This window comes from Staphylococcus sp. SUC_1.2, assembly GCF_026222585.1.
On record NZ_JANJPM010000002.1, the window covers coordinates 57,672 to 115,342 of the forward strand.

Here is a 57,671-nt window from a genome sequence, read left to right on the forward strand (position 1 = left end):
TCATGGACAACCGATTCTTATGTATCATACAAGCTTAGGTCAAAAACCTTCACGTAAAACGTTTAAATTTGATAACCACACGCGTCAGCTTGTGTCTAACATTCACGTTACATTACTTATTGGATATGACGACACACATTACTATTATATTGATCCTTTATGGAGTCACTTTTTAAGAAAAATAATTGTGCCTGCATTAGTACCTAATCGCTTCCAGATTATAAAAATTAAAAAAGAATTCATGGAGCGTAGCTTTAACGCCCCTGGTAAAAAATGTATCTATGTAAAACCATAAATTAAAAGAGCAAAAAGCGACTGCCTTCTGAACGTCGTTTCTTGCTCTTTTTTTATTCTATTACAAAGTCTATTAATGCATGATTCATTTCTGAATATATATCTGCTGTTCGCCATTCTCTTTTATAACCTAAACAAGGACATAAAAAGGTTATATTATTTTCTACTAAAGATTTACGAAAATGAACATGCCCCATAATACTGTATTTAATCGGAAACTGTTGATATAATCGGTCGAAATCTGATGTACCTATAAATGCATTGAAAAAATCAAAAATACGATGAGGGGTAGGTACTACAAATTTAGAATGTGTCACAATATGTGTCATTAAAATAATTTGTTTATCTTGAAGTTGCTCCAATTCTTGTTTAACATGCTTAGCCGCCTTTTTGGATAAAATCGTATCATCTTCATCCCAATCGATTTTCACTTTATCTTGCCAAGTGGCCCCATAATATTTCCCTTTTTTTAATCGAGTTTCTTCAAACTTTTTATCAGCGTAACTGTAATCATACCAAGCAGTATGGCCTACAATAGCCCAATTATCATTAATTACATATGGATGATCCAACAAACACTCTGGCTTTGTTCTATAAAAATCATAAATATCTTGAGATGTCGTTCCATCCTCTACTTTCCAATAATCATGATTTCCTGGAACAAATAATACGGGAATATGTAAAGCAGTTTTTAAATCTTTAATAAATTGATAGCTATCTCTAAAATAATTTGAAATATCTCCTGCAATTAATAGTAAGTCAATCTCTCTATGTTGAACTACTTTAATCAATGTTTCTAGATATACATTTGATTTTAGTTTAGGATGTCTGTCTATATGTAGATCAGAAATCGCTCCAATTCTCATTCCTCTACTCCTCTAATACATTTTTAAATTTTATCTATTATGCCATAGATTATTATAAATATAAATTATTCTGTTTTTCATAGTTGTATACACACATTTGTTTTTTTGAAAATTAAGAGTATAATAAAATTAACTTTTAACAAAGTTACATATTTAACAAAATTTAAAAAAGTAAACTTTTAAAAATCTGAATATTCTAATTAATTACAAATTGATCTTCACTCTTTTCCACTTTGTTAAACAAGTTTTTAAAATTTAAAGAAAGCGCTTACGTAATTATCGTGTGGCTTTCTGAGGGGGAAGTCTATGGCAAGACAGTTAGAAAGAGAATTAAGTAATAGACACATTCAATTAATTGCAATTGGTGGCGCTATTGGCACAGGATTATTTTTAGGTTCTGGACAAACGATTTCGTTAACAGGGCCATCCCTACTAATCACCTATCTAATTATTGGTATAGTGTTATTTGCTTTCATGAGAGCACTTGGAGAATTATTACTTAGTAATACACGTTTCAATTCATTTGTAGATATTGCCAACGAATATTTGGGACCATTCGGTGGTTTTGTCATTGGTTGGACATATTGGTTATCTTGGATTGTTTCAAGTATGTCTGATTTAACGGCAATGGGACAATATTTTAGTTTTTGGTTTCCAAACGTTCCTCACTGGCTAACTGTATTATTTATCGTACTCTTACTTATTTCATTTAATATGCTTGGTGCAAAATTATTTGGAGAGTTAGAATTTTGGTTCTCTATTATAAAAATTATTACTATTATTGCTATGATTATCGTTGGCTTAGTTATGATTTTCTTTTCATTTAAAACGTCATATGGACATGCGTCTTTTAGTAATCTTGTAAATCATGGTGGTATTTTTCCAAATGGACCAGCTGGATTTTTAATGTCATTCCAAATTGCTGTCTACTCATTTATTGGTATTGAACTAATAGGTGTTACAGCTGGAGAGACTAAAGACCCTCGCACAGTGATTCCAAAAGCAATTAATAATGTACCTGTTAGAATTTTATTATTCTATGTGGGAGGCTTACTTGTGATCATGTCAGTGATTCCTTGGAATAAGATTAACCCTGATGCAAGTCCATTTGTGATGTTATTTAGTATGATTGGTTTACCTTTTGCAGCAGGACTTGTTAACTTTGTCGTGTTAACAGCAGCCGCTTCTGCAACGAATAGTGGTATTTATTCTAATAGTCGTATTTTATTTGGTTTATCTAAACAAGGATTAGGACCTAAGATGTTAAGTAAGACAAATCATCATAGTGTGCCTTACTTATCAATGTTTGTATCTTCTGGGACATTACTTTTAGCCGCATTATTAAACTTTATCTTTCCAGATGCAATTCAATTATTTATTTATGTCACTACACTCTCAACTGTATTATTTATAGTTGTTTGGGCAATGATTATTATTTCTTATATTATATATGTACGAAAAAATCCTGAAGAACATAAACACAATAAATTTAAACTTCTAGGCGGTAAAGCACTGGCTTATGTTATTCTTGCATTTTTCTTGTTTGTATTTGTGTTATTGTTCTTTAGTGCTGATACGAGAGTAGCCATATTTATTTCACCAGTTTGGTTTATATTCTTATTCTTGTTCTATAAAAAGTATAAGAAAAATGCTGAATATTTAGCTGAAAAAACACGTCAGCAACCTCGAGAATCAATCAATCATTAGATATTTTATTAAGCGGAACTGAATTCAGTTTCGCTTTTTTATGTCTTAATAATGACATATACTAAAATATCTCATTATTTTTTTAATCATGGTAAAATATTAAGTATTTAAAAAAGAAAGGAGTCACAATACATATGGAATTGTTAGAAGCTTTTTTATTATTTATACTTGCCGTTATCATTAGTTCTATTATTTATCATCGCTTCCCCAACATTCCAACAGCTTTCATTCAAATTGCCTTAGGTGTAGCGCTATTCATCTTACCCATTCCACTACATTTTAAATTTGAACCAGAAGTTTTTATGATGGCTGTCATTGCCCCACTCTTATTTGTGGAAGGGACACATGTTTCTAGAGAAAAGCTTTTAGAATACCGAAAACCTGTCGTGCTTATGGCCATGGGATTAGTATTTACAACTGTGATTGGGGTTGGCTTTTTCATTCATTGGATTTGGCCTAATTTACCGATGCCAGCTGCTTTTGCTATTGCAGCTATTTTATGTCCGACAGATGCAGTTGCTGTATCAGCCATTACTAAAGGTAAAGTATTACCCAAGGGGTCTATGGCAATTTTAGAAGGAGAGTCTCTATTAAATGATGCTGCAGGTATTATTTCTTTTAAAATTGCAGTCACTGCTCTGGTAACAGGTAGTTTTTCAGCTATGAATGCAATTGGTCAGTTTTTACTCTCAACATTTCTTGGTATTTTAGTAGGTGCAATAATTGGTGCTTTAGTCGTCAGTTTACGTGTTTACCTCACGTCTAATAAAGGTTTAAAAGATAGTAATACATTGACTTTCATCCAATTGCTTACTCCTTTTGTCATTTATTTTATTGCAGAAGAAGTCCATGCTTCTGGGATTATTGCAGTTGTGGTAGCTGGGTTAATTCATGGTTTAGAACGAGATCGTCTCATTCGTGCCCAAACTGAATTACAAATGAACTACAATCAAATTTGGAATACATTAAGTTATGCATTAAATGGCTTTGTCTTCGTCGTTTTAGGATATATTGTGCCAGAAGTTATTTTAGAAATTGTACGTAATGAACCACAAAATTTAGTTTTTCTAATTGTGGTGGCATTCCTCATAGCATTTGCCATCTATATCTTTAGATTTATTTGGGTCTATGTTTGGTTCAAAGATTTTTACTATCCAAAAAATGTTGAAGCATATCTCGATGAAGAAGAAGAAACACAACCACCAAAACGGAGTCGTTATGCATTTATTATGACCTTGTGTGGCATTCATGGAACGATTTCATTGTCAATGGCGTTAACATTACCATTCATTATTAACGGCAATCAAAACTTTGATCATAGAAATGATTTACTCTTTATTGCTTCAATGATGGTACTTATCAGTTTAATTTTTGCACAAATGATCCTTCCATTCATTACGCCATCCGAACAACAATCACACTTCAAAGGTATGAGTTATCAATCAGCTAAAATTTTCATGATTCAACATGTTATTCGCACATTAAAAGAAAAAGCAGATACACACAAAGATATTGATTATCGACCTATTCTGAATCAATATTTTAATGAATTATCATTTTTAATCGACATGGAAAGTGATGATAAAAATACGAAAGAATTACATCGATTAAGAGACATTGCAGAAGATGTTGAAACTGAGACGCTTCAACAGTTAATTAAACAGGAGCGTATTACTAAAAAAGATTTAAGTGATTATCGCAAAGTAATGGAATTGACACAATCATTTAGAGAAATGTCTTTTATTGAGAAATTGAATCGTTTTAGTAAGTTAATCATACTTAGATTTAAAGCGCGAAAAGATTCACGTAAAAGTGTGAATCAATCATCATTTGAACAACAACGCTATACTGACAGAAAAGAATTAAGACATAACTTTAAAAAAGTACAACACATCATACGTATTGTTAATCGTCAGGTGACTTTAAGACTTCAAGAAGAACAAAATAGCACAAATGTTCTCGAAGTCAGTTTAATTATCAACCAATATTATGCATTATCACGTAAGTTAAGACAACATCATAATCGAAAACGTCAAAGTGAGGAAAATAAATTCATGTATGAATTAAATACTCAACAACAATATGATGCCAAATTAGATGCATTGTATACTCAACGTCAAATTTTAGATGAATTGATTTCTAGAAATAAAGTTACAAATGAAATTGCCGCACAATTACGTGAAAATATTAACTATAATGAAATTGTACTTGCCAAGGAATTAAATCATTAATATATAGAAAGAACTCAAGAGACCTGTATCTCTCGAGTTCTTTTTATTTTCTTCTACTTTTGTAATTTATAAGGAACCGTCGCTAAAATAACATTTTTTTGATAGAATAAATGCATTTTTAATCGCAAACTCGTTTGATTGTGTAAAAAGTTATGCCATGGTTTTTTAGGAATAAATTCAGTGACAACCACTGTGATGACATAGTTTTGATCATTCGCTTTTTTATTAATTTTATCGATAAATCGAGAAATCGGACGAATGACACTGCGATATTCTGAGTGTAACGTCACTAGTCTAATATCTGGATATTGTTTATTCCATTTTTCAATAAATAAATTATCAGTTTGATCTCCGAAAGATACATGTACAGCAATCACATCATCTGCAATCATATGTGCATAATAAATAGATTTATTTAATGCTGTAGTGATCGTATTAACGGGTACAATCGCTAGATTTTTATCGACCACTGGCATATCTTGAACAATTTTAGTTGTGCTAAGTTGCTCAGCAATATCCTTGTAATGTCTATTAATACGCGTAAATATATATACAACAATCGGTAAAAAAATTAAGATTGGCCATACTTGGTTAAATTTCGTAATTAAGAAAATCATAAATACGATAAAAGTAATAGTACCCCCTATAGCATTTGCAATAAGTTTAGTAGACCATCCTTTTTCACGACCACGAATCCATTTTAAAACCATTCCATATTGAGCTAGTGTAAATGGAATAAACACACCTACTGCATATAAAGGAATAAGATTTTCAGTTTTACCATGGAAAAAGATAATAAGCAACATTGCACAAATGCCTAATGTAATAATTGAATTTGAATAACCCAAACGGTCTCCTCTTACGTTAAACATACGTGGCATATATTTATCTTTTGACATACTTGCAGCTAACATTGGAAAAGCTGTGAATCCAGTATTAGCTGCAAGGACAAGAATCATGACAGTCGTTACTTGTACAAAATAATATCCTACATTATGCCCTAAAATATTCATTGCAAGTTGAGATAATACAGTTGTTTCAGTCTGTGGCATAATACCATACCAATATGCTAATCCCACAATACCTACAAGTAAGAAAGCTAATATCATTCCCATAGTAATTAACGTTTTAACTGCATTTTTAGATCCAGGATCTTTAAAGTTTGTTACTGCATTCGAAATGGCTTCTACACCTGTTAGAGATGATGCACCTGAAGAAAATGCTTTAAGTAATAAAAATAATGTGACACCTGGCACTGCAGTTCCTACTGTCGCCTGCATATGAGGTTCTGTTTGTCCGGTTGCCACTTGCCATGTTCCAATAACAATCATGACTATTAATCCAATTATAAATAAATAAACTGGATAAGAGAGCACAGTTGCTGACTCTGTTAAACCACGTAAATTCATTATTAGAATAAATAGTACCAATAAACATGCAATGAATACTTTATAGTGATATAAAGCTGGAAATGCTGCAACAAAAGCATCCGCACCTGATGAAATGCTTACTGCGACGGTTAAAATATAGTCTACTAATAAAGAGCCACCTGCAAGCAATCCCCATTTTTCTCCTAAATTTGTTTTAGAAACCATATACGCTCCTCCGCCTTTAGGATAAGCATATATAATTTGACGATATGATAGAATCAATGCTGCAAGTAGCACTAAAACAGCAGCCGCAATAGGTAATGTATACCAAGATGCAATAGCTCCAACCACAGATAAAGTAATTAAAATTTGTTCTGGACCATATGCTACTGAAGATAATGCGTCAGAAGATAAAATTGCTAAAGCCTTAAAGTTACTTATTTTTTCATTTTTTAAGTCTCTATTTTTTTTTGGCTTACCAATAATAAGTCTTTTAAATTGAGTGAACATAATCCATCCTTACCTCTTTTTATATTCATTTTTAATGGATAAAATATACTCCCATTTAGTGAAAAAGTATACATTTCCGCGGAAATAATTTAGTATAAATTACATTTTAAGTAACTTTTTACAATTATATTTTTAGAGTATATCTTTTTTTACTAGTTATAAAGAGGTATCAACAGTATTTAATATTTGTATAGAGCGGTTTAAGTTTAAACTTGCTATACTATTTTTAGAGGTTTAATTTTAAGGAGTATTAAGTAAGGAAGTAAGGGAAAATGAGAAAAAATTTTATCATGCTTGGGATGATTTTATTAGTAGGAATCATTATTCTTTCCATAGCTATTAAATTAAAACCTAGTTATTCAATGTTTAGTCCATCGTCACAAAGTTATATCGATAACATGATTGTTAATAAAATGAAAGACGATCATATTCCAGGAATGTCCATTCTTATTGTAAAAAATAATAAGACGATTCTTAATAAAGGCTATGGTTTTTCAAATATTAAAAAGAAATCCAAAGTCACACCAAATACGCGTTTTGAAATTGCTTCAAATACCAAAGCATTTACGGGTTATGCAATAATGCAACTTGTTGAGGCACATAAAATCAATCTCAATGATAAAGTCAGTCATTATATTCCAGGTTTCTATATGAAATATAATCATAAAAAAGTAGATATCACAGTAGATCAATTGATTGCTCAAACAAGTGGTATTTCAGGAGACATCACAAATGATGACAAAATCACAAAAGACACAAACAGTCTAGAAGGCCTTGTTCATAGTATCAAAGGACGTAACTTAGATGCTAAACCTGGCAAGCAATTTGAATATTCCAATATGAATTATGATATTTTAGGTTTGATTGTTCAAAAGGCTTCACATCAATCATATGCGACTTACTTAAACACACATCTTTTCACTCCATTACATATGACACAATCAACTGTAAAGGAAAGTAATATGAAAAAGAACAATGATGCTCAAGGGTATGTAATCAAAAAAGGAAAAGCTTATGCTGATAGTCCTGAATTTAATTTAGGAGATAATCCAGCTGCCTATATGATGACTAACACGAAAGATTTAGCCTCTTGGTTGAAGTTTCAACTTAATCCGCCAAAAAAGGTAGCATCATTAGTTCAACTAACACATCAACCTAAAGTTAAAGCAATAGATAATTCTCAAGACGTTCACTATGCAACAGGTTGGTTTATTGATGATAATCATTCAGAAACAATTGTATATCATCCTGGCACACTTGAAAACTATTCTTCATATATTATTTTAAATCCAAAAAAAGATTATGGCATTGTAGTCCTTGCTAATAGCTATTCAAAAAATGTAGCCGAACTTGCACAGCATCTCAATACACAAATGAGTAATGGTCAACATATTAAAACGTTACAATATCTTATTAATCAGTGGAATATCCTATTTATCATCATCACTATTATTTTGCTAATAGCTGTAGCAAGTGTTTTTCTAATAATCTATCGTTTAATTTTTAAATTTAAGTCTATTCATTTTAAAACGATGTCTCGTGGATTACTCATCAAAATAAGTATGATGCTGTTAACTTTTACACTTATTTTAGCGATTCTCCACTTACTTCCAACACTCTTATTATCAAATTCTGATTGGCGTTTTATGATGTCATGGTTACCATTACAAGCGAAAATAACATTATTTAGCTTCGTCTTATTACTGACAAGTCTATGGAGTTATTTTATCCTAAACATCATAACGCGATCCAAACGACCAATATAATCTATTAAAACATGTATTTCTTCTTTTCTTCATTATTATGTTAAGCTTATATCACTAAGACTAAGATTATTAAAGACCAGTGTATAGGAGTTTAAATATGAAAAAGAAATGGTTCTTATTACCGATGGCCTTAATAATGCTTGCAGGTTGTGACTATTCTCATAAAGAAGAACAACACGGCCTATTTTATACTATATTTGTAAAACCGATGGATGCTTTACTTCATTTCTTAGGACATACATTCAATGAAAACTATGGTTTAGCTATTATCGTCATTGTATTTATATTGCGTTTAATACTGATGCCACTCATGTGTATTCAAGTAAAAAATATTCATGTTATTCGTGGCAAAACAGATGTCGTAAAACCAGAAATTAATAAAATCCAAGAAAAAATTAAAGAAGCTCAATCGCCTGAAGAACGACGTGCAGCAAATAAATTATTAATGAAAAAATATAATGAGTATGGAATCAATCCTTTTAAAAATTTAATTGGCACATTTCCAATTTTAATTCAAATTCCAATTCTTCTCGGATTATACACATCAATTAAATATCCAACAAGTGGTGGTATTACTCAGCATCCTCATTTTTTATGGTTTAATTTAATGCATACTGACATAATCATGACCATCATTGCAGCTGTGATGTATTTTATACAACCTCTTGTCAACTCAATTCATTATCCTAAAAATGAACGTCGATCTTATTATGTCATGATGGTCTTATCCCCTTTATTTATTACTTATGCATCATTACATTCAGCATCAGCGTTAAGTGTATATTGGGCTATAAGTGCAACGTTTTTAATTATTCAAATGCATTTTGCTCATAGCCATTATGCGAAAGTGGGTAAAATTGAGGGAGAAAAATTAAGACAACGCATAGAAACAAAGCGTCAAACTACTTCAGAAACATCCTCAAGCACTTCTAACCATTGATAAGATCAATTATATCAAAAAGGAAGCGCGTGACTATCACGCGCTTCCTTTTTTATTTATCGATGACTATTTCGTATTAAATCAATCGTATTCATCCAAACAATATGACCTAATAATTCTGAAATGCGTTCTTCTTTAGGTAAATCTTTAACTTGTGGTGTTAGATTTAATTTAGGCAGTATATATTCATGAAAAGCAATATGAATCAAAATACCGAAGAATGTACCTCTTAATGTCGCCACTTTTGGACACTTTTCAGCAAGTAATCCATATACCATAGCATTTGCAATTGAAAAGCCATAATGAATACCCATGACAGTTATAGGTATATCGTTCTCGTTATAACGGTACGTAGCATGTTTAACATTGTCAGGTAAATTCAATTTATGCAGTAATGTCATTGGTGGTGGTTCTTCTTCACGTTGTGGCGTTCTAGGAGGGATGAGTGCTTCCCATCCCATTTTAACTGCACCACTTAATAATCCGCCAATAACGCCCGTCATGATAACTCTTTTCGTTGATTGTTTCATTAATTTCACAACTCCTTATCTCACTATATATTATATTTACCCTTAATGATTACAAATTAAAAAGTGAGTTAATCACTTTTAACTCACTTTTGCATTCTATTTACTTAGCTTGACGTTGCTCTTCTTTGGCATGTACCATATTCGCTACAAATTGATTAATTGGCGCATCGATATGATGTTCTGAACCTAAGCGAGCCACTGCTCCGTTAATATAATCAATTTCAGTACGTCGATTATTATTAATCAAATCTTGATACATTGATGGGAAATGTGGACCTACTTTATCATTTAAATCGATAAGATAGTGATAGACTTCATCTGCATTTAAGTGTACACCATCAACAGTAGCAACTTCTACTATCTCTTTAGTAATGTCATATACAAGTTTTCTTGCATATTCACTTTCATTTAATGTTGATAAACGACATTCTAAAATGGTACATAGCGCATTTGCTGTCCCATTTACACAAATCTTCTTCCAAATAGATTGTTGCAAGTCTTCACTTTTATGTGGATTAAGTTTTGCTTGTTCTAATAGATTATATATCACTTCAACATTATTCTGTCCCTCTGGCACAAGAGAACCTATCTCTACTGGACCACTACCCATTAAATGAGTATGTCCAGGTGATTCTAAGCCGGCCGTCCACGTAGTTACACCACGAACAATACGTGATTTATCTACATAATTTACAATACGTTCTTCATGTTTTAGACCATTCATTGTACAAACCATAATTGTTGTATCATGAATATGTGGCTGAATATGTGTTAGCATGCTCTCAAGTTGCATAGCTTTTGTAAATAAAAATACAATATCAAATTGAAGATCACTTGGTATTTCTGTATCTTGATACATAGGAATATTTAAATGATAGTCTTCTCCATTTATATCAATATGTAAACCTTCATGTTTTACAGCTGTTGCTTGTGGCTCCCAACCATCAATGAGTGTCACATCATTACCTTGGCGATATAACATTGCACCGAAACCACTTCCCAACGCTCCTGAACCAGCAATTGCTATTTTCATAATATTCGACTCCTTCTTTTAATATTATTTTTAAAATACTACTTTAATAAAGTATCGTCAATAATATAAACAGAATATTCTAAATAATTTGATAAATTTAGAACTTTTTTTATTTTTCAATAATTGACGTAGAAGTCATTATCCCCCTGTATAAGGACTCATTATTATGTTTACATTTATTCTTTTATTCAATATAAAAAATCTGAGGTACTCTATTCGCACCTCAGATTTAAATTTTATTAATATCCAGTTTTAATTAAGCACGTTTAGCTTTATTTGGAATTAAGAAGAAAATGACAAAGAAAGCAGTTAAAACGATGATGGCATTAAAGAGTACGCCCGCTAAACCACCAAGTTCTAAATTCATTTTCGCTGCACAAACACCATAAATCGTACTTGATAAAGCTACACCAAATGCATTTCCTAGTGATGAAGCCATTTTATACAATCCAGAGGCAACACCCACTTTATCATCTGGCGCTTGATCAACTGCTGTATCTGTAGATGGTGTGGCATACATACCAAGCCCAATACCAAATAGTAGGTAACCAATAATACTTGAAATAATATAAAACAAATTAGGTAAGAAGGTTAGTGATAAAAGTAGTAACCCTAAAAATGTAAATCCACTACCTATAAGCAATGGCTTTTTAGCACCTAATTTTTGTAATAGTTTTTCACCTACACGAATCATTACAAGCACTGCTACTAAATAAGTGATAGAGATTAAACCTGCTTGTAATGAAGTGAAACCTAAATGACTTTGGTAATATGTATTTACTACGATAAGCGTACCACCTGCTACTCCATTTAGCATGAAGTTTGAAAGTGTAGCACCACTATATCCTTTATTCTTAAATAAACTAAAATCAACAAGTGGGTTCTCAGTTTTAAATTCACGAAGAACAAAGAATATACCAGCAATTAAAAATATTACAAATAACGATAGAATGACAGGTGATAATAATCCACGATCAGAAGCTTGTGTTACCATCACATTGACACTTAATAATGTAATAACTAATAAAATCAAACCTATAAAATCAAATTTTGAACCGCTATTGTCTGTATCCGTATCTGGTTCATTTTTTGTTTCTGGCGTGTGTTTAATTAAGAAAAATGAAAGTATTGACAAAGCAATAGAAATAATAAAAATCCATTGCCATCCTATTGTTGAAGCGATAAATCCACCGAACAATGAACATATTCCACTTCCGCCCCATGAGCCAATAGACCAAAAACTTAATGCACGTTGTCTTTCTTTTCCTATGTAATATTCATTAATTATCGCAAGAGTTGATGGCATAATGAATGCACCTGATAAACCTTGCAAAGCACGTCCAATCAGTAATAACCATGGAACTGGTGTAATAATCAATAATAATGAACCAATGATATTTAAGCCTAGTCCCAAATAAGTCATTTTGACGCGACCAAATTTATCAGCAACATCTCCAGCACCTACAATAAACAAACCAGAAAATAAGGCAGATAAACTCACTGCAATATTAATAGTACCCAAATCGGTATTAAATGATGATTGTAGTGTGGGCACAATATTAAGTAACGATTGCGCAAACAACCAAAATGTTAATACACTAATAATAATTCCAACGAGTAACCGATTATCTCCCTTAAATTCTTTTGAAGACTCCATTATAAAAAAATTCCTCCTACTTTGCCCAAAAACTATATAATTTTAAACTACATTAAAATTTTATCATAGCTTACTATAATGGGATATAAAAATCTTTTTTTCTTTTTAAATATTATTTTCCAAAATAAATTATCATTTATTATAAATTAAGTGCTAAGTATTTATAATTAAACATTTTAAACTATCAACTTTAAATTTTCCATACTATAATAAAAAGTGTAGTAAAAATTTTGAATTTTATTAATATACTTAATAGGTGCAAAAATGTTTAATTTATTTATTTTATTACTTGAACGTGTAGGCTTAATTATTATTATTGCTTACATTTTAATGAATATTAATCACTTCAAGACGATTATGAGTGCACGTGAAAAATTACGTGCTCAAATAGAACTCACCATCTTATTTTCATTATTCGCAATTATTTCTAACTTTACTGGAATTGAAATTGAGCATGGCAAAATTATTTCTAGTAATATTTACTATCATCTAAATAATGAAACGTCACTTGCGAATACACGGGTATTAACGATTGGAATGTCTGGTTTAATTGGTGGTCCTTTTGTAGCGATTATCGTTGGTATTATCTCGGGCTTATCACGAATCCTCATTGGTGGCGCAAATGCTTATATTTACCTATTTTCATCAGTCATCATTGCATTAATTTCTGGATTTTATGGATATCGCACCATGAGACATAATCGCTATCCAACTGTTTTAATAGGTGCCATGATTGGATTAATAAACGAAAGTATTCAGATGGCTTGTATTTTAATTTTTGCTGACGATGTTTCTAATGCTTGGGCATTGGTAAAATTTATTGCTTTACCGATGATATTAATTAATAGTATTGGAACTGCGTTATTTTTATCTATTATTCTGTCTACTTTAAAACAAGAAGAGCAAACACGTGCAATTCAAACTCATGACGTCCTTGAATTAGCAAACAAAACACTACCTTATTTTCGTTCAGGATTAAATGAAAAATCTGCTCGTCCTGTAGCTGAAATTATACTGAGACTAATGAAAGTATCTGCTGTGGCAATTACCAATAAAACCGATATTTTAACACACGTAGGTGCGGGTAGCGATCATCATGTCGCTAAAAAAGAAATTATTACTAATTTATCTAAAGAAGTCATACGCACAGGTCAATTAAAAGAAGCCAATTCAAAAGAGGACATTGGATGTAATAATCCGAATTGTCCGCTTCGAGAAGCTATCGTTGTACCCTTAATGACGCATGGAAATGTCGCAGGTACCTTAAAATTTTATTTTACAGACTATAGTCATATTACAACATCAACTAAACAACTTGCTCGAGGTTTAGCAGATATTTTTTCAAGCCAATTAGAACTGGGACTTGCCGAAACGCAAAGTAAATTATTACGGGATGCTGAAATTAAGTCTCTACAAGCTCAAGTTAATCCACACTTTTTCTTTAATGCGATTAATACCATTTCAGCACTTGTACGTATTGACAGTGAAAAAGCACGCAAGTTACTTTTACAATTGAGTCAATTTTTCAGATCAAACTTACAAGGTGCGCGTAATAGTACGATTACTTTAGAAAAAGAATTACAACAAGTCAAAGCATATTTATCATTAGAACAAGCACGTTTTCCAGATCGATTTACAATTAAATATCATATTGATGATGCCTATAAACAAGTGTTAATTCCACCATTTATCATTCAAATTTTGGTGGAAAATGCAATTAAACACGCATTCAAACATCGTCGAAAAGATAACATCGTTTGTGTAGACGTTCAATACAAAGAAGCCTCATTAAAAATATCAGTTAGTGATAATGGACATGGTATAGCGCCTGAAAAATTACCCTCACTTGGACAAATCAGTGTGGCTTCAGAAACTGGAACTGGCAGTGCATTAGAAAACTTAAATCGCCGTCTCACTGGTTTATATGGTTCTAATGCAAAGTTACACTTTGATACATCTAATCATGGAACAACAGTATCCTGTATGATTCCATACCATTTAATAAAGGAGGAACGTTAAATGAGGACACTTATTGTTGACGATGAGCCATTAGCACGTAATGAATTACATTACTTATTAAATGAAATATCTAGTTTCGAAATAATCGATGAAGCTGAAAATATTGAAGAAACTCTAGAAAAACTACTCTGTCATACCTATGATTTAGTGTTTTTAGATATTAATTTAATGGATGAAAATGGGATTGATTTAGCTCATAAAATTCGAAAAATGAAACACCCCCCTTATATCATTTTTGCTACGGCACATGATACGTTTGCAGTAAAGGCATTTGAATTAGATGCAGTTGATTATATATTAAAACCTTTTGAATTAGAACGGATTGAACAAGCAGTTCAAAAAGTAAAACGATTATTAAACGCTAAACAACAGGTTCAAACATTGTCTGACCCTATTCACTCTCCACAATCACAAACGAGTACTTCTTCTTATAATAATAATCAAAGTGTACTTCCTATCGAAGTGGATGAACGTATTTATGTCATTAATTTAGACGATATTGTTGCGATTTCTGTGAACAACGGAATTTCGACTATTACGACTTTAAAAAAAACATATGAAACGACAGAACCACTCAATTATTATGAGAAGAAATTACCTAAGCAATTGTTTATAAAAATTCATAGAGCTACAATTATTAATAAGCAGTATATCGAAAGTGTCGAACACTGGTTTAATTATACGTATCAAGTGACAATGACAACGAATGTTAAATTTCAAGTTAGTCGTTCATTTATGAAATCATTCAAACAAGAAATTGGTCTTGTTTAATATCTATTCTAAGTTAGCTTTTAACCTAACGCTTCATATGATCAAGTGTTAGATTAAAAGCTTTTTTAATGACCTCATAGCTTATTTGTTGTTCTATAAACACTTTCTGATTTTCAACTGGGAAATACTGCAACTCACCTATTAATTTTCGTAACTCACTTCTAAATTCAACTCAAGAAAGCGTTTTCATTTTATACTACCATCAAGAGAAAAGAAAAAGAGGGAGAGTATCAATATGGCGAAAAACAATTCAACTACCGCTAATACTCAGAGAGATAAGAAAGCAGGTAAAACTTACAATTTCTTTATCCAAGTATTAACTATTGTTGCTGTATTATTTGTTTCAAAAATTATTGAATCATTTATTCCGTTTCCAATGCCTGCATCGGTAATCGGACTCGTATTATTATTTATTTTATTAAGTGTAGGAGTCGTAAAATTACGTCAAGTAGAGGGTGTGGGGACCGCTCTAACAAATAATATCGGCTTCTTATTCGTACCAGCCGGTGTATCAGTTATTAATTCGTTACCACTTTTAAGTCAACATCCAATTTTAATTATTCTATTAATTATTATTTCAACATTATTATTATTAGTCAGTGTGGGCTATGTATCACAATTATTTGTAACAAAAACATTATTCCCTACTGAAGAACAAAATGAAAAAACACAACTTAAGGAGGAAAACTAATGGCTGATCACTTAGGTATTACAACACCTTATTTTGGTATTTTAGTCTCATTAATTCCATATATTATTGCACAATATTTCTATAAAAAAACAAATGGCTTTTTCCTACTGGCACCTTTATTTGTAGCGATGGTGGCAGGAATTGTCTTTTTAAAAGTAACAGGTATTAGTTATGATAACTATAAAATTGGTGGAGATATTATCAACTTCTTCTTAGAAGCTGCAACAATTAGTTTCGCGATTCCACTTTATAAAAAACGTCAAGTACTTAGAAAGTATTGGTTACAAATTTTTGGTGGTATTGCTGTGGGTACACTAGTAGCTTTAATCTTAATCTATTTAGTTGCAACATTATTCCACTTAGGTGATCAAATTAGTGCGTCTATGTTACCTCAAGCTGCAACAACTGCGATTGCCTTACCAGTATCTGACGGTATCGGTGGTGTAAAAGAATTAACATCATTAGCAGTTATCCTTAACGCTGTCGTTATTTCAGCATTAGGTGGAAAAATTGTAAAAATGTTTAAAATTTCAAATCCAATTGCACGTGGTTTAGCTCTTGGTACAAGTGGACACACACTTGGTGTTGCCGCTGCTAAAGAACTAGGAGAAACAGAAGAATCAATGGGAAGTATTGCAGTAGTAATTGTAGGTGTGATTATTGTTGTAATCGTACCACCACTTGCTTCACTATTATTCTAATAAAAAAAGCGTTGCTGACGAACTAAGTAACAACTTAGTCATCGTCTAAGCAACGCTTTTAATTTATCTTAAACTTTGTACTTGTTTACTAGAACGATGTGTGGGATCTAATTTTTTCTCTAATAAACGTAGACCAATATCAATTAAAATCGCAATTAATGCAATTGGAATCGCACCTGCAAGAATAAAGACTGTACCATCAGTAGAATTCGTTCCACGAATAATAATGTCTCCTAGCGTCGGTGCACCAATAAATGAACCAATAGCAACAATTCCTATTGCTACAACAAGTGCAATACGAATACCACCGATGATTACAGATAGCGATAGTGGAAGCTCAATCATACGCATAACTTGGTTATTGGTCATTCCCATACCTTTACCTGCGTCTTTAATATTGTAGTCAACTTCTGTAATACCTGTGTAGGTGTTTTTTATGATCGGTAGCAAGGCATATAAAAATACTGCAAATACAACTGTTGATGGACCGAGTCCTAACGCCAACATAAGTATGGCAAGCATTGCAATAGCTGGCACAGTTTGAATAATATTAGCAATAGTAATCACTGGCCATGCTATTTTTGAATAACGCGCAATTAAAATACCAATTGGAATGCCAATAATACAGGCAAACAATACTCCATATATAGACATTAATAAATGTTTAAAAAAGAGTTCCATTAGATAGCCAAAATTCAAAGTGTAATATTCATAAAGCGAACTTAACACATTCCCTTTCACTGTTATTGACCACCTTTCTTATCTTCAAAATAGTTATGTTTTTTAACAAATTCTTCTGCAATGACGGCTGGTTCTTTTCCCTTTCCATCTGCTTCATAATTCAGTTTTTGCATTTCTTTTGTACTTACTGTATCTTCTAATTTTGTCAATGCTTTATCAATTTCAGGATGCTCTTTAATTAATTCTTCTGTAACTAATGGACTGCCATCATATGGAGGGAAAAAGCTACGGTCATCTTTTAAAATTTTCAAATTATATGCCGCAATACGGCCATCTGTGGAGTAACCAACAGCAACATCTAATTTTTTGTTTTTAAGTGCATCATACACTAAACCAATTTGCATTGGACGTGCACTTTTGAACTTAAAACCATAGTCTTTTTGGAAAGCTGGATATCCATCTCCAGCACGGTTCATCCATTGCGTATCCATACCTAAACTTAATTCATCTTTATATTTTTTTAAATCTGATACTTTTTCTAAATGATATTTATCAGCAACTTCTTGTGTGACCATAAATGCATATGTGTTTTCAAATCCAAAAGAATTATAATATTTTTGGTCATATTTCTCTTTAAATAATCGCTGCGACTCATCCATTGCTTTTTTAGTATCCTTTGTGGGTGGTGCATCGAGTACACTAGTCAATTCTGTACCTGTGTAACGAACTGCTGACATATTAGCATCTCCACGCATAAGTGCATTATGTTGAATAATACTTGAACCTAAATTGCCAATAATTGAAGGCTTAACTTCTCCATTTGTATAATGCTCAATCATTAATTTTTCAATATTTGCCATAATCTTGGTTTCACTAGTTTCAGTTGATGTGATTTTCACACTGTCTTTCGAATTACTGTCACCTAAACCGGGTAACCCGCATCCAGATAATACTACGAGAGACAATGCAAGAACGATAAATATATATTTAATATTTTTCATAGCTGTTCATTCCTCCCTTTTAAACTATCTAGATACTTTAAGTCCTTTAGGCACAGCCCATTTTTCAACTAAAGATAATAAGAAATCAATAAGTAGTGCTAGACACGTTACTAAAATAGCGGCACTAATGATCATTGGCGGTTCATATAAGTTTAATCCATTAAATACTAAATCACCTAAACCACCTGCACCAATGTAACTCGCAAGTGTAGCCCAACTAATGACATACACACTTGATAAACGTATACCACTAATAATTAATGGCAAGGCAAGGGGTAATTCCACATCTTTCATTAATTGAAGTTTTGTCATCCCCATACTTGTTCCAGCTTCAATAATGTTTTTATCAATATTTTGAACGCCTAATACTGTATTATTTAAGATAGGTAATAATACATAGATAAATAAAGCTACAATTGCTGGTGTCTTACCTACACCAAAAATTGGAATCATAAGCGCTAAAATGGCAAGTGTTGGTACCGTTTGAAGTACACCTGCAATAGTCAATACAACATTCGCCGTACGTTTTGTTTTTGATAATAAAATACCAAGTGGTACAGCTACGACAATAGCAATAAGTAACGAAATAATAGAAATATAGAAATGTTCTATCGTTTTCGATACGAGTTCTTCTCCGTATTGTGCAAAAAAGTCTCTCATTAACGATCCACTCCCGTATCATCCGTATTATGGGTATGTTCTCTATCTGTTCCGTTCATAATATCTTCATGATAACGTTGTGTACCTTGCGATGTTAAACGTTGTTGCGTTTCATTTTGACGTTCATTCTCTCGCTCAATTTCATTTGAATAGGTTTTAGAAGAGTGACTCGTTTCATTCTCTTCACCCCAAATGGAGTCATACACAATATCTACTAAGTTTGCTCGTGTAATCAGTCCAATTAATGTATGATGATCATCTACTACAGGCACATTACGTACATTACGCTTTAAAATAGTTCGTACTGAATCTTGTAGTTTTGAATCGATATGTACTTTATAAACATCACGCTGCATCGTATCAATTAATTCTTTACCTTGACGTAATCCTTGATTTATATCTTCAATATCTAAAAAACCTAAAAGACGATGTTTATTATTCACTACAAAAATAGTATCTATACGATGGTTTCTCATAATATTGACTGCATCATTAAGAGAATCGTCAGCTTGAATAGTAATGGGTTTGATCATTGCATCTTCAACCGTTCTCATGTTTGGTCGATCTTGAATCAGTCTATTTTGTCCAATAAATTCTCTAACAAAATCATTTGCTGGATATCTTAAAACATTGTCTGGTGTATCATATTGAACGATCTGGCCTTTCGACATAATACAAATTTTGTCTGCTAGCTTAATCGCTTCATCCATATCATGAGTTACAAAAATAAACGTTTTTCCTAACTTTTTTTGTAAATCTTTAACTAAATCTTGTAACGTATCTCTAGTTATAGGATCTAATGCACCGAACGGTTCGTCCATCAAAATAATGTCTTGTTCTGCTGCAAGCGCTCTAACTACACCAATACGTTGTTGTTGTCCACCCGACAGTTCAGACGGATAACGATCTAAATAATCCTCAGGTAAATCGACTAATTTAATCAACTCTTTTGCTTTAGCATCTTTCTTTTCTTTAGACCATTTTAAAAGTTTTGGAACGAGCACAATATTTTCTCTGATAGTCATATGTGGCATTAATCCAATTTGTTGAATCACGTATCCAATACTACGACGTAATTCTACTGGATTCATGCTACGTACATCTTTACCATTCATTTCAATTGACCCCTCTGTAGGTTCAATCATACGGTTAATCATTCTTAATGCTGTTGTTTTACCACTACCACTTGTTCCAATAAATGCAACAAATTCTCCAGCTTCAATATTTAAAGAAATATTATCGACTGCTTTCTTATTTCCAGAATAAATTTTAGTAAGGTTCTTTATACTAAGCGTCATAGGATGTCCCCTTCTATCGTATTAATGATGGAATATTTTAAATACAAAAAAGCCAAAGTATTCTATTTTTGATTGTCTCAATCAAGAACCATATGGCCATTGCGTAATAAAGTTTTAAAAAATTGAATTTTAATAGAAATCGTTAAAATTCCACCACCTATACTTATATACCCTTTATAATTTTTTGAAACATTATTTATATGTAATAATTAATTTTTTTACCTAATTATTTTTTTAAGTTTTTAAATTTAACATTACTTATATACAACTATTCTTTGTAAATAGTACATTCCAACCTTTTTATATTGTCTACAATTAAAGTTCGAAAAATTGTCAAATTTTTCTAAAGTGTTTAACAATTCATTTATATATATTTGAATTTCTGTGTTCCTAGTATTAATCTATAATTATAAAGTGTTTTTTATTATGAAAGGGATGTTATATATCATGAAAGCAGCAGTATGGTATGGTCAAAAAGATGTTCGCGTTGAAGATCGTGAACCAAAAGAATTAAAAGATAACGAAGTAAAAGTTAAAGTATCTTGGGCTGGTATTTGTGGTACTGACTTACACGAATATTTAGAAGGTCCAGTATTTATTTCCACTGACAAACCTGATCCATTCTTAGGTCAAAAAGCACCTGTAACTTTAGGACATGAATTCTCAGGTATCGTTGAAGAAGTGGGGAAAGACGTTACAAAATATAAAAAAGGCGACCGTGTCGTTGTAAACCCAACTGTTTCTGCACGTGAAAAAGAAGAAAATGTAGATTTATACGATGGGTATACATTCATTGGATTGGGTTCAGATGGTGGTTTCGCTGAATTTACTAATGCACCTGAAGACAATGTGTATCACTTACCTGAAAATGTGTCTGCTCAAGAAGGTGCATTAGTTGAACCAACAGCAGTAGCAGTGCAAGCTGTTAAAGAAGGTAACTTATTATTTGGTGATACAGTGGCTATCTTTGGTGCAGGTCCAATTGGTTTATTAACAGTCGTTGCTGCTAAAGCAGCTGGTGCTAGTAAAATCTTTGTATTCGATTTATCAGAAGAACGTTTAGCTAAAGCTAAAGAAGTGGGCGCAACTCACGTTGTAAACTCTGGTAATACTGACCCATTAGAATTCGTAAACGAACATACTGAAAACGGTGTAGATGTAACATTTGAAGTAGCTGGTGTTGGAGTAACATTAGCACAATCTGTAAAAGTAACACGTCCAAGAGGCAGTGTTGTCATTGTTTCAATCTTTGCACACGAAGTTAACTTTGATCCAATGTTATTGACAAACTCTGGTGTTAAATTAACGTCTACTATCGCTTATACACCAACTACATTCCAACAAACAATTGATTTAATCGCAAATGGTAGCTTAGATGTTAAGAGCGTTGTAACAGATAAAATTGAATTAGCTGACATCGTTGAATCAGGATTCAATCAATTAGTTAATGATAAATCACAAGCTAAAATCCTAGTGAAATTAAATGGTGACCAAAAATATTAATTAAATGTTTTAACCCTGTAAAGCAGGAAAACTGCTTTACAGGGTTTTTTGTATTATTTCAAATCATACGATTCTATGCCTGTTATCTCTATTTTTATTTATCATTTATTCCCTTTCTACATCGGTTTCACTACATACTTTTTCATAACATTATCATCATTATATTATAGAAAAAATTTAATAAACTCCTTTTAATAATATTTTGAAATCTATTAAATATTTAGTTTGACTAATTAAATGATAAGCGTATAATTATATCGTGTTTTTTTTTATAAAAAATAAAATAAATTAAAAGGAGTATTTATGGGAAAGAATAAAAACGATAATAAAATTAGCCTAACGCAACTCGTGTTACTCGGTTTAGGTTCGTTAATTGGTTCTGGTTGGCTCTTTGGCGCATGGGAAGCATCTTCAGTAGCTGGACCAGCAGCCATTATCTCATGGGTCATAGGTTTCATAGTTATTGGAACGATTTCTTATAACTATATTGAAATAGGAACAATGTTTCCACAATCTGGTGGAATGAGTAACTATGCTCAATATACACATGGTTCATTACTTGGCTTCATTGCCGCATGGGCAAACTGGGTATCACTCGTAACGATTATTCCAATTGAAGCAGTATCTGCAGTCCAATATATCAGCTCTTGGCCTTGGGACTGGGCTAAGCCAACTCAGGCATTGATGCATAATGGTTCTGTAAGTACAGTTGGATTATTTGTTGTTTACATAATCATTATTGTCTTTTCATTATTAAATTATTGGTCTGTAAAATTATTAACGTCATTTACAAGTTTAATTTCTGTATTTAAATTAGGGGTGCCACTCTTAACAATTATTATGTTAACGATCTCAGGGTTTGATGCAGGAAACTATGGTCATTCCTTGAATACATTTATGCCATATGGCAGTGCACCTATCTTTGCAGCAACAACAACATCAGGTATTATCTTCTCATTTAATGCATTCCAAACGATCATTAATATGGGCTCAGAAATTAAAAATCCTGAGAAAAACATCGCACGTGGTATCGGCATTTCACTAACATTAAGTGCGATTTTATATATTATCTTACAAAGTACATTTATTACTTCAATGCCACAATCAATGATTCATTCACATGGTTGGCACGGTATTAACTTTAATTCACCATTTGCAGACATGGCAATTTTATTAAGTATTAATTGGTTAGCCATTTTACTTTATATTGAAGCCGTAGTATCTCCATTTGGTACTGGCGTATCATTTGTAGCCATTACTGGTCGTGTATTAAGCGCTATGGAGAAAAATGGTCATATTCCTAAATTCTTAGGAAAAATTAATTCAAAATATAATATTCCACGTGTTGCGATTGCATTTAATGCTGTCATGAGTATGATCATGGTAACGTTATTCCGTGATTGGGGCGTACTTGCAGCTGTTATTTCGACTGCAACATTAGTAGCCTATCTTACAGGCCCTACTACAGTTATTTCGTTACGTAAAATGGGACCTAAATTGCATCGTCCCTTCCGTGGTAAATTATTAAAAATCATGGCACCTTTATCATTCGTATTAGCATCACTGGCCATTTATTGGGCAATGTGGCCTACTACAGCAGAAGTTATTTTAATTATTATTTTAGGTTTACCAATTTACTTCTTCTATGAATATAAAATGAATTGGAAAAATACTAAAAAACAAATTGGCGGTAGCTTATGGATTATTGTCTATCTTATTTTATTAGCTGCTATGTCATTTGTAGGTAGTAAGGAATTTAAAGGTATGAACTGGATTCACTACCCATATGACTTTATTGCTATTATTGTGTTGTCACTCATTTTTTATAAAATTGGTTCTTCAAGTCACTTCAATAGTATTTACTTCAAACGTGCTAAGAAAATCAATAAAAAAATGAAAGACGGCTCACCAGAAGAAGCTGAAGCAGCTGCTAAAGGTAACGAATAATCATTCAAACGTCTGAAACAAGTTAGAGAATTGTCTCAACTTGCTTCAGACGTTTTTTTTAATGTTATATTAGACATAAGATAAGTATGGAGATGATACTATTGACTTTAATTAAAACACATGCCGGAGATATTAAAGGCTATACTAAAAAGAAAATTAATTACTTTCTCGGGATTCCTTATGCTGATAAACCTATCAATGAACATCGATTTAAACACTCGAAATGCTTAAAAACTTGGGATAAGACCATTGAAGCAACATCGTTTAAATCTATACCACCACAACCACACAACAAACTCGAAACCTTCTTCTCATCACATGCTCAATTATTTAACCAAAGTGAAGATTGCTTATATTTAAATATTTGGTGTCAAAACAATCAATATAACAATAAGCCTGTCATTATCTATTTTTATGGTGGTGGCTTTGTGAACGGACATGGTTCTCAGGAACTTTATACACCTGAACATATCGTTGCTCGACATGATGTCATTGTAATTACATTTAATTATCGTTTAGGTGCTTTAGGGTTTTTAGACTGGTCTTACTTCAATAGCGATTATAATAAAAACAATGGTTTGTCTGATCAAATTAATGCACTCAAATGGGTACATACGTTTATTAAATATTTCGGTGGAGATTCAAACAATATAACATTAATGGGACAGTCTGCTGGTAGTATGAGTATTATGGCATTAATGCAACGACCAGAATTAGACAAATACTATCATCAAGTGATGTTATTAAGCGGAACGCTACGTCTTGATTCTCATTTATTAGGACAAAAGAAAGCAGCCCATTTTGCCTATCTGAAAGATGCCTATTGTCCTAAAAAAAGTATTACTCACTTAACAACTTTAGATATATTATCATTAATGGCTTATGATGAAGCATCACGTGGGAAATCAAAAGGTCTTGAATTGATTTATGCACCTATTCAAGAGTCAAACATGTCTCGTCCCCTTTCTCAATTTACTAAACCAGTTGTTATAGGTACTACGAAAGAGGAAGGCAATATCTATATTCGTAATGAATCTAGAAAACTATCATCTGAACGCTTTGTAGAAGTTATGAAATTAAATGATATACACCTTCACATTTCTCAAGTTCAAACTGGTAAAGACCAAGCCCTTATGGTGACAACGCATTATTTTGAAACACCTGCGATTTCATTTTTAAATCAACTTGAAAACAATCGCCATTGTTGGAAATTACGTTTTGACTGGTGCCTTTCTAATGTATCACCGTTTCAATCTGCTTATCATATTTTAGATTTAGTGTTTTGGTTTGGAAAATTAGAGATTTTAAAAGCGCATGGTGTGAACTCATTAGAACATGAACGTCATCTCAGTAAACATATGATAGATGATTTAATCTATTTTGCAACATACCACACTATGCCGTGGTCATCTTATTCTCCTCAAACACCTTATTGTTATATATATAAATAAAAAGAAGCGGAACGATGAATTCAAAATGAATTCTGTTCCACTTCCTACTTAATTTTTTATATAAGACATATTTTTTAAACTTATGACAATAATAAGACCCATAGTTCCAACTATTGCGCTCACAATCGTGACTGCTTGAACAGAGATATTTGAAACAACGAGTCCTCCAATAATGCCTCCAAATCCTATTCCCGCATTCAGACTCGACATATTCCAACTCATCACTTGACTCGTATCACCTTCAACATGTTCAATCATACCACTTTGAATTGCTGGATTGGTACTCCACTGTACAATATTCCATATAAATAATCCAATTAATAATATGGTAACAGTATGCAGAATAAGATTCATCATCAACATCATAACTATAAAAATAGAAAAGGCAATGATTAACCAACGTTTACTGCTAAGTTTATCCGCTAATATGCCACCTAATGATGTACCAATCACTCCTGCAATCCCATTCACTAATAACGCCAATGATACAAATCCCATTTGATGACCATGATTCAAAATAAGAGGATTAATATAAACAAACGTCACAGAATTTGCTACTAAAATTAAAAAAGTAATCGCTAAATATTTGACTACCTCTGCTGGTCTTAAAATTTTAGATGTATTGAGTTGTTTATTTGAAGTTGAACCCCATTGACGTTGAACTTGATTTAATTCTGATGTTGATGGTAAATATACCATCATCAGTACACCAGCTATCACACTCACAATAATAATAAATAAGAACGTAAATCTCCAACCTATTGCATCCCCAATCATCGTACCGATTGGGACGCCAAATACATTAGCCCCACTAAATCCAGTATAAACGACACCAATCATTTTCCCTCTATTTTTAGGTATCGTTAACATCGCTGTTAAAGCTAAGACTTTAACGATAATGAGTGAAGCGGCTGCTGAAGATAAGATACGTCCAATCACTAAAATAGTAAAGTTAGGCGCCATCGCAATCATTGCATTTCCAATGATAAATGCAACGAGTGTCCATAATAAGACCGGTCGTACTGCAAAGCGATTCGTAAGCTTAACAAGTATGGGTCCACAAATAGCGAATGTTAATGCATATAAAGTCACAAGCTGACCAATAATCGCTTCAGAGACACCGAGGTCTTCACTCATTAAATTCATAATTCCTGCAACCATCATCTCAACCATACCGACGATAAACACACTAATAATGAAGGTTGCCACTCGCATGACAGACATGCATAGGACTCCTTTCTTTCTATATTTTGGCATAAAAAAACAGTTACGCAATGGTAACCTTTATCATTCGTAACTGTTTCATTATATAATAATTTCTTAAACTTTTGTGCGAAAAAATATGTCATTGAGATTTAGTTATTGTCTTTTATATTAGTTGTACGTGCTACGAGTTGATGACGTGCATTAAAGAATTGACCATAACTTAAATACGTTGCAATCAATGCAGACATAATCGTTGCAGTAGTATGAATAAACACAACAAGTAATTGGAATTTGATGGCTTGTAATGGTGCCATACCTCCAATAATTAATCCTGTCATCATACCCGGAATAGACACTAACCCATATGTTTTTACAGAATCAATTGTTGGAACAATCGCTAAACGAATACTTTCACGAATCGCCCCTTTAGACGCAAGCTTTGGCGTTGCTGCTAATGTTAACTTAGATTCAATATCGTCTACATCTCGAACGAACGCACGATCTAAATTTTGATATGCCAAATTAATGGCAATTAAACCATTATTTGCAAGCATACCACCGATAGGAATGACATCATTTGCTTTAAAATCGATAGCACCAGCAAGCACTGCACATGCTAACGGAATTGCTGTTGATATAAATATAGAAACAAAAGAAATCCAAAACACATGATGCATAACAGGCGATGCACGATGAATTGTATTCCAAGAAGCGTTAATAATAATGACTAATACTGCAATCAATAATATCCATACTTGATCAATTTTAAAAATATATTCTAATATCAATCCTAAAATTAATAATTGAACCACCGCTCTAATCGAAGCGACGACTAAATCTTTGATAATATGTAAGCCTTCTTTATATGAAATAATAATAGGAATTAATAATAATAATGCTGTTAAACAAAGCGCTGTATTACTCATTATGACTTAACACCTCCTCATTTGTAATCTGACCATCTTTAATAGTAATTCTTCTTTGGAAATTTCTCATACTTTGATCATTACTATGCGTAATCCATAATATAGCGACGCCTTCATCTGCTAATTTAAAGATAATATCTTCAATTTTTTCTTTATTTTGCGTATCAAGTGCACTCGTTGATTCATCTAGAAGTAATATTTCTGGTTGATACATTAACTGGCGTGCAATAGCAATACGTTGACGTTCTCCACCAGACATATGTTTTACTTTTGAATCTAGACTATAGTTTGACAAGCCGACTTTATTAAGTAAATCATTCGCTTTATCTTCATCAAATTGATCATGATGCGTTAATGCTGGGAAAGCCATATTATCTTCTACTGTCGTTCCAAATAATTCACTTTGTTGCATCATGTAACTAATTTTAGAACGTAATTCTTCAGGACGATACTCATCATATGGTTTTCCTTTAAATAATAATTCTCCTTCAGTCGGACTAATTAAATTGTTGAGTTGCTTTAAGAATGTACTTTTTCCGCTTCCAGAAGGACCAACTACTGCAACGGTTTCACCTTGATCTAATTTAAAATTAATATTATTGAGTATCGTTCGTTGATCTGCTTTATAGGTCAGATGTTTTACTTCTAATAACACAAGCGTTTCCTCCTTATCTTTACTCTTTAATGGGATGACATATTCTTTTTTATCATAACAAAAAAAGAGGCAAAGTAATGAAATTCAATGTTACTATTTTTTGAATTTCAATGACTCTACCTCTTACTCTTAACCCCAAATGATACTCATAATAATCGCTATAAAAGAAACAAAATTATTTATCATATGAAGGGTAATCGTCATCGCTAAATTTCGACCACTTAAGTGATATGCCACAACAAATCCTGTAGCCATAATTAAATAAGGGCCAACTTCAAATGGTGATGATGCACTTGTCATATGTAATCCTGCAAACCCGAGCACTGACACGACATACATCACACCATACGTTAATTTTTTACCTAACTCATGAATTAACAAATGTCTAAATAATAATTCTTCTACAAAAGGTGTAATAATCACAATATCTAAAAATAAAACAGGCCAAAGCCAATTGATTTCAAACATTTTAATAATCATTTTGTTATTTTCTGTATCATCAAACTGATATTGTTTCGGTAAAAATTCCATTAAATAACCATATGCGCCTTGCAACACATAAAGGGCCACCATCACAATGATAATGAGTGGAATATGTTTTTTTAAAGCTTTGAATCGTGAGATGGCAATAGGAATAATGGTTTTGCGATGCATTAAATAAAAGACTACTAATACAAGACATTGACCAATTAAGGTAAAGACTTGGGCATATCCTAAATAATATTTTGTAAACTTACTTTCCGATATATGACCACCTGTGATGCCTGAAATTATTCCCATCACAATAAATGTAAGAATCAACGGAAAAACTATATTCATGACTAAATATGTAGGTATTAGCCAAAAATCACGTTTAACAATACGTTTTGAATCAAATTCATTTCTTATCGGTCGTTGCTCTGAGGTTTGGTAGTATGTATCATTATGTTCCGAAGTCATATAACTCTCCTATTCTTTCTATTTAAACAAGCTTATCAATCATTGTAATAATAAATATGATGAGTTGTACAGTACTATGATAAAGATAGGACGCTGCTAAATTTTCCCCACTTTTCATATATACCATCACTGCACCTATTGAAATAATTATGTAAGGCATGGCTTCCAATATTGAAATTAAATCATATACTTGGACAATGGTTTCTATTAAGACACTAACAATCATCATTACTAAAAGATTAAATTTTTTGCCTAATTCATGAATCAATAGATGACGAAATAGTAACTCATCAATTAAGGGTCGTAATAATACTACTGAAATAAAAGTGAATATCAGTGCACTTGGATGAATAAACAATCCTTCTAAACGACGTTGTGCTTGTGTGTCTACGTAGCCAAAAGGATGCGGTAACATGTGTGCCAATGCATTAAAACCATAATATAACATCACACTAACGATTACGGTGATTATAATCAATTTCAAATACTGATGAATCGCAATACGATATTGTCGTCGTACAACACTCGCAATATAAAACTTATGTAATGTGAAAAATAATCCTAACACAATAAATTGAGCAATCACAAAACTTAAACTTAGCATCACATTATATAAATAAGATGGCGGTGGTTGTTGGGTAACCATAGCCGTCACACCTAATACACCAAAAACAATAATAATAGGCGTTAAAATTTGGAAAAAGATAAACAAAGGAATGAGTAGAAAATCTTTTTTTATTATTTCAGGATTACCCCATCGATTTTTTGATACCACTTGTGTGATCACATCTTTTTCTTTTTTCATATATCACCTCAACGATCTACGTATATAGTACTTTATCATTTAAAAACATTATTGTCATAAGAGATCCTAACTTTTTCATTATTTGATATTTAAAGATAAATATTAAATCTATTTATTTTTATTTGTAAATACAATTTTTTGATGTAAGATTTACAATATAAAGGGGATGAAGGGGGGATGGGCATGACAACATTACTTACTGTCATGCAATTTATAGTTAATATTCTTATTATTATGGTGTTACTGTCTATATTAATGGTTGGGTTATATCTTTTATTCAAAGATAAAAGACAAGAACAACATAGTGTGTTACGTAACTTTCCTGTATTAGGCAGAATACGTTACTTTTCAGAGAAAATAGGACCAGAATTACGTCAATATTTATTTGCAAATGATACCGAAGGAAAACCATTTTCAAGAAATCAATATACTGATATCGTTTTAGCAGGTAAATATCATTCAAGAATGACTAGTTTTGGTACAGAAAAAAACTATGAAGAAGGTTTTTATATTCGAAACACTATGTTTCCATTACAAAAGTCAGAACTTCAAATTGATAACCATTCAATGATTTCAACATTTATTTATTCAATCGATAATGAACGATTGTTTAAACGTGAAGAGCATCGTGAGAACAAAAACATTGATCCTTATTATTTATCAGATGATCATGCAGTTATTATAGGCGAAGAATTAGCACACCCCTTTAAAGTCAAACGTTTAGTAGGTCAATCTGGTATGAGTTATGGCTCATTAGGTGGTCGTGCGATTACTGCATTATCTCAAGGACTTGCACGTGCTGGCTCATGGATGAATACAGGAGAAGGCGGATTATCTGAATATCATCTTAAAGGTGGCTGCGATATTATTTATCAAATTGGACCAGGTTTATTCGGCGTGAGAGATAAAGACGGTGGTTTTAGTGAAGAAGCTTTCTTAAATGTGGCAAACCATAAAGAAGTTAAAGCATTTGAAATTAAGCTTGCACAAGGTGCTAAGACACGTGGTGGTCATATGGAGGGCAATAAAGTTACAGAAGAAATTGCTAAAATTCGTCATATCGAACCCTATAAGACAATCAATTCACCTAACCGCTTCGATTTCATTAATAATCCGAAAGAGTTATTAGAATTTGTAGCTAAGTTGCAAAAACTCGGTCAGAAACCTGTGGGATTTAAAATTGTGGTAAGCAGAGTTGATGAAATTGAGGCCCTTGTTCAAGAAATGATTAACCTAGATATTTATCCAAACTTTATTACTGTTGATGGTGGTGAAGGTGGAACAGGGGCAACTTTCCAAGAATTACAAGATGGTGTTGGCCTCCCACTTTTTACTGCCCTTCCAATCGTTACTGGTGTTTTAGAACGTTATGATGCACGCAAATATATGAAGATATTCGCATCTGGAAAACTTATTACACCAGATAAAATAGCCATTGCACTTGGACTTGGTGCTGATTTATGTAATATTGCAAGAGGTATGATGATCAGCATTGGTTGCATTATGAGCCAACAATGTCATTTAAATACTTGCCCAGTTGGCGTCGCAACAACGGATCCTAAAAAAGAAAAGGCTTTAATTGTTGAAGAAAAGCAATATCGTGTCACAAACTATGTGACGAGTTTACATGAGGGATTATTTAATGTTGCAGCTGCAGTAGGTGTTAAAAGTCCAAATGAAATTACAGGAGATCATATTGTGATTAAAAGAAAAAATGGACATATTGAAGATATCGCAAGTTATAAATTAAAACTTATTCAATAGTCAACAAAAAAGTGAGACAATCCATCTAAGCCAATGGTTGTCTCACTTTTATATTATTCTTCATTCATATTGCTTTTTTTCTGGAATCCAATTTTTTTAAGTTCTTTGACCGTACCATCCATTGTCACTTTTTTATAGTTTTTAGAATAATGTGCTAATGCAAAGTAACGACTAACATCTTTTAAGTTTGCTTTGTTATAATCAATATCTATGTTTTCAACTATTTTTTGATGCTTACTACTTAGCGTATATGTTACACCCTTTTCCCCTTTTAATGGACGATAGTCTTTAAAAGATTTTTCACCTTCTTGTTTAGACATTCCCAGATCATCATATTTTAAAGTACTGACAGTTGATTGTTTAATCACTTTATTTTTTTTATAAGTTAATGTTGTAAGAACATGCTTACCATCAATATCACCTTCGTATGTTTTTGAACGTGATTGACTACAAGCCCCTAATATACAAACACTTAACACTGACAACACAAATAATGTTAAGACTTTTTTCATTATGCTCATCTACTTCCCCATATTTAATTTTAAACAAATTATATCACTTACCAACTATGAATGGGATACATTTAATTTGCATAGATATGATAAACTATTGTTCATAAAATTCATTTTATCCATGCTACAATACACTTAACAACGTTTTTAGGAGGACTCAATGTATGAAAGAATCTATCGAATTGCTCAAAACATTAACAGATGTTAATGGTATCGCTGGTTATGAATACCAAGTTAAAGAAAAAATGCGAGACTATTTAACACCTATTAGTGATGAGATTATCGAAGATGGTTTGGGTGGTATCTTCGGTAAAAAGGAAAGTAAAACGGGATCTAAATCATTAATGTTAGCTGGTCATTTAGATGAAATTGGATTCATCGTCACTAAAATTGACAATAATGGGTTTATTAAATTCCAACCTATTGGCGGTTGGTGGAGCCAAGTGATGTTATCTCAAAAAGTAACCATCACGACTGACGATGGTAAAGAAATACGAGGTATTATTGGTTCTAAACCTCCACATGTACTTGAACCAGAAGCACGCAAAAAGTCTATCGATATCAAAGACATGTTTATTGATATTGGTATTAGAAGTAAAGCAGATGCTGAACAATACGGTATTGAAATTGGAAATATGATTACACCTTATAGTGAGTTTGAACAACTTGCAAATGGTAAATATTTAACTGCCAAAGCATTTGATAATCGATACGGTTGTGCACTTGCTATTGACGTACTTAACAATCTTAAAGATGAATCGATCGGTATTAATTTATATGCAGGTGGCACTGTACAAGAAGAAGTTGGTTTACGTGGCGCTAAAGTCGCAGCAAATAAAATCAACCCCGATTTAGCTATCGCAGTCGACGTTGCGGTCGCATACGATACACCTGGAATGGCACAATATGGTAGTGATACAGCCATTGGTGACGGCCCAGTAATTATTTTAATGGATGCTTCAAATGTGGCACATCAAGGCTTACGTCAACATATTAAAGAAGTGGCAAAAAAACATTATATTACGGTTCAATGGGATACTACACCACGCGGTGGTACAGATGCTGGTAGTATCCATGTTGCTAACGATGGTATTCCAACAATTGCTATTGGTGTGGCATTACGCTATATGCACTCAAATGTATCTGTTCTTCATACCGATGATTATGAAAATTCAGTACGATTAATCACTGAAATTGTACGTTCTTTAAATGATCAAACGTATAATCAAATCAAATGGTAATTTGAATATTGAAATGTTACATCTACTTATGTTAACATTATATTAACGAGTATTAACGTCATAACGATACGAACCCCTAGTCTATTGCCCTAGACTAGGGGTTCTTTGTGTATTGGATTATCTGCCGTCTTTTTTATTCTTATATTGTTCAAACCAATAATCAAACAATATATTGAGCCACCTATTTAATATAGGTGCAATAACGAGTACAAATATTAACGTCATAACTTCACCTCCTTTAAACGTACTACCGTCTAAAGGAAAGACGACAACAACATTATAACATTTTTATAAAATAGAATAATTTATCTAAATACATAAAAAGCGAGAGACAGCCTCATACTGAAGCCATCTCTCACACTTAAACGCTAATATATCCACTATGATTTATTCTACAGAATGTTTCCATTTATCTTCACTTAACATTTCACCAGGCCAAGTGTATGCCATCACACCACCATCAATACGAATCGTTTCACCTGTAATAAATGAACTATCATCTGATGCTAGGAAAGCAACCAATTTACCTATTTCTTCAGGTTGTCCTAAACGACCAAGTGGAGTGACCCATTTCTGATTATCGCGGAATGTTTTACCCGCTTCATCTTCAGATGTACCAGCTAAATGATCTACAAGCGGTGTTTCAATGGTACCTGGTGCAATCGCGTTCGCACGAATATTTTCACGTCCATATTCAATCGCAATCGATTTAGTGAAATTAATGACGCCCCCTTTAGCGGCATTATAACCAGAACGATACAAGTCTGCTGCTTGTCCTGAGAATGAAGCTGTATTAATGATTGAACCTCCATTATCCAACATTAATGGTAATAAGAATTTCGTTACTAAGAATGTACCTCTCATATCGACAGACATAATTTTATCAAATACTTCAACTGGATATTCATGAATACGTCCTGCCCCATTATCTACACCTGCATTGTTGAAGATAATGTCAATGTGACCATAGTCTTGTTTAACTTTCTCAACAAAATCTTTCACTTGTTGATCTTGAGAGATATCAACTTTATAAGCTGTCGCTTTACCGCCTTCTTGATTAATGTCATCTACAGTTTTTTCTAATTCATCTGAAATATCAAGTGCTAAGACATGCGCTCCTTCTTTCGCTAACACTTTTGCTGATGCTTGTCCAATACCTGTACTTGCACCTGTGATGACTGCAATTTTATTTTCTAAACGTTTCATCTTGTCACACTCCTAGTGAACATGTTTTCTAATACAACCTTATTCTTCCACTAAACAGTTTAGATTAAACGTGATACTAAAAATGAAATCGTTTTACAATTGAATTCTTTTCTATATCCAAAGAAATGTAAATATGATTCGTATCTTTTTCTATTAATAAAATTCATGTAAAATAAAACTATATTAGGAAGTATTGAAAGACTTAGGAGGGCATGATGGAAGAACGTATAGGATTAATAGATATTGGCTCGAATACGATTAGATTAGTTATCTTTAGATTTAGCAAAGATGCAGGATTAAATGAATTGCTCAACATTAAAACGCCTGCTCGCTTGAGTCAATATTTGACAAAAGAAAATAAAATGAGCCAAGAAGGTATTAAAGTGCTCATTGAAGCATTACGCAGTTTTAAATCTGTATCTGAAAAATTTGAAGTAAAAGAATTGCATCCTATCGCAACAGCAGCAATTCGTCAATCTGAGAATAAGGGTGACATTGTTAAAAAAGTAAAAGATGAACTTGATATTGAAATTTCAATTATCCCTGAAAAAGACGAAGCATATTATGGTTACTATGCTATTACTCATACTACTGAAATTGAAAATGGTGTATCTGTAGACATCGGTGGTGGTTCAACTGAAGTTACTTTATTTAAGGATAAAGAATTATTTGAATCACATAGTTTTCCTTTCGGTGTAGTAACGTTAAAACGTAAATTCTTTGATGGCAAAGACCACAATGATAAAGGCGCGATCAAAGATATGGAGAAATTCTTATCTCAACAATTTAGTACATTAGATTGGCTTAAAGATCAAGACGTTGCATTAGTCGGTGTCGGTGGTTCTGCACGTAACGTAGCACGTATCCATCAATCTGAACACACTTATCCTATAAGTGGTGTACACAATTATACAATGTCAGATAAAGATATTGATGAAGTGTACGATATTATACGTAAAAGTTCACGTGATGAGTTAAATAACCTAGATGGGTTAAGTCGCGATCGTGCAGATATTATTCTTCCGGCAGTGTCAGTATTTAAGACACTTTATAAAAAAATAGATGCAAAGCAATTCACATTTTCAAGAAATGGCTTACGTGAAGGCTATATTATTAAACAAATTCGCTCACGCTATCCAGATGTATTTGACAAACATAATGTGCGTAAAGAATCGATTTATTTCTTAGCACATGATTATCACATCGAAGAACGTAGTTCACAAGGTCGTCTAAAATTAGCGCAATCTTTATTAAAACAATTAATGGATTTAGGTGATTTAAAGATTAATGACACAGAGCAACGTCTCTTTGAAGAAGCGACCTATATTTATTATTTAGGTAGATTTATTGATTCAGATTCAAGTTCTCCACATACGTATTATATTATTGCGAACTCAATGATTAATGGTTATACACATAAAGATCGCGTTAAACTCGCTCTTTTAGCAAGTTTTAAAAATAAATCTTTACTTAAGTTCTATTGTAAAGAAACAGATTGGTTCAGTAATAAGGAAATTGAAACCATTCAAGCATTAGGTGGCATTATTAAATTTGTGAATGCTTTAAATATTTCACAAACTAGCTTTGTTGAAGACGTGACTTTAAAAGAAACGAAAAAAGGCAATGACGATTATGAACTGACCGTACATTATACTGAAGGCGAACCGATTGCTGAGAAATATCAAGCATTAAGACAGAAAAAGCATATTGAAAAGATTCTTAAAGGATCAGTATCCATTGTCTTTACAAAATCTTAAAATTTGTATGCTATATTATGAGTAGATAGTTCTGTCATAGACTATATATGTTTATAAATAGAAAGATTGATAATCGAAGAAATGACGAGGTGTATTTTGAATATGCAAACTCAATTGGGAGACTATGATATTAGCTTGCCGAAATACTATAATAATCGCGAACTTAGTTGGTTAGATTTCAACTATCGTGTATTACAAGAAGCTTATGATAACAACAATCCACTATTAGAAAAATTAAATTTCGTATCTATCTTTAGTTCGAACTTAGATGAATTCTTTATGGTGCGTGTGGCTGGTTTAAAAGACCAAGTAAAAATGGGATTCGATAAACCTGAAAATAAAACACAAATGACACCACAAGAACAAGTAGATGCTATTCAAGAAAAAGCTAAAAATTATGTCAATATGCAATATGAACGCTATAACGAACTTATCGAAGAATTACGCAATTATGACATTGTGATGTGTAAACCAGAAAACTTATCTGACTCTATTTTAAGTAAGTTAGAAAGGGATTTTAAACTCACGATTTTACCAACGTTAACACCACTTGGTATAGATGCATACCACCCTTTCCCAAAACTAAATAATAAAAGTCTAAATATCTTCGTAGATATCGATACAGATGATGCCATTAACTCAGCTATTGTTCAAATTCCATCTCTTATCCCTAGATTCTTAACTTATAATGAAGGCTCAAAACAATATGTAGTCATGGTAGAAGATGTCATTACACACTTCATCAATCACTTATTTACAGGCTATGAAGTATTAAATACCTTTACATTTAGAATTACTAGAAATGCTGATTTAACGATTCATGAAGATGGCGCTGAAGACTTACTTATCGAAATCGAACGTTTCTTAAAAGAACGTAAAAGTGGTTCTGCTGTACGTTTAGAAGTCGACAATCGTACAGCCTCTATCGAAGATTTAGGATGGTTAACAGACACTTTAGAAGTGGATGAACAAGACGTTTACTTACTTAACGGACCTTTAGATTTAACATTTATCTTTGGCTTAGTTGATCATCTATCCCATAAATTAAAATACTTAACATATGATAAATATACACCACAAATTCCACGTTCATTAGGTAACAATAATGTGTATGATCTTGCATTAAAACGTGATGTCTTTTTCCATCACCCATACGAATCATTTGAGCCTATTGTAGACTTTATTCGTGAAGCAGCTGAAGATCCTAACACGATTGCGATTAAACAAACGCTTTATCGTGTAAGTAAAGATTCACCCATTATTAAAAGCTTAAAAGAAGCGGCTGAAAATGGTAAACAAGTGACTGTCCTTGTAGAATTAAAAGCGCGTTTCGACGAAGAAAATAACGTTCATTGGGCACGTATGTTAGAAGATGCAGGTTGTCATGTTATTTATGGTATGACTCATTTAAAAACGCATAGTAAAATTGCTCTTGTCGTTAAACGCATCGGTGGCAAATTAACTTCATTCGTACACTTAGGTACAGGTAACTATAACGATAAAACTGCAAAACTATACACAGATATGGGTGTGATTACGACAGATACATTAATTGCTGAAGATGCCATTAATTTCTTTAACTATTTAAGTGGTTACTCAGTTAAACCTGAATATAATAAATTAATTGTCGCACCATTTGATATTCGTGACGTCTTTATTGATCGTATTGATAAAGAAATTGCAAGTCATCGTCAACATGGTAACGGTAAAATTATGATGAAAATGAATTCCTTAACTGATAAGGCTATCATTGAAAAATTATTTGAAGCATCTCAAGCGGGTGTTACCATTCAACTTATTATTCGTGGTATCTGTTGCCTAAAACCAGGCATTCCAGGTGTCAGCGAAAATATTGAAGTTGTAAGTATTGTAGGTCGTCTATTAGAACACTCTCGTATTTATTACTTCTACAATAATGGTGACGAACGTATTTATTTATCATCTGCAGACGTCATGACACGTAACATGATTAAACGTGTTGAAATCTTATTCCCTGTAGAAGATAAAGAAATCGGTAAACGTCTTGTAGACTTTATGAATTTACAATTATCTGATAATCAAAAAGGACGTTATCAAGATCAGTATGGTGAGTATCATTACGTTCAAAACGATTTATCTCCATTAAATTCACAAGCTTACTTGATGAAAGAAGCAGTTAAGTATGGTAAAAAGCTAAAAAAGGAGGCAACCCAGCCTTCAGGAATGCCCGTCGTTTCTAAAAGAAGAGCTAGCTGGGTCAATCGTCTTCGAAACACATTAAAAAAATAATGTGACTATAAAATAGCCAAGTCGTGTCATTCATCAGCACGACTTGGCTTTTTAATTTATTTCTCAGGATGGTCATACCAGTGTTTTAAGAATGTATATAACACATCACTATAAGTTTGAAGTTCTTGTGCTTCTATCTTTTCATCTACACTATGAGCTTCTTCTAAACTACCTGGACCATATAAAATGGTTGGAATATCAAAATGAGCTGTCCAACCTCCATCTGTCACTGTGGTACTCATACCATGTTTCATTTGACTGTGATGAACGTGATAATGTGCATCTTGTAATTGTTTAAAGCCTGGATGTTCTAATGGAATAGTAAAACTTGGGAAAATTTCTCCTTTATCTTCTATCATTGATTCACCGCCCCATTCGAACTGTAACGGGTTCTCTCTCAACCAAATGTCTGCCTCTGCAACACGATTTAAATACGCTTCTATCTCTTTTGTAACGTCTTCATAACTTTCATTCGGTAAATAATGAACCGTAATCCATAAACGACATTCATCAGCAATAAAAGCAGGATGGCGTCCTCCTTCAATCACTGCTGGATTAATCGTATTCGCACCTGGTGGCATACCAGGACTATGTTTCATCACAGCCCAGTGCTGTTCAAGTTCATTCAGTGCTTGAATGATTTTGGTCATTTTTTCAATTGCACTCGCACCAAATAAACCTCCACCTGCATGAATCATTTGACTACGTGCGCCATCATGAATGGTATTCTTACTTTTAACCGTAATCCACCCTGTAATGACCCCACCTTGTCCAAGTGCCATATTTTCACTTGTATCCAATACTAATGCCAAATCTGCTTGAGGACCGATTTCACATGCGCGTTTCGTCCCCGCTTCACCCACTTCTTCTCCTACTACAGATTGCACGACAATATCTCCTTTAGGTCGTCGTCCTTCTTGATGTAACTTTTCAAGCACATAAAACAGCGAGGCCATACCGCCTTTCATATCACTCACACCACGACCATATAGCCATCCCTCTTTTTCAGTCAATTGAAACGGTGGATATTGCCAATTAGAATCATCGTCCACGTTCGCCACATCTACATGACCATTGAGAATTAATTTAGGTGCATCCTCATCTTCCCCTTTTAATGTTGCGACGATAACACTATCATTTTCATATAAATGTTCACGTTGAATATCAAAATTTAGTGTTTTTAATATGTGTTCAATGTCATCTTGTAAAGGATCCGTATTACGTCCAGGAGGACTCTCCGTATTATATTTAACTAATACATCTAACAATTCAAATAAACGTTGTTCCATCACTTTATCACCCTTTTAAGTTATATGATCTTTCAATCTAAGTGTAACATTTCAACACTAATATTGAAGGATTTAAAGGCGCGTTTCCTACCTTAGGCAAGAAACGCTCTCATTCTCATTATGTTTAAACTGGACGAACGATGACTTCATTAACGTTCACATGTGCAGGTTGCGTCACTGCATAGATCACCGCATCAGCTATATTCTCAGGATCTAATTTCTTTCTATCACCAAAGTCATATCCTTCTGTCATAGGTGTATCTACCATTCCTGGTAAAATACTAGTTGATTTAATACCCGTTCGCGCAAGCTCTTTTTCTAAAGCTTCTACGATACGTAATACAGCAGATTTCGTTGCACTGTATAATGCACTTGTCTTATTAACTTCAAAGCCTGAAATAGATGCCATATTGACAATATGACCACTAGATTGTTCTTCAAAATGAGGAAGTACGGCATTCAGACCATATAATAACCCTTTAATATTCGTATCAACCATTTTATCCCAATCGTCTACTTTGTAATCTGTGATTTTAGAAGATAAGTTAATGCCTGCACAATTGACAAAGATATCGACTTTTCCAAATTTAGCAATCGCATTTTCTACGAGCGCATCAACGTCATCACGATACATCACATTGGTTGGTGTAATAAGGTAGTCTCCTTCATTCAAATGTTCTGCAACACGTTGTAACTTCTCATCACTACGACCAGCTAGCACAACTTTAGCGCCTTCTTCAGCAAGTCGTTTGGCTGTTGCTTCACCAATTCCACTACTCGCACCTGTAATCATCGCAACTTTATCTGTTAATTTAGCCATATTCATCATCCTTTATTGTTGTTTATTCATTCCATTTCCATCATTCTCTATATATAAACGTCGTTATCAATTTAAAATCTCAATTATAGATTGTAATTTAATATTAAACATAATAAAGTGAAGATATATATTATGATAAGTAAAGGGGAATAGATATGTCTGTGATTGCGAAAGATTTTAGTCCATTGGTTCAAGCATTACGTCAAAAAGTAGGTCGCACAAGTTTTTCATTTCGTTTCGAAGATTTATTTACTAAAGAAGAATGGTTACACATGAGTGTCAAAGAACGCACACGCCAAGAAAGAGAATTTATTGCACGAATGGATCACATTCCAAATATTCGAATGCCTTTTTCTAGTGAAGATGGCTATAAGTTCAAATTGTATAATCAAGAGTACCAATATAATGAAGTGAAGAACAATTTTAAATCTTTATAATAAAAATACCCGCATCAAGGGAAGTGAGATGCGGGTTTCAACACATTATCTAAAAATGATTGGGGGTATATTTAGGATATGCCCTCGACTGCTCACCAACGAGGGCATGATAAGATACGTTCTTGAATGTTATAGGAGGTCATTCAATTTTGTATTTTAATTTGTAACTAGTGTTTTACGTTCGAGACCATAGAAATATAGACGTTCAGCGTCTAAATAAGACATTGAATCAATTGTCATATATCCATCTTTTATATCACTAATTAATCCTTGGTTTACGCCTGTTTTTAAATAAATATCGTAGCTGCCTTCTTCAGAAAAAATAACGCCTTCTATTACTTTTCTCAATTAGTATCACTCCAATTACTTATTCCTTACAATTCTTATCATACACGCTTTTTTATATTTTAAAAGAGGTATGTGATGATTTTCACAAATAGTTCAATAATTTGAAAATTTGTTTGTTCATTTTTTCACATGTAAGTTGAATTTAAATGATAAGTATGTTAGTGAATAGAAAAAATGCGTGCTATTTTGCTCCTTATCCTGTTCCTTCAGGAATGTCGCAAATATAGAATGAGATATCTAGGTCTTCTATTTAATTTGTTTTACTTCTTCTTTTGTTACTACAAACCAACTTTGACATATTTCTTTTAACATATTTTTTTTATAAATCATTAGAAAGGGTCTCTCTTTAACATTACCAATTTTCCAGTAAGCCTCATTTTTCTTATCTTTAACATATTCTTTACTATCTTTATTTTTAGAATTTTTTAATATACTATTCATTTTATCTAAGCAAATATTATAATAATTCTCTTTATTAATATTAAATCTTTTTTCAATATCTTGTCTTAAAACAGATTTTTTTATAGAGCATAATTCAAGTTTAGTGATGTTATCCGCAAAAATCTCTTTTCCATTGTTCTCTCCCCATATAAATAAGTAACTATCTGTTGAATCATATTTATCTCCAAATAGCCATCCCTCTTTTAATTCATTATTCTTATTGTAAAAAAATATTTCTAATGCGAAGGTTGGTAACCCTTTATTAAAATATGTTGCTGCCGCTTTCTCATCAATATTAACTTTTTTTCCATGATCATATTCAATAGTTAAATCTATTCCACGATGTTGTTTTTTAGAATCAACGGTTCTTTTAATATCTTTAATTTCACAATTACTCAAAATACTATTTAAATTTTTATAAAAATATTCATCTAAAAATTTGCCTATTTCTATTTCCTTTTTTAAATCATAGTCTATATTACTTTTATTCATTATATACACCAACTTTATATGTAGTTTACAATCTTATTATTAAATTACACTTAAATTAGTGATAATAAACAAAAAACAACACTAAAAATAGTGTTGTTTTAAAAAAGTTTTAATTGACTAAATTTATCTTTAGTCAGTTTTTCTATTTTTTCAATTTGATTGCCAATCCTTGTAACGATAGGAACTACTAGAGCATTTCCCATACAAAAGTATCTCATACGATCTGGCATTGTATCCGTCCAATTATCAGGAAAACCATTTAACCTTTCTGCTTCTATAGGAGTTAGAGTTCTATATTTCTCATTAATTTTTAAAAAATGCGAGCTTCTATTAACTGACGCTTCACTAGTTAACATGGTTCTAGCAGGTAAGTCCAAAGCATCGAATTCTGACATTCCACCTTCTGAAAAATAGTATTCATGACCATCTTTAGAAGTTCTTTTTATTTTTTTGGGACCTCTCAAGTATTTAAATTTCTCAATTTTTTCTTCCGATAAAGTATAATTATCATCTACTTCATTTAAGACTATTTCACCTAACGTTATTGATTTTTCATATTTAGGAATAGTGTCAATTGTTAAGATGTTACCATTTTTCATGATGCCACTATTATAAAACTGAAAACTAAATTCATCTGATATTTCTACAATATCCTTTGATATAGCAATAGAATTAATTCTATTTTTGTTTGGTTCACTTTGTATCGGAAAAGCTTCCGCAAACATTCCATATTTATATATCATTTCTTCAAGTGAATGTTTATCTATTAAATTAGCATAATCTAAATCTTGTTTGTAGCCAAAAATAAAAACTCTTCTTCTTCTTTGAGCATTTCCGTAGTCAGCTGCATTAATTACTCTCCATTCTACATTATAACCAAGTTCATTTAATGTTGATAACATGACACCAAAGTCTCTTCCTCTTTGACTTGACGGTGATTTTAATAAACGGTCTACATTTTCTAGTAAAATATACTTAGGGTAAGTGTTTTGAATAAATCTAATAATTTGCCAAAATAAAACACCCTTTTTACCTTGTATACCAAGCTCTCCACTTAAACTTCTCGCTACTGAATAATCTTGACAAGGAAAGCCTCCTACAATCATATCGGCTCTTGTTTTTGCCATTTCTTCATCACTTATTAAAGCGATATCTTCATTGATATGTACTCCAGTTGAAAAATTACTATTATAACAATCAAAGGCATGTTGTATTTTTTTAGAAGGTTCCCATTGATTTGCCCAAGTAACATTAAACATTTTTTCATTTGTATTTTCCAAACCTAATCTAAATCCACCCACTCCTGCAAAAAGCTCAGCTACTTTAATTTCATTCATGAGAGCACCTCCTTTAGTAGTATTAATTAAATTATAACATAAAAAGCGAACGATCGTTCGCTTTAAATGCAAAATAAACAATATTATTTTAACATAACTTTCTACAATAAATCTTCAACTTGTTTTTTTATATATGTGTTATTTATCCAAAAACACTGTTTTGTCATCCATTGACTTGAATATTTTATCTTATCTTCAGGTCTATTTATCCATTTAGCTGGAGAAGGTAGATAATCTGCACATTGTCCATTTTCTCTGTAATCTGATTTTGATTGGTGAGGTCGAACATGACAAATCATATCATCCGAATTGTTAATAAAGTTATTTTCTATTCTATAAAGAGATCCGTCTTTTTTATATCTAGCAGTAAGAGTAACACCCTTTTTTAATTTTTCTACAGTATCTTCCCACACTTTTTTAATAGGTCCTTCAATATCTTCTTCAGGTATAGTTACAAATTTAATTCCTTTAAACACATCATTTTCACTTTCGCTTTTTACTACAAAGAATAAAAACTTCGTTTCTAGTAAAAAATTATGCCAAGTCGCTTGAGGATTTCCATTAGTATCTTCCCATTTTTCTTTGACTAAATCACTAAATTTAAAAGTAGGGAATGACATACTCTCCTTATTTATATTATTTTCATTAAATTGAACTGTCTTTACGACAATAGAAGCTTTTTCAAATTCTTCTACTCTTGGGAATTTTTCATTTTTTTTAACTTTTCCTTTTAAGTTAAGAATTGCTGAAGCTATTCTGTAATTAAGGTTTTTACTTTTCCTTTCAATGTTAAAGTATTCACATAATGCATCAATTGTCCAATTATAATAAGGTTTGAATGTTTCATAAACAATATCTTCAATATTCTTATGTTTAATATCAAATTTATCCTTAATTATAGAATCAATTTTTTCTTCTCCTAAAATATACCTTCTTAATATAGAAGTCATATATCCAGATTTTAATGAAAAAGCTCTTTGTTTCGCAAGAATATCAGAATAAGGTTGCTTACGAACTGACTTAGAATTAGCTCCCTTTGTACACGGAGCTAAGTAATCAGTAAGACCTTCACTTAATTCATGTGCTCTACCTTGAGTTATATAATCATGTATAATATTCCAATCTTTTTTTATAATTTCATAATCTACTGGATTTTTTTTCATCTCGTATAAAACTGCTTCTTTTATTTTCCAATCATCTCTAGCAACATCTTTAACATATTCATAAAAAGCTAGTTCTATTGTTCCATTTTTATAAAGGAATGAACTATCTTCAAATGATTCTTTAGCTACCTTTTCATAATTTATGATATTTAAAACTAATCTTTCTTTTGCACTATAATTACCGTTTTTTAATTTTTTAAAAGGAGTTGCTTTTAACTCTACGCCAGCTTCTTCCATATCCGGACGACTTTCACTATCTTTTGTTTTTCCAAACCAAGCTTCAAAGGCATCACCTACCGAACTCTTATATCCTAACACTGGAGCATCACTATTTAATTCTCTAATTGTTTTTCCTACTGCTTCCTTTGCTCTATTGTGAACTTGTTCTTTAGTTTTATACTCAAACACCCAATCACCTATTTCTCTAATAATCAACTATATTAAAAAATTTTATAATAATATTTTTCACTTTTCTTTTAAGTAATCCAAAAAACGTTAATTCTCCCGAAAAGTGATATTATTAGTCGAATTATTGCTATTGCAACATCTATGATATTCAAATTTTATATTATATAATAAAAATGTCTTAGGAGAAGTCCTAAGACGCTGAGGAAAAGTTTCTCAGAAAAAAATTTTCTGGGATGTTGAGGATTTATGATTAGAGAAGTGTTTGTCGACAATTTATATCTTCTCTAATCAGGGCACGCCTTAGCGGAAAATAGGGTGTGTCCTGTTTTTAGGTTTAGTTTTGATGAGATTGAAGTGTCTAAGAAGATTGAAGAATAACCACTTGTTCTTCAATGTCTTAGGCACTTTAATTATTATAATCCTAAATGTTTAATAAATGTTACGAGTTCATCTTTCATTTTAGGATCTTTTAACGCATATTCTATTGTCGTTTTAACGAAGCCTAATTTTTCTCCAACATCATAACGATCACCATCAAAGTCATATGCATACACTGGAACAGCACTATTCATACGTTCAATCGCGTCGGTTAATTGAATCTCATTACCGGCGCCTTCTTTTTGTGTTTTTAAATAATCGAAAATTTCTGGCGTTAAAATATAACGTCCCATAATCGCTAAATTAGAAGGTGCTGTACCTTGTTTAGGTTTTTCAACAAATTGTCTCACCTCATAGCGACGACCCTGTTTCTCTAATGGATCAATTATGCCATAACGGTGAGTTACATTTTCAGGCACTTCTTGCACTCCAATAACAGAATGTCCTGTTTCTTCATATACATTCATTAATTGTTTAATCGCTGGCTCTTCAGACTCCACGATATCATCACCTAATAATACTGCAAATGGTTCGTTACCAATGAATTGACGTGCAGTATAAATGGCATGTCCTAATCCTTTTTGTTCTTTTTGGCGTACATAGAAGATATTCGCTAAATCTGTAGAATAATGTACTTTTTCTAGTAAGTCTGTTTTACCTTTTTCTTCAAGGACCATTTCTAATTCTTTTTGATTATCGAAGTGATCTTCAATCGCACGTTTATGTTTACCAGTCACAATAATAATATCTTCAATGCCCGCACGTGCCGCTTCTTCAACAATATATTGAATCGTTGGCTTATCTAAAATAGGAAGCATTTCCTTAGGCATGGCTTTTGTCGCTGGTAAAAAACGTGTCCCTAAACCAGCCGCAGGTATGATGGCTTTCTTTATCTGTTTCAAACTCGAATATCTCCTTTGCGCATTCTGTCTTTTATATTATAAGTAAGTTTATCATTCTTTTATTGTCATTCATAGCGATTGACTGTATTCTTCCATGATATAAAAAATAAGAAGCAAGATTGAAATTCAATGATTTCTCTCTTACTTCTTTAATAAGTTATACAAATAAACTAATGAATAAGATAAAGATGATGCCCGATACTGAAATGATGGTTTCAAGTAATGACCAAGTTAAGAATGTTTCTTTCACAGTCAATCCGAAATATTCTTTGAACATCCAGAATCCAGCATCGTTAACGTGTGATAAGATAACGCTCCCTGCGCCGATAGCAAGTACGACAAGTGCCACATTGGCATCTGAATGTTGTAATAATGGTAAGACGATACCTGTTGTTGAAATTGCTGCGACTGTTGCTGAACCTAGTGCGATACGTAATACTGCAGCGACAATCCATGCTAGTAAGATAGGTGACAGGGTTGAGCCTTCGAATAACTTAGCAATCGTATCCCCTACACCGCCATCAATGAGAACTTGTTTAAATGTACCGCCACCACCAATAATTAAAATCATCATCCCAATTGGGTAAATAGCATTCGTTACAGATTTCATAATGGCATCCATTTTTCTTCCTCTATGTAAGCCCATTGAAAAAATAGCAAAGATGACTGAAATTAACATCGCTGTACCTGCTGTACCGATAAAGTAAATGATTTGTTCAAACAAATTTTTAGCATTTTCATGTCCAGTCACTAACTGAACAACCGTTGATAATAACATTAAAATAACAGGTAATACAGCAGTGAGTATACTTAAACCAAAACTTGGCATTTCAGATGCTTTAAATTCTTTTTGTGAACCAAGTGCTGAAATATCCCCTTCACGTGTATAAGCAGATGGGATGAGTTTTTGTGCAAATTTATTAAAAACCGGACCTGCAATGAGTGTCACTGGAATGGCAATAATAATCCCATATAGTAACACATGTCCAATATTCGCCTTTAATTCTTTTGCTATAACTACTGGACCAGGATGTGGTGGTAAAAAACCATGTGTCACAGATAATGCTGTTACCATAGGTAATCCTAGCTTCAGTGGTGACACTTTCGCACGTTTAGCAATTGTAAAAACAAGTGGAATGAGTAATACTAACCCTACTTCAAAGAATAATGCAATACCAACGATGAAAGCTGCAATCAACATTGCCCATTGAACATGTTTTGGTCCAAATTTATCAATCAGTGTATCCGCAATACGATTGGCGCCTCCACCATCTGCCAGTAATTTACCAAGTATTGCGCCTAATCCAAAAATGAGTGCAATATGACCTAGGGTGCCGCCCATACCTGCTTCTATCGTTTCCATTACTTTATTTAAAGGCATACCTAATAAGATGGCCGTTACAATAGATGTAATAATTAATGAAATAAATGTGTTGAGTTTTAAGAAAATAATCAATGTTAATAGTAATACGATTCCAATGACAACACTTGCTAGTGTCCATATTGTTCCCATTTGTCTTCTCCCCTTTAATGTTTCATTTATTTAAATACGTCGATTAATTCATATGTTTACGTTGAAAATCTGCAATTTCTTCATAGCGATCTTCAAGCGTACGGCTTAAGTTTATGAATATCGTTACAAGTTGTTGATACATATTTACTGTATCTTGGTTCGGTTGATGTGCATAAGTCGTACCAACCATATTTTCGATAATTGAATAATCTTCAATGTCTCCCAATGCTTTTAAACCAAGGACACACACACCTAGACAAGAACTTTCATAACTTTCTGGTACGATGACATCCGTATCAAAAATATCTGCCATCATTTGACGCCATACTTCACTTTTCGCAAAGCCACCTGTTGCTTTAATCGTATTTGGCGTTTCATTCATTACTTCAACAAGTGCTAAATAGACGGTATAAAGGTTGTACAACACCCCTTCAAGTGCAGCGCGTATCATGTGTTCTTTTTGATGTGACAATGTTAAGCCGAAGAATGAACCCCGTGCATTCGCATTCCATAAGGGTGCACGCTCTCCCGCAAGATACGGATGGAAAATTAAGCCATCTGCACCTGGCTTAACACGACTCGCTATTTTAGTAAGTACATCGTAAGGATCCACTCCCAGGCGTTTTGCTGTTTCAACTTCACTGGCGAGTAATTCATCTCGTAACCATCGAAGAATGACACCCCCGTTATTGACCGGTCCACCAATCACATAATGCTCTTCATCTAAGACATAACAGAAAATGCGACCTTTATAATCTGTACGAGGTTTATCAATGACTGTACGAATCGCACCTGATGTCCCAATTGTGACTGCAACTTCACCTTTTTTATAACTATTAACGCCTAAATTTGATAACACCCCATCACTTGCACCAACCACAACCGGCGTATTTTCATCGATGCCCATCAATGTGGCATAACGTTTTTTCATCCCTTTTAAAATGTGTGTCGTTGGTACAAGTTGAGGCAATTGAGAGGCTGAAATACCGAGTAATTCAAGTGCTTCTTGATCCCAGTCTAACTGCTGTAAGTTAAACATACCTGTTGCTGAAGCCATAGAGTGATCCATCACGTATTCTCCATAAAGTTGATAGAAAATATACGTTTTAATATCCGCAAACATTGCAGTATTTTGATAAATATCTGGTTGTTCATGTTTCATCCAAAAGATTTTAGAGAGTGGTGACATAGGATGAATGGGTGTACCTGTGCGTTTATAAATGTCATGTCCCCCATGTTGTTCATTTATCAAGTCAGCATATTGATTCGCACGGTTATCCGCCCAAATTATACTTTCAGTTAAGCGCTCGTGTTGACTATCTAGTGCAATTAAGCTATGCATTTGCGCACTAAAAGAAATGAGTTTAATATCTTCTTTATGCACCCCAGATTCGCGAACCACATGTTTGACTGTCATTAATACGGCATCGAATAATTCGTCAGGATTTTCTTCTGAAACATCAACATTTGGCGTATGTAAAGGATAGCCAATATGATGCTTTGTAATAAATTGACCATGTTCATCATAAAGTACTGACTTCGTACTTGTTGTTCCAATATCTACTCCAATCATGTATTTCATATGTATTCCTTCTTCCTTCTATTTATTGTAACCAAAAGCTTTCAATATCTTTACCTACATCATCAAAGTTTAAATGAAACGCTTCTCTTAACGTATCCGTATCATAACGTTCTACCGCTTCTATAAATATCGAGTGATTACGGTGTATTCTATCAAAATCTTCTTTATTTGTTCTCATTCGCTCTCTCATTGAACATAATACAAGTACTTCTACAATGGGTTTCAAATGGTTCCAAAATGTTTGAAGATAATGATGGCGAGAGGCGTGAATCAATGCTTCATGAAATTGAAGATCGTGTTGCGTAAAGGATTCAGCATCTTCAAATTGAACAGCGACTTTCATCATTTCTAAATGTTTTTTCATTTCTTTAATCACTTTTTTTCTATCAATATGCTTTAATTTTGAAAATGCAAAGGATTCAAGCATTAATCTTAAGTCATATAATTCTTTCTTTTCTTGTTCACCAAATTCAAGAACCCTTGCACCCATGCGCTCGAGGTGAATGAGTTGATTCGTTTGCAGCAATTTAAATGCATCTCTAACTGGAGAGCGACTCACATCAAATTGTTTAGCCATTTGATTTTCAGTTAGTAATGTATCGGGTTCAAGTGTACTGTTAACAATCTGAAATCTAAGTTCCGCAGCGATGCTTTCCCCTGTAGTCATTCTGTTTTTCCATTGTTTCGGATAATGCTGTTCCATCTTTTCACCTCAATACGTTAACTTGTATACAAGTATAGTAAAACACCATTTCAAATTTTGCAAACGCTTACTTTTTTGTAATTTAAAACACCTAGCTCATTATAAGCCAGGTGTTTATTACGATTCGTTTTGATATACTTCGATACAATAATGTGTTTGATGGCAGTTGGGACATGTTAATTGTCTTGTTTTAGGTATATGTTTCGCTTTCACGAAGTCACCTAATGTAGGTTTAAATGTATGCTGGCAATTCGGACATAGATATAACACTTTTTTTAAATATATTGCTGTCAGCGCAATGGCATATGTGATTAAGATGGGGAATATAACGATCAATGGCTTAATTGAACGTCCTAATAGACTTAATAGTAAACCACTATAGTGTATGATCCCTAAGATTCCAGCACTTATCCAAATCTTTTTTCTAAAGTATGCTATTTTATATTCTTGTTTCATAGCGTCATCTATGTCAGTAAGATGGTTAATAGGCGCACTTGATTGCTCAGAAATGTATGTTTCGACTTTTTCAATTTGTTTTAATGTATGACAGTACACCTCTACTTTTGAGTGTAACGTATCTTTTCTCAATGAAAGTAATGTTTTAAACGTGTTCATATTTTTATCTTCATCAAGTAATGTCTTTATTTCATCTAACGTACATCCTAATTGTTTTAATACTAAAATCAGTTCAAGTTGCTTTACATGTTCGTCAGTATAATATCTGCGATTAGAGTCTGTTTGTCGATGAGCTATAAGTAATCCTCTTCGATCGTAATATTGTAGTGTTCGTATTGTGACATTATTCCGTTTTGCCAATTCTCCAATCGTATAGTGTGACATATCATTCACCTCCTACTGTTAACATAGCTAATGACGCTACGTCATAAGCAAGTATGATTTTAACATTTGCTTATGCAGTCTGCCGGTCGTCTTATTCTTCTTGAATCCACTGTTTAATGTGGTCAATAATACCTATGGTTCCATTAGGCAAATTATCCAAGACAGCAGGAAAGTCGATATGTCCGATACCAGAATACACGACTTCATTTGCTTCACCGCCATATTTTTTATACATTTTCATTGTTTCTTGTGAATCCGTGTAAGGAATGATTTCGTCATCTTCTCCTGAAATAAATAAAAGTTTAGGAAATTGCTCTATTTCCTCTATATCCGGAAGGTAATCTGCATTTGTAGAATAAATGATATCTGTAATAATCGTTTTAATGGGTGCAATATATGAAAATAAATTACGAATACTATTATTTTTGTTATGAAAAGATTTTTTTAAAATATATTGCGGTAAATTTTTAAAAGCAATCATCTCATCTTTAAAATGATCTCTTTTACTATTTGAAGTAAATAAACGTGACAACATGCTTTGATTTGGTGTAATACGTGCAGCACTATTTAAATAAACCAAATGTGAAATAGGTAACGTATTAAATTTTAATAAGCGTGTGCCAATCATACCTCCCATAGAATAACCTATGATAATTAAATTTTTAATACCGTATGTTTCGATAACTTGTGAAAGTACGTCATTAATACGCTCAGAATAATCATCTAACGTATGTTGTTCTCTTACAATGTTAGAGCTTTCGCCTCTACTTGGACAGTTAACAAAAATCAGGTTGTTGTCTCTAAAATAAGGTTCAAACAACAACATAATGCGATATGTCATCATTGCTCCATGTATAAATACGATGGTTTTATCTGCATCCTTATTTCCGGCAAATGCGACTTCAATGTGTTCACCCTTAAATTGTTTTAGTTCATATCGTTGTGACTTAAAATTCTGCTCAATCATTTTAAAACTCCAAAAAAATATATATTACTATTCATTTATTTTATCATAAAAATATATCATTTTATCTTACATAAAAAAGCGAAACAATAGCTATACGTTTCTATCGTTTCGCTATATGACTAAATTATTTATCTTTATCTTGAATCTCTGAGTGAATGGTTTGCATTTTTGCTTCGACATCTGAGATTTCTACTGCACATTCTTTAAGTTTGTCTTTATAGTCCTCTGTATTGGTATTATTTTTATAACGAATTTTATGTTCTAAACTTGCCCACATATCCATACCAATAGTTCGAATTTGAATTTCTACTGGTGTAACCTCTACTCTATCAGCTAGAAAGACTGGAATCGACACGACTATATGAAGACTGCGATAACCATTTTCTTTTGGGTGTTGTATATAATCTTTACGCTTAAGTAATTTAACGTCCTCTTGTTTTAATAATAATTTCTCAATCACATAAATATCTTCAAGATAATTACATACCACACGAATACCAGCGATATCTAAAATATTGGTTTTCGCTGTTTCCGCATCTATAGTTAAACCTTTACGTTGCAATTTTTTAACTAAACTCGTCATTTCTTTGACGCGACGTTCCATATGATGAATTGGATTATGTTTGTAAATATGATTAAAATTGTCATCTAAAATATCTAACTTCGTACTAATCTCTTTTAATGCAGAAGAATATAGATGATCGAGTTCTACGAAACCCACTAGCTTATCGAAGGCTTCATCTCCATTCTTAAACTTATCAATATTTTCTTTGAATTCACTGCGTAGCTCTTCAATGTACAATGATGATTTTCTCTCTACGTACATATTTGTTGCCTCCTTATTCATCTTTTTGATGTTCAATCACGTGTGTACCACGATTATCAGCAATTTCTTTGGCACGTTGTTTTGCTTCTTTTTTAGTACTAAACGTATCAGACGCTTGTTTTGCATCTTCTGTTTTAACTTTCCATTCATGATCCTCATAATATACATGAACATCTTCATCATTCAGTTCAGGTCGTGCTGATGGATCTTTTTGATGTTGAGTAATATGTTTATGTTTTAATTCTTCTAATTCTTCTTTACTGGCATCTTTGTACCACTCTTCTGCTTGTTTTGTTGCAATAGGAATAGCGTCTCCCTCTTTGTAGCCGTCTTTTAACATCGCATTTGCAATATCAATTGCTTTTTTACGCTCTAATTCATCTAAATGTTTCCAAGTTTGTGGATAATCATCCATTGTCCAAGGCATGATGTCACGCTCCTCTATAGTGTTTAGTAAGCTTTACCACCCTACGCTATAATGAAACGTCATACATTGATATTAAGCGTCCACCGTTTTCTGATGATTTGTATGATCAACGTCTTTACGTGTTGCTACACAATTATCTTGTAACTTCATTAAGGCAGATTTTAAATAATTATACTGTGGTAAATCCGTCAATTCTTTTTCATTAAGACTACCGCGTAATTCAAAATGTTTTGCTACATTTTCAAATGTGACAAGATATTCTCCCATTTGTTCATCTGAAATACGTTGACGCTGTTTGTCTTGCATTGCACGCATTAACATAAAGCTAATTTCTTCTAAGGCAAACATACTTGGATAATAATAACGAATGGCCTCTTTATTCGAGAATAATTCGCCATTGGCTGAATTGTACACTTGTGTCATGTTATTCATTTTGACAGATAATGATAAACTTTCTGTTCTATCACGTGCTGTATCTTGGTATTTATTTTCTGAAAATAAATATTGGAAAATAACCGCTTCTTTACGTACCACTTCTACAATCACAGTAGGTAACATGGTTGACGCATTTTTTCGATTAATGATTAAAACACCAATGACCGCAATCACAATCCCAATCAATACGTCAACAATTCGTGTATAGGCAATATCAATGGATAAATTACCAGAGGCTAGACCATTTAACAGGATGACTTGTGTTGTAATAAAAATAACCGCAAACGCATAATTTGCTGCGACAAATCCTTCTGTCATCATAGCAGACAGTCCCATTAAAATGACTGCGACGATTAAATGAGGTTGGAAAAAGAGTATGGCTGATAAAAGTAAAGTTCCTACAATTGTTCCAAGACCACGTGCTAATGAACGGTCTAACATCCGAATCGTCGTTAATCCTAATAATACTGTATGAGCAGATAATGGGATCCAATATGAGCGTTGGATATTGAAAAATAACGATACAAAAATAGCCGCGCCCATAATAACAGCATACGTTAATGCATTACGGAAAATAATGGAATCGAGTGTTAAGTTTTGAACGATACGTTTACTATATAATGGTTTACGAATACTCGCTTCAGATTCTATTTGTTCCGGTTGTAATTGCGCAATTTCGTCTATTTTAAGTATGTGTTGCATCAAACTTTCAAATGGTTCATCCACATCGACTTTTTTCGTCCATTTTTCTCGTTTTGAAGATAATTTATAGGCATTTCTAGTAATCATATCCATCATCTCAATCAGTTCTTGAGGGATGGGACGAATATTTTTTTCATTTAGTTCAAGTAACTCGGCATAAATTCCTTGGGCTGACGTATGAAGAAGCAATAACTTTTCAAAGCGAGAACTTAACTTTTCACTCATCGCAGTAGTCGAAGTAATCAATAGCTTCTCTGAATTTTTAAACTTTGTTACTGTGTCTTGTGAAATGTCTTTAAATTTTTCAGCATCATTAAAGTGATGCATCAAATTATTAATCGTCTGAAAGTCAGAGGTAATCGCTCGATCTTCCGCTTTTTGTTTTTGGAATACAATATTTAAAATGACGACTAATGTCGCTAACATTCCTCCAATAAAAATCGCTAAGCCACGAATCGGTGCTTGTTCTGGAGCGTCAGGTAAGTTACTCGATAAGCAAAATGTAACTAAAAAGAATGTGGATGAAGGACCCGCAATTTTTAACACATTAAATACATAGAATGGAATGACAGTAACGATTAATAATAATACACCGTACAGCACTGGCTGATTGACAGTTAATGTTCCAAGCATCATACAAATGGTAAAGGATAACGTACAAATAATGACCGTTCTTAACATTGATTGTGCCGAACCTTTAAATACATAAGTATGTGCCAAAGTTCCGGTTGCTACAAGTAGACCAAAACTAAAATGTCCTAGTAAATACCCTATCAATGTTGGGATAATCATTAATAATCCTTGGCGTATACCTTTCCATAGATTAATTTTAGGCTTATCAAACCTTATTAATGAAGCAATCACATGTCCCACTACTATCTTTCCTTTCATTTTTCAAACATATTAACAGCGACATTAAATAAAAAGTTATTTATTAGATATAATTTTTTTCGATAAACTTTTTTCTATGTTCTTTCATATATTTTTCTTTTTTTTCATTCAATTTAATTCCAATATTTTCATTTATATTTAATTTTTTATAATCTTCTTTCCTTATATTTTCTGAAATCATAATCTTACCATTTATATCAAATGAAATGTAATGTCTATCAAATAATTTATCATGAGTTTCACAAAGTAGTAGAGTATTATTCAAATCTCCTCTGATTTGATTTCCCAATTCATAAAAATCTTTGTATTCTTTAACTTTACTCCAAGGAATTATATGTGAGGCTATTAGTAAGAAAGGGTAATCTATTCCACAAATTTCACATTTTCTTCTTTGATATAATAGGTTTTTCCGAATATTGTCTTGACCAATTCTAACTTTACTATCTCTAATTATTTCTGAAGTTTTCACATAATTATTCAAAAATAAATTTAAATATTTAGTATGTAAAGAAGATGTTTCAATTTTCAATTTAAATTGAGTTGTGTCTTCTGCAAAGTTCTTAAAATTATTCGGTGCATTATAAAAATTTTGAGAATCTCTTAATAAATCTTCTATAAAATTTCTTGTACTTATTTCTGAATTATCTATAGTAAACAAAAATTGATAATTACTGATGTTATTATTTCTCTTAATTTGGCACACTTCTTCATATTTTAAATTTTTTACATATGGAAAGGCTAATCCTTTATAAATATAATTACGTCCTTGATTTCCAATTTTTTCAAAATAAAAAACTGGAAATGGGTTTATATCTTCTTCTAATTTCCCATATACTAAATCAAATAAATATTTAAGATTTTTATTTCCTCTTTTTTTAGTATCAATAGCATCCTTATTAGAATCTTTTTGATCTCCATAATAAGTAAGTATTGAAGTATCATCATTATAATTATTTGGATATATATCCGAATTACTACTATTAGAAATAATCACAATATAAGCAATATTTCCGTCTTTAGAAATTTTAGTTCGAATTCCCCCAGCATTTCCAACATTAAATAATTTTTTAAAAGGGTCATCTCCAACATTACCTTTAATTCCACCTTTATATACACCATTTGGTACTAAAGGCGCATTCTCTAATTCTGAAAACTCAAAAATTCCATTTTCTATTAATAAATAGCTCCCCTAAATTATAGAAAATTAAATTTTCTAGTTGCTCTAATTCTAAGGAAGCTATTAATTTTCTCAAATCCATTTAAATTTTTAATTATTAGTTATTATTTTGTTTCTGCTACATTAATGACAGGTTCTTCAGCGACATATTTTCCAATATTTTCACTAAATGCTTTGAAATGATCTGAATGGTTATGTGCTTGAACCGCTTCTTGATCTTTATAATTTTCAACAACAACGAATGTGTTGCGTTCTGCTACATCTTCATAATGTGAATAAAATGTATTTCCTGGTTCTTGACGTGAACTTTGAACTAATTTATTCATTAAATCTAAATAGTCATTACGCACATCTTCTTTGATTTTAAGCTTTGCATTAATAATAATCATATAATCACCTTCCAAATATAATTATAACGTTTTACCCGTCTGTTATAAAAAGAAAACGATAGTAAGAAGAGGGGTAGCATGTATTTTCAATTCAATGTTATGTAAAACGTGGTTTCTTGATTAAAAAGTATATTACTATAAATCTAATTTATTTTTGTATTTGAACTCTATTAAAAAAGGTTGTAGAATAAAAATAAAGCAAAAATGCTGATGTTTATTTTAAACACAACTGAATAAACGATCCACTGGAAGTGCCTTTGTTTAAGGCTGAGAGTAAAGAACGAACTTTATAATTCCT

50 protein-coding genes and 1 riboswitch (2 of these 51 cut by a window edge) are annotated in these 57,671 nt (G+C 32.5%); of the genes, 17 read left to right on the forward strand and 33 right to left on the reverse strand.

The features are described 5' to 3' along the window. Positions 1 to 295, forward strand: the 3' portion of a protein-coding gene (locus NR218_RS01285) for a C39 family peptidase (protein ID WP_145449571.1). Its footprint begins 317 nt before the window's first position; 295 of the gene's 612 nt are visible here — the last part of the coding sequence; its start codon lies beyond the left edge, outside the window; it ends in the stop codon at positions 293 to 295. Between the two features lie 52 nt (positions 296 to 347). Here NR218_RS01285 and NR218_RS01290 read toward each other — a convergent pair whose 3' ends face one another. Further along, positions 348 to 1,160 carry a metallophosphoesterase gene (locus tag NR218_RS01290; protein ID WP_019834814.1) on the reverse strand — a complete coding sequence of 271 codons (813 nt, stop codon included), beginning with the start codon at positions 1,158 to 1,160 and terminating at the stop codon, positions 348 to 350. Between the two features lie 306 nt (positions 1,161 to 1,466). Here NR218_RS01290 and NR218_RS01295 point away from each other — a divergent pair, with 306 nt between their 5' ends. Beyond that, the gene (locus tag NR218_RS01295) at positions 1,467 to 2,867 is read left to right on the forward strand and encodes an amino acid permease (RefSeq protein ID WP_048762174.1); all 1,401 of its coding nucleotides are present in this window, start codon (positions 1,467 to 1,469) and stop codon (positions 2,865 to 2,867) included. 134 nt (positions 2,868 to 3,001) lie between these two features. Then, positions 3,002 to 5,098: a cation:proton antiporter gene (locus NR218_RS01300; RefSeq protein ID WP_017174984.1), complete on the forward strand. Its 2,097-nt coding sequence runs from the start codon at positions 3,002 to 3,004 to the stop codon at positions 5,096 to 5,098. 53 nt (positions 5,099 to 5,151) lie between these two features. Here NR218_RS01300 and NR218_RS01305 read toward each other — a convergent pair whose 3' ends face one another. Further along, a complete protein-coding gene (locus NR218_RS01305) occupies positions 5,152 to 6,978 on the reverse strand; it encodes an APC family permease (RefSeq protein ID WP_265883209.1) in 1,827 nt (608 codons plus the stop codon). Between the two features lie 272 nt (positions 6,979 to 7,250). On the opposite strand from NR218_RS01305, the gene NR218_RS01310 reads away from it, so the two are divergent. Beyond that, on the forward strand, positions 7,251 to 8,744 hold the full coding sequence (locus NR218_RS01310; RefSeq protein ID WP_049414010.1) for a serine hydrolase domain-containing protein: 1,494 nt from the start codon (positions 7,251 to 7,253) through the stop codon (positions 8,742 to 8,744). Positions 8,745 to 8,841: 97 nt separating this feature from the next. Next, positions 8,842 to 9,684, forward strand: a complete 843-nt coding sequence (gene yidC / locus NR218_RS01315; protein WP_017174987.1) for a membrane protein insertase YidC — start codon at positions 8,842 to 8,844, stop codon at positions 9,682 to 9,684. Positions 9,685 to 9,740: 56 nt separating this feature from the next. On the opposite strand, the gene NR218_RS01320 is transcribed toward yidC, so the two are convergent. The 3 genes from NR218_RS01320 to NR218_RS01330 all read right to left on the reverse strand — a co-directional run bounded on the left by NR218_RS01320 (position 9,741) and on the right by NR218_RS01330 (position 12,904). Continuing rightward, positions 9,741 to 10,214: a DUF1440 domain-containing protein gene (locus NR218_RS01320; RefSeq protein WP_017174988.1), complete on the reverse strand. Its 474-nt coding sequence runs from the start codon at positions 10,212 to 10,214 to the stop codon at positions 9,741 to 9,743. A gap of 100 nt (positions 10,215 to 10,314) precedes the next feature. Next, complete coding sequence (locus NR218_RS01325) at positions 10,315 to 11,247, reverse strand: 2-dehydropantoate 2-reductase (protein WP_049382403.1); 933 nt, start codon at positions 11,245 to 11,247, stop codon at positions 10,315 to 10,317. A gap of 256 nt (positions 11,248 to 11,503) precedes the next feature. Next, the gene (locus NR218_RS01330) at positions 11,504 to 12,904 is read right to left on the reverse strand and encodes an MFS transporter (RefSeq protein WP_019834809.1); all 1,401 of its coding nucleotides are present in this window, start codon (positions 12,902 to 12,904) and stop codon (positions 11,504 to 11,506) included. A gap of 264 nt (positions 12,905 to 13,168) precedes the next feature. On the opposite strand from NR218_RS01330, the gene NR218_RS01335 reads away from it, so the two are divergent. The 4 genes from NR218_RS01335 to lrgB all read left to right on the forward strand — a co-directional run bounded on the left by NR218_RS01335 (position 13,169) and on the right by lrgB (position 17,086). Next, positions 13,169 to 14,923, forward strand: coding sequence for a sensor histidine kinase (locus tag NR218_RS01335; RefSeq protein ID WP_019834808.1), 1,755 nt, complete (start codon positions 13,169 to 13,171; stop codon positions 14,921 to 14,923). Further along, entirely contained in the window at positions 14,924 to 15,694 is a 771-nt protein-coding gene (locus NR218_RS01340) for a response regulator transcription factor LytR (RefSeq protein ID WP_002448373.1), read from the forward strand. A 235-nt stretch (positions 15,695 to 15,929) separates the two neighbouring features. Further along, a complete protein-coding gene (lrgA, locus tag NR218_RS01345) occupies positions 15,930 to 16,385 on the forward strand; it encodes an antiholin-like murein hydrolase modulator LrgA (RefSeq protein WP_019834807.1) in 456 nt (151 codons plus the stop codon). Further along, positions 16,385 to 17,086 (forward strand): antiholin-like protein LrgB, encoded by a 702-nt coding sequence (gene lrgB, locus NR218_RS01350; protein ID WP_002448343.1) that lies wholly within the window; start codon positions 16,385 to 16,387, stop codon positions 17,084 to 17,086. The genes lrgA and lrgB overlap by 1 nt, the downstream gene beginning before the upstream one ends. A gap of 63 nt (positions 17,087 to 17,149) precedes the next feature. Here lrgB and NR218_RS01355 read toward each other — a convergent pair whose 3' ends face one another. The 4 genes from NR218_RS01355 to NR218_RS01370 are packed head-to-tail and all read right to left on the reverse strand — an operon-like array spanning position 17,150 to position 20,726. Next, positions 17,150 to 17,827 (reverse strand): ABC transporter permease, encoded by a 678-nt coding sequence (locus tag NR218_RS01355; RefSeq protein WP_002448417.1) that lies wholly within the window; start codon positions 17,825 to 17,827, stop codon positions 17,150 to 17,152. A 2-nt stretch (positions 17,828 to 17,829) separates the two neighbouring features. After that, positions 17,830 to 18,768, reverse strand: a complete 939-nt coding sequence (locus NR218_RS01360) for an osmoprotectant ABC transporter substrate-binding protein (RefSeq protein WP_002448611.1) — start codon at positions 18,766 to 18,768, stop codon at positions 17,830 to 17,832. A gap of 24 nt (positions 18,769 to 18,792) precedes the next feature. After that, positions 18,793 to 19,428: an ABC transporter permease gene (locus NR218_RS01365; RefSeq protein ID WP_002448427.1), complete on the reverse strand. Its 636-nt coding sequence runs from the start codon at positions 19,426 to 19,428 to the stop codon at positions 18,793 to 18,795. Beyond that, the gene (locus NR218_RS01370) at positions 19,428 to 20,726 is read right to left on the reverse strand and encodes a betaine/proline/choline family ABC transporter ATP-binding protein (RefSeq protein WP_019834806.1); all 1,299 of its coding nucleotides are present in this window, start codon (positions 20,724 to 20,726) and stop codon (positions 19,428 to 19,430) included. Before NR218_RS01370 ends, NR218_RS01365 begins: the two co-directional genes overlap by 1 nt. A 447-nt stretch (positions 20,727 to 21,173) precedes the next feature. On the opposite strand from NR218_RS01370, the gene NR218_RS01375 reads away from it, so the two are divergent. From NR218_RS01375 to NR218_RS01385, 3 genes are all read left to right on the forward strand, one after another. Beyond that, the gene (locus tag NR218_RS01375; RefSeq protein ID WP_025987138.1) at positions 21,174 to 22,229 is read left to right on the forward strand and encodes a 2,3-butanediol dehydrogenase; all 1,056 of its coding nucleotides are present in this window, start codon (positions 21,174 to 21,176) and stop codon (positions 22,227 to 22,229) included. Positions 22,230 to 22,532: 303 nt separating this feature from the next. Beyond that, a complete protein-coding gene (locus tag NR218_RS01380) occupies positions 22,533 to 24,176 on the forward strand; it encodes an APC family permease (RefSeq protein ID WP_019835006.1) in 1,644 nt (547 codons plus the stop codon). A 101-nt stretch (positions 24,177 to 24,277) separates the two neighbouring features. After that, positions 24,278 to 25,627: a carboxylesterase family protein gene (locus NR218_RS01385; protein WP_145429683.1), complete on the forward strand. Its 1,350-nt coding sequence runs from the start codon at positions 24,278 to 24,280 to the stop codon at positions 25,625 to 25,627. A gap of 48 nt (positions 25,628 to 25,675) precedes the next feature. On the opposite strand, the gene NR218_RS01390 is transcribed toward NR218_RS01385, so the two are convergent. The 5 genes from NR218_RS01390 to lnsB all read right to left on the reverse strand — a co-directional run bounded on the left by NR218_RS01390 (position 25,676) and on the right by lnsB (position 30,158). Further along, positions 25,676 to 26,851: an MFS transporter gene (locus NR218_RS01390; RefSeq protein ID WP_019835005.1), complete on the reverse strand. Its 1,176-nt coding sequence runs from the start codon at positions 26,849 to 26,851 to the stop codon at positions 25,676 to 25,678. Between the two features lie 131 nt (positions 26,852 to 26,982). Continuing rightward, positions 26,983 to 27,759 (reverse strand): ABC transporter permease, encoded by a 777-nt coding sequence (locus tag NR218_RS01395; protein WP_048682571.1) that lies wholly within the window; start codon positions 27,757 to 27,759, stop codon positions 26,983 to 26,985. Beyond that, positions 27,752 to 28,414 (reverse strand): ABC transporter ATP-binding protein, encoded by a 663-nt coding sequence (locus NR218_RS01400; protein WP_049379305.1) that lies wholly within the window; start codon positions 28,412 to 28,414, stop codon positions 27,752 to 27,754. The genes NR218_RS01395 and NR218_RS01400 overlap by 8 nt, the downstream gene beginning before the upstream one ends. Before the next feature lie 129 nt (positions 28,415 to 28,543). Beyond that, positions 28,544 to 29,353, reverse strand: a complete 810-nt coding sequence (locus NR218_RS01405; RefSeq protein ID WP_019835002.1) for a CPBP family intramembrane glutamic endopeptidase — start codon at positions 29,351 to 29,353, stop codon at positions 28,544 to 28,546. A 22-nt stretch (positions 29,354 to 29,375) separates the two neighbouring features. After that, the gene (lnsB, locus tag NR218_RS01410) at positions 29,376 to 30,158 is read right to left on the reverse strand and encodes a CPBP family lipoprotein N-acylation protein LnsB (protein ID WP_019835001.1); all 783 of its coding nucleotides are present in this window, start codon (positions 30,156 to 30,158) and stop codon (positions 29,376 to 29,378) included. Positions 30,159 to 30,341: 183 nt separating this feature from the next. Here lnsB and NR218_RS01415 point away from each other — a divergent pair, with 183 nt between their 5' ends. Next, positions 30,342 to 31,922: an FMN-binding glutamate synthase family protein gene (locus NR218_RS01415; RefSeq protein ID WP_232132777.1), complete on the forward strand. Its 1,581-nt coding sequence runs from the start codon at positions 30,342 to 30,344 to the stop codon at positions 31,920 to 31,922. 53 nt (positions 31,923 to 31,975) lie between these two features. Here the strand turns inward: NR218_RS01415 and NR218_RS01420 are convergent, their stop codons facing one another. Continuing rightward, positions 31,976 to 32,434, reverse strand: coding sequence for a DUF1307 domain-containing protein (locus NR218_RS01420; RefSeq protein ID WP_064617396.1), 459 nt, complete (start codon positions 32,432 to 32,434; stop codon positions 31,976 to 31,978). A 164-nt stretch (positions 32,435 to 32,598) separates the two neighbouring features. Between NR218_RS01420 and NR218_RS01425 the strand changes: the two genes are divergently transcribed. Further along, complete coding sequence (locus NR218_RS01425; protein ID WP_049379304.1) at positions 32,599 to 33,675, forward strand: M42 family metallopeptidase; 1,077 nt, start codon at positions 32,599 to 32,601, stop codon at positions 33,673 to 33,675. Positions 33,676 to 34,062: 387 nt separating this feature from the next. Here NR218_RS01425 and NR218_RS01430 read toward each other — a convergent pair whose 3' ends face one another. Continuing rightward, positions 34,063 to 34,881 (reverse strand): SDR family oxidoreductase, encoded by an 819-nt coding sequence (locus tag NR218_RS01430; protein ID WP_265883212.1) that lies wholly within the window; start codon positions 34,879 to 34,881, stop codon positions 34,063 to 34,065. A 215-nt stretch (positions 34,882 to 35,096) separates the two neighbouring features. On the opposite strand from NR218_RS01430, the gene ppx reads away from it, so the two are divergent. Together ppx and NR218_RS01440 are read left to right on the forward strand one after the other, a co-directional pair. Continuing rightward, positions 35,097 to 36,638 carry an exopolyphosphatase gene (ppx, locus tag NR218_RS01435; protein WP_265883213.1) on the forward strand — a complete coding sequence of 514 codons (1,542 nt, stop codon included), beginning with the start codon at positions 35,097 to 35,099 and terminating at the stop codon, positions 36,636 to 36,638. Positions 36,639 to 36,740: 102 nt separating this feature from the next. After that, positions 36,741 to 38,906 (forward strand): RNA degradosome polyphosphate kinase, encoded by a 2,166-nt coding sequence (locus NR218_RS01440; protein WP_107632282.1) that lies wholly within the window; start codon positions 36,741 to 36,743, stop codon positions 38,904 to 38,906. 56 nt (positions 38,907 to 38,962) lie between these two features. Here NR218_RS01440 and NR218_RS01445 read toward each other — a convergent pair whose 3' ends face one another. Both NR218_RS01445 and NR218_RS01450 read right to left on the reverse strand, forming a co-directional pair. Next, positions 38,963 to 40,195 carry an acetylornithine deacetylase gene (locus NR218_RS01445; RefSeq protein ID WP_265883214.1) on the reverse strand — a complete coding sequence of 411 codons (1,233 nt, stop codon included), beginning with the start codon at positions 40,193 to 40,195 and terminating at the stop codon, positions 38,963 to 38,965. Positions 40,196 to 40,319: 124 nt separating this feature from the next. Then, positions 40,320 to 41,015: an SDR family oxidoreductase gene (locus NR218_RS01450; protein ID WP_145472973.1), complete on the reverse strand. Its 696-nt coding sequence runs from the start codon at positions 41,013 to 41,015 to the stop codon at positions 40,320 to 40,322. Positions 41,016 to 41,170: 155 nt separating this feature from the next. Here NR218_RS01450 and NR218_RS01455 point away from each other — a divergent pair, with 155 nt between their 5' ends. Next, positions 41,171 to 41,452: a DUF1413 domain-containing protein gene (locus NR218_RS01455; RefSeq protein ID WP_049379299.1), complete on the forward strand. Its 282-nt coding sequence runs from the start codon at positions 41,171 to 41,173 to the stop codon at positions 41,450 to 41,452. Positions 41,453 to 41,608: 156 nt separating this feature from the next. Here NR218_RS01455 and NR218_RS01460 read toward each other — a convergent pair whose 3' ends face one another. The 15 genes from NR218_RS01460 to NR218_RS01530 all read right to left on the reverse strand — a co-directional run bounded on the left by NR218_RS01460 (position 41,609) and on the right by NR218_RS01530 (position 57,373). After that, the gene (locus NR218_RS01460) at positions 41,609 to 41,800 is read right to left on the reverse strand and encodes a hypothetical protein (protein ID WP_002448449.1); all 192 of its coding nucleotides are present in this window, start codon (positions 41,798 to 41,800) and stop codon (positions 41,609 to 41,611) included. A gap of 246 nt (positions 41,801 to 42,046) precedes the next feature. Next, on the reverse strand, positions 42,047 to 42,733 hold the full coding sequence (locus tag NR218_RS01465) for a hypothetical protein (protein ID WP_265883215.1): 687 nt from the start codon (positions 42,731 to 42,733) through the stop codon (positions 42,047 to 42,049). Positions 42,734 to 42,831: 98 nt separating this feature from the next. Further along, entirely contained in the window at positions 42,832 to 44,070 is a 1,239-nt protein-coding gene (dcm, locus tag NR218_RS01470) for a DNA (cytosine-5-)-methyltransferase (protein WP_070443832.1), read from the reverse strand. Between the two features lie 101 nt (positions 44,071 to 44,171). Beyond that, on the reverse strand, positions 44,172 to 45,641 hold the full coding sequence (locus tag NR218_RS01475) for a Sau3AI family type II restriction endonuclease (RefSeq protein WP_265883216.1): 1,470 nt from the start codon (positions 45,639 to 45,641) through the stop codon (positions 44,172 to 44,174). A 413-nt stretch (positions 45,642 to 46,054) separates the two neighbouring features. Next, positions 46,055 to 46,921 (reverse strand): UTP--glucose-1-phosphate uridylyltransferase GalU, encoded by an 867-nt coding sequence (gene galU, locus NR218_RS01480; RefSeq protein ID WP_071560814.1) that lies wholly within the window; start codon positions 46,919 to 46,921, stop codon positions 46,055 to 46,057. Between the two features lie 157 nt (positions 46,922 to 47,078). Continuing rightward, entirely contained in the window at positions 47,079 to 48,434 is a 1,356-nt protein-coding gene (locus NR218_RS01485; RefSeq protein WP_265883217.1) for a gluconate:H+ symporter, read from the reverse strand. A 43-nt stretch (positions 48,435 to 48,477) separates the two neighbouring features. Continuing rightward, complete coding sequence (gene gntK, locus NR218_RS01490; RefSeq protein WP_265883218.1) at positions 48,478 to 50,016, reverse strand: gluconokinase; 1,539 nt, start codon at positions 50,014 to 50,016, stop codon at positions 48,478 to 48,480. A gap of 22 nt (positions 50,017 to 50,038) precedes the next feature. Continuing rightward, entirely contained in the window at positions 50,039 to 50,719 is a 681-nt protein-coding gene (locus tag NR218_RS01495; protein WP_232132774.1) for a GntR family transcriptional regulator, read from the reverse strand. A 117-nt stretch (positions 50,720 to 50,836) separates the two neighbouring features. Beyond that, complete coding sequence (locus tag NR218_RS01500; RefSeq protein ID WP_072291376.1) at positions 50,837 to 51,559, reverse strand: MerR family transcriptional regulator; 723 nt, start codon at positions 51,557 to 51,559, stop codon at positions 50,837 to 50,839. 91 nt (positions 51,560 to 51,650) lie between these two features. Beyond that, positions 51,651 to 52,526 (reverse strand): alpha/beta fold hydrolase, encoded by an 876-nt coding sequence (locus tag NR218_RS01505; protein ID WP_071560818.1) that lies wholly within the window; start codon positions 52,524 to 52,526, stop codon positions 51,651 to 51,653. Positions 52,527 to 52,650: 124 nt separating this feature from the next. Then, complete coding sequence (locus tag NR218_RS01510; protein WP_071560819.1) at positions 52,651 to 53,352, reverse strand: GTP pyrophosphokinase; 702 nt, start codon at positions 53,350 to 53,352, stop codon at positions 52,651 to 52,653. 13 nt (positions 53,353 to 53,365) lie between these two features. Then, positions 53,366 to 53,779 carry a DUF2188 domain-containing protein gene (locus NR218_RS01515; protein ID WP_071560820.1) on the reverse strand — a complete coding sequence of 138 codons (414 nt, stop codon included), beginning with the start codon at positions 53,777 to 53,779 and terminating at the stop codon, positions 53,366 to 53,368. A 72-nt stretch (positions 53,780 to 53,851) separates the two neighbouring features. Beyond that, a complete protein-coding gene (locus NR218_RS01520; RefSeq protein ID WP_172473529.1) occupies positions 53,852 to 55,789 on the reverse strand; it encodes an FUSC family protein in 1,938 nt (645 codons plus the stop codon). 61 nt (positions 55,790 to 55,850) lie between these two features. Then, positions 55,851 to 56,981, reverse strand: a complete 1,131-nt coding sequence (locus NR218_RS01525; protein WP_172473528.1) for an HNH endonuclease — start codon at positions 56,979 to 56,981, stop codon at positions 55,851 to 55,853. A 107-nt stretch (positions 56,982 to 57,088) separates the two neighbouring features. After that, positions 57,089 to 57,373, reverse strand: a complete 285-nt coding sequence (locus NR218_RS01530; RefSeq protein WP_172473527.1) for a putative quinol monooxygenase — start codon at positions 57,371 to 57,373, stop codon at positions 57,089 to 57,091. Positions 57,374 to 57,610: 237 nt separating this feature from the next. Then, a riboswitch (TPP riboswitch) is annotated at positions 57,611 to 57,671 on the forward strand; it runs 49 nt beyond the window's last position.

Bases quoted from the DNA above. Each gene is read 5' to 3' on its own strand.
- NR218_RS01290 (WP_019834814.1), bottom strand. From the start codon at position 1,160: ATGAGAATTGGAGCGATTTCTGATCTACATATAGACAGACATCCTAAA.
- NR218_RS01295 (WP_048762174.1), top strand. From the start codon at position 1,467: ATGGCAAGACAGTTAGAAAGAGAATTAAGTAATAGACACATTCAATTA.
- NR218_RS01300 (WP_017174984.1), top strand. From the start codon at position 3,002: ATGGAATTGTTAGAAGCTTTTTTATTATTTATACTTGCCGTTATCATT.
- NR218_RS01305 (WP_265883209.1), bottom strand. From the start codon at position 6,978: ATGTTCACTCAATTTAAAAGACTTATTATTGGTAAGCCAAAAAAAAAT.
- NR218_RS01310 (WP_049414010.1), top strand. From the start codon at position 7,251: ATGAGAAAAAATTTTATCATGCTTGGGATGATTTTATTAGTAGGAATC.
- yidC (WP_017174987.1), top strand. From the start codon at position 8,842: ATGAAAAAGAAATGGTTCTTATTACCGATGGCCTTAATAATGCTTGCA.
- NR218_RS01320 (WP_017174988.1), bottom strand. From the start codon at position 10,214: ATGAAACAATCAACGAAAAGAGTTATCATGACGGGCGTTATTGGCGGA.
- NR218_RS01325 (WP_049382403.1), bottom strand. From the start codon at position 11,247: ATGAAAATAGCAATTGCTGGTTCAGGAGCGTTGGGAAGTGGTTTCGGT.
- NR218_RS01330 (WP_019834809.1), bottom strand. From the start codon at position 12,904: ATGGAGTCTTCAAAAGAATTTAAGGGAGATAATCGGTTACTCGTTGGA.
- NR218_RS01335 (WP_019834808.1), top strand. From the start codon at position 13,169: ATGTTTAATTTATTTATTTTATTACTTGAACGTGTAGGCTTAATTATT.
- NR218_RS01340 (WP_002448373.1), top strand. From the start codon at position 14,924: ATGAGGACACTTATTGTTGACGATGAGCCATTAGCACGTAATGAATTA.
- lrgA (WP_019834807.1), top strand. From the start codon at position 15,930: ATGGCGAAAAACAATTCAACTACCGCTAATACTCAGAGAGATAAGAAA.
- lrgB (WP_002448343.1), top strand. From the start codon at position 16,385: ATGGCTGATCACTTAGGTATTACAACACCTTATTTTGGTATTTTAGTC.
- NR218_RS01360 (WP_002448611.1), bottom strand. From the start codon at position 18,768: ATGAAAAATATTAAATATATATTTATCGTTCTTGCATTGTCTCTCGTA.
- NR218_RS01365 (WP_002448427.1), bottom strand. From the start codon at position 19,428: ATGAGAGACTTTTTTGCACAATACGGAGAAGAACTCGTATCGAAAACG.
- NR218_RS01370 (WP_019834806.1), bottom strand. From the start codon at position 20,726: ATGACGCTTAGTATAAAGAACCTTACTAAAATTTATTCTGGAAATAAG.
- NR218_RS01375 (WP_025987138.1), top strand. From the start codon at position 21,174: ATGAAAGCAGCAGTATGGTATGGTCAAAAAGATGTTCGCGTTGAAGAT.
- NR218_RS01380 (WP_019835006.1), top strand. From the start codon at position 22,533: ATGGGAAAGAATAAAAACGATAATAAAATTAGCCTAACGCAACTCGTG.
- NR218_RS01390 (WP_019835005.1), bottom strand. From the start codon at position 26,851: ATGTCTGTCATGCGAGTGGCAACCTTCATTATTAGTGTGTTTATCGTC.
- NR218_RS01395 (WP_048682571.1), bottom strand. From the start codon at position 27,759: ATGAGTAATACAGCGCTTTGTTTAACAGCATTATTATTATTAATTCCT.
- NR218_RS01405 (WP_019835002.1), bottom strand. From the start codon at position 29,353: ATGACTTCGGAACATAATGATACATACTACCAAACCTCAGAGCAACGA.
- lnsB (WP_019835001.1), bottom strand. From the start codon at position 30,158: ATGAAAAAAGAAAAAGATGTGATCACACAAGTGGTATCAAAAAATCGA.
- NR218_RS01415 (WP_232132777.1), top strand. From the start codon at position 30,342: ATGACAACATTACTTACTGTCATGCAATTTATAGTTAATATTCTTATT.
- NR218_RS01420 (WP_064617396.1), bottom strand. From the start codon at position 32,434: ATGAAAAAAGTCTTAACATTATTTGTGTTGTCAGTGTTAAGTGTTTGT.
- NR218_RS01425 (WP_049379304.1), top strand. From the start codon at position 32,599: ATGAAAGAATCTATCGAATTGCTCAAAACATTAACAGATGTTAATGGT.
- NR218_RS01430 (WP_265883212.1), bottom strand. From the start codon at position 34,881: ATGAAACGTTTAGAAAATAAAATTGCAGTCATCACAGGTGCAAGTACA.
- ppx (WP_265883213.1), top strand. From the start codon at position 35,097: ATGGAAGAACGTATAGGATTAATAGATATTGGCTCGAATACGATTAGA.
- NR218_RS01440 (WP_107632282.1), top strand. From the start codon at position 36,741: ATGCAAACTCAATTGGGAGACTATGATATTAGCTTGCCGAAATACTAT.
- NR218_RS01445 (WP_265883214.1), bottom strand. From the start codon at position 40,195: ATGGAACAACGTTTATTTGAATTGTTAGATGTATTAGTTAAATATAAT.
- NR218_RS01450 (WP_145472973.1), bottom strand. From the start codon at position 41,015: ATGGCTAAATTAACAGATAAAGTTGCGATGATTACAGGTGCGAGTAGT.
- NR218_RS01455 (WP_049379299.1), top strand. From the start codon at position 41,171: ATGTCTGTGATTGCGAAAGATTTTAGTCCATTGGTTCAAGCATTACGT.
- NR218_RS01465 (WP_265883215.1), bottom strand. From the start codon at position 42,733: ATGAATAAAAGTAATATAGACTATGATTTAAAAAAGGAAATAGAAATA.
- dcm (WP_070443832.1), bottom strand. From the start codon at position 44,070: ATGAATGAAATTAAAGTAGCTGAGCTTTTTGCAGGAGTGGGTGGATTT.
- NR218_RS01485 (WP_265883217.1), bottom strand. From the start codon at position 48,434: ATGGGAACAATATGGACACTAGCAAGTGTTGTCATTGGAATCGTATTA.
- gntK (WP_265883218.1), bottom strand. From the start codon at position 50,016: ATGAAATACATGATTGGAGTAGATATTGGAACAACAAGTACGAAGTCA.
- NR218_RS01495 (WP_232132774.1), bottom strand. From the start codon at position 50,719: ATGGAACAGCATTATCCGAAACAATGGAAAAACAGAATGACTACAGGG.
- NR218_RS01500 (WP_072291376.1), bottom strand. From the start codon at position 51,559: ATGTCACACTATACGATTGGAGAATTGGCAAAACGGAATAATGTCACA.
- NR218_RS01505 (WP_071560818.1), bottom strand. From the start codon at position 52,526: ATGATTGAGCAGAATTTTAAGTCACAACGATATGAACTAAAACAATTT.
- NR218_RS01510 (WP_071560819.1), bottom strand. From the start codon at position 53,352: ATGTACGTAGAGAGAAAATCATCATTGTACATTGAAGAGCTACGCAGT.
- NR218_RS01515 (WP_071560820.1), bottom strand. From the start codon at position 53,779: ATGCCTTGGACAATGGATGATTATCCACAAACTTGGAAACATTTAGAT.
- NR218_RS01530 (WP_172473527.1), bottom strand. From the start codon at position 57,373: ATGATTATTATTAATGCAAAGCTTAAAATCAAAGAAGATGTGCGTAAT.